This is a genomic window from Paenibacillus sp. FSL E2-0151, from assembly GCF_037993015.1.
Classification (GTDB): domain Bacteria; phylum Bacillota; class Bacilli; order Paenibacillales; family Paenibacillaceae; genus Paenibacillus; species Paenibacillus amylolyticus.
On sequence record NZ_CP150308.1, the window covers coordinates 461,374 to 519,044 of the forward strand.

The window sequence follows — 57,671 nt, forward strand, 5'->3', positions numbered from 1 at the left end:
TGGGAGGCTGAATGAGTATTGCATATAGATAAAATAGTTAAGAAATGACACAACGATGAAGAAGGCAACAAGTGGATTTTTCAGCAGTAGTCTGAATAACGGCGAAGGTGATTGGCTCGATCGTTGTTGTTCTTGTTGTCCAGCATGTTCGCTGCTTGTTGATGCCAATTCCTTGCGTGTGCCGATCTTAACTTGGTTGATGATGATAAAGGTAGATATCAGAAACACGGTACCGATACTTATAAAGACAATGTTGACATGATCCTTGATGAAAAAACCAGCGATCAGTGGTCCGATGGCTATACCCAGATTGGCCCCCAGATACATGAGGGAAAAGGCGGACTTTCGCTCTTTCTCCTCCGTGCACAGTTGAATAATCAGTGCATTATAAGCAGGCCGGGTAATACTGATGAAAAACATGACTGCAATCAGAAGATAACCAACGGTAAGGGTGCCTGACCAAAAAGAGCAGCTTATAATCATGATGGCAGACAACAGTTGGCCGATGACAATAATTGTTTTTTTGCCCATAACATCGCTTAAATAGCCGCCGAGAAGTACCCCGGGTCCGCTAATCAGGGCTGCCATGGACACAAAGATCCCTGCACTGACCACATTCATGCCCATCTGTAACGTAAGCACCAAGGTAATCAGGGAGAATACAAAATCTCCCGTGCTGTTAATCGTTCTGGCTAAACAGAGATAATAGATATCGCGGCTCAGACCCGCGTAGGTTTTGAATAACGACAATAATTCCAGCCCTCCCCAAGATAACAGTCACTCCAGACCAAAAACGGTGAGGATCATCCGTACATCTTATACAGTTTCAGTTTCAGCAACCGTCACTTCAATCTTGAAACGATCGTACATATCCAGCAGGGTTTGACGCAATTCCTCGAACGAATCACCCTCCACGATAGCATAGCCTGAGCGGGTCATGGTATCGTTGACGTCCCCGGCCCGCTGCCCCACTTGATAGGATACATTGAACTCAATGATGCCAGGGATATCGGCATAATCCTCTATTCCGGATATGTGTTGAATTACCCCTGCACGTGAAGGGAAGCAGATCATGCCTGTGAATTTATGGCGCGTCTCCTGTTGCTTAAATTCATATATTCCAACTTCCAGATCAGTGACGGCTTCGAAGAAATCAACGCCATGGGTGTTCTTGATACAAGGAGGCATAACATGTGATCCCCCGATTCTTGCACCAATTTCTCCAAACACCACTTCTCCTTCCGGAGTCAGAAAAAGTTCGGCATGTGTTACGGATTGATTGATACCCAAGGCAGCAATGACCTGTTCATTGAGTTCTTTGATGTGATGGATAAAATCAGCTTCCGTGCCTTCAGGGAACGTAATACTGGCTGGAGGTTTCTGCTTCGTCGCAATATCCAGGCAGTTATACAGGTATTGGGAAACAGATGCAAATACAACCTTGCCCTTGGACACAATGGAATCACAATGAAACTCCGTACCGTGGATGAATTCCTCCAGCAAATCCTTTTGCTGTGCTTGTCTTGTATGGTGTAGATAATGTACCAGTTCATCCATGCTGGACAATTTGAACGTATTGATACTTCCATATCCGCTGAGTGGTTTCACAATAATCGGGAAGCCGTGTACAGCAGTGAAACGAATATAGTCCTGTTCATGTAGAGCAATTGCAATTTCGGATGTCCGAATTCCGCGTTGATGCAGCATTTGTTTCATGATCCATTTATTGCGAACAGCCTCAGCCTGATTGCGCTGCATACCGGGGATCCCGAACTCGGAACGGAGCTGACCACCGATCTCAATCGCATTCTCACCCGGCGTTAACAGAGCAGAGATGGAATGGGATTCTCGGATCTGCATCATATGCTCCCGGATGGCATCTACGGACTCCAGATGATCGACATATCTAATTTCATCAAAGAAGTCCCTGAGGACCTCATCATGATGCAAATTATGCCGTTCAATAATCAGAATTTTCTTGTGATCAGCCAATTTCTGCAAAGGTTTAACGAAGTTTAATCCAGTTGGAAGCCTGAAATCAGATATGTATACAATGGTTTTCATACGTTCTCGTAAATCCCCTTTCAACAAAATACTAAAAATAGTAAAAATTCATTTCATAACATTATAGCTCAATATTTTCCATTTTGAATACACCTTTTAGTTAAAAATATGAACCAAAATACATATTTATGTTGCGTTAAAGTGTTAATTGACAATAGGAAATTTTTGGTATACGATCTTTAGCGGATTAGAAATAAAAAGGAGGAAATAGAAATAAATGGAGATCGTTAAAGAGAAATATGCCATACTGGGAACACTGGGAGACGATGAAGGATTCCTGACTTGCAGCATGCATATCGCGAAGAAGCTAGGCAACTCGGAACGTATCAAGCCATACCCTGAATTTGAAGCGGCTGCGGAAGACTTGAGATCAGGGATCATATCCTGCTTACTGGTCCCCGGGGCGTATCCCAAGCTCAACAGCTTTATCATGGATTCTGAACTAGCGGTGTCTGAGAGCTTTGTGGAGAAAATTCCTGCGCTGGTTCTATCCGGCTTCCATGCGGTATGTCCCGATCAGATCGATATTATCTATCATCATCCAGCAACCACATACTTGTTATCTGAACTTGATACAACCTATAGAGAGAACAGCACCGTATCGTCCAACCCTGAAGCTTGCAGGAAGGTCATGCACAACATGGAGAAGTCCATTGCGCTCACGAATCAGCTATGCGCTGATCATTACGGGCTTGTGACCTATAAAGTATTGCGTGAGGGAATCAATATGCCATGGGTATGTTTTACACAAAATACACAGAGGGTGAATACATTCATATGAAAAGAATTGCTATTATACTGGATAAAAATTTGGAACCTGGCGCCGCCGCCAATGTGGCTGCCCTGTTAATGGGACAAGCAGCCCTGAATGAGCCGGGGTTATATTCTGATCAACCTGTGCTGGATCATAGCGGCGTTCAGCATGCGGGCATCCGATATAGCACTGTCATTCTGAAGGCCGGGGAGAATCAACTGATCAATCTGGCCAAACTCTGCTCAGACGACAGTGGAGGATTGAGCCATGTTGTTTTTTCACAGACAGGTCAATCGCTCAACAATGCCTTTGAACAATATGCAGTTGAGATTGCTTCGATGGAATTGGAAGCTACCAAAGTGGTAGGTGTCATTGTATGGGGCGAGGATGATCAAGTTAGGGCAGCGACCAAAAAATTCAGTGTCATGAAATAAGGGAAAAGGGCAGAAGCGGATCTTAGAGATCACTCTGCCCTTCTTTATATATGAAAGAATTGTTATAGAGGTTGTTCTCGGTACTGAAAACCGACCTTTTTGAACACGCACTTATAGATGTTTGCTGACAACGGCAGCTTTCTTTTCCGTAAAGTAATACACCAAAGCGAGCAGCGGCATAATCAGGCCAATCAGCGTTGTGAGACTCCAGCCTCCGTTAGCATAAGACCAGCTTCCAAGGGATGAACCTATCGCACCGCCGACAAAAAAGATCGACATGAATATGCCATTCACACGTCCTCTTGCTTCACTTCCTAACGAATAGATGATGCGTTGACCCAGCACCAGATTTCCAGAGACAGCCATATCCAGTGTGATCGCCACGATCACAAGCAGGATCAATGCAAATGTGGAGTGGCTCTGGAACACATAAGCAAGACCGAACGAAGCAACAGCGATCACCATGGCAGCACCCGTCAGAATACGTGTTAGTCCGCGATCAGCAAGTCTCCCGGCAATAGGAGCGGCAATAGCACCTCCGACACCAGCCAGTGCGAACCAGGCAATGCCTTGCTGTGACATGTCAAAATCGTTAGCGAGCCTGAGCGGAACGGTAGTCCAGAACAAGCTGAAAGCACCAAACAGGCTGGCCTGATAGAACGCTCGGCGGCGCAGCAGCGGCATCGTTCTGAACAGTGTGCCCAAGGACACGATTAATTGCCCGTATTTCAAGGTGGGTTCAGGCTGGCGAGCAGGAAGAGCGCGTGATAGGAGCAACATGAGAAGTGTTATGACAATGGCGGAGAATACAAAGACCGTCTGCCATCCGAAGAGGCTGGTGATAAAGCTTGCGACAGGACGAGCCAGCATGATGCCCAGCAACAGACCACTCATTACATTGCCAACAACCCGTCCGCGTTGTTCCTCGGAAGTAAGATATGTCGCATAGGGCACCAGAATTTGAGCGACCACAGAACCTATACCAATGAACAGAGAGGCAGTCAGAAATACAACGGCAGTGGGCGAGAAAGCCGCAGCAATCAGGGCAACAACCAGTACGATGAGGAAAAGAACGACCAAGCGTCGATTCTCGGTAATGTCACTGAGCGGCACGATAAACAGCAAACCAATGACATAACCAATCTGAGTCAACGTTACGATCAATCCGGCAGCGGCAGAAGACAGACCCGTTGTCATGCTGATCGGACCGATAACGGTCTGAGCATAATACAAATTTGCCACGATCAATCCACAAGCTGATGCCAGCAAAAAAATAATCCAGGTGGGTACAGGTGCCTTCTTCACTTGTTGTCTCATATCCATCATAATCATCCTCCACAGTTCTAAATTGGTATTCCCAATAAACAGGTGATATTTAAAAACGTTAATTACTAAACGATGTGTTCACTAATTATAAATATATAATAAACTAAACGTATAGTATTGTAAATAGGCTCTACATATTTTAATGAGAAAGTTAATGAGGATGAAAAGGTGAGCGTAGGATGGAATTGTGTGTACTCATGGCAGTTTAGTATAATGAACGTATCGTTTTTATGAAAAATACTGATGATTAAATATATTTTGTACATCCAGGAGGGTTCAAGATGACTGCCAAAAGAGGACGTCCGCGTAACATGGAAACCCAGAATGCCATTCTTACAGCATCGTATGCGTTGTTGTTGGAGCACGGATTCGGGGCGGTTACAATCGAGAAGATTGCTGAACGTGCACAGGTGAGCAAAGCCACTATCTACAAATGGTGGCCGAATAAAGGCGCTGTCATCATGGACGGATATATGTCTGCTGCAACGGCAAGATTGCCAGTGCCGGATACAGGGTCGGTATTGGAGGATATACGCATACATGCGAGTAATCTGGTTCGTTTTTTGACCAGTCGGGAAGGAAAAGTGATTACACAGATTATTGGAGAAGGGCAGTCGGATGAAGGGCTTGCCGAAGAATACCGTACAAGATACATCCAACCACGTCGACGTGAAGCTCGGGGAATTCTGGAGAAGGGTGTGGAGCGCGGCGAATTGAAGGCAGGGACGGACATTGGATTATACATTGATCTGATCTATGGGCCGGTGTTCTATCGCATGTTAGTGACGGGGGAAGCGATGGATGATGCGTTTGTAGATCTGATGCTCCGTTCATTGTTGGAAGGCATTCAGTCCAAGTAGATATAGGGATAGCCGCGATACAAGTGGGAGGAAGAGGGAAGAGGGCGATTCGTAGGAATCACCCTGGAAGGAGCACATGTATATTATCCGAGGTAGATTGTTAGACCTGGAATATAGGTGAGATGGCTGTGGGCCATGAATCTGTAACATTAGAGGAAAGGAAGGATGAGTGCTGGGTTAACACCGGGGGTTCATTCCATACCGAACTGGGCAGTTCGCGGCGTAATACAGGGGCAACTTCCTTGGCAAAACGCTCCACTTGCTCCAACTGCTCGCTATGCGTCAGTCCATCTACGCTGATACTCAGCACCTGATGTCCGTAAGCGGCATGGTAGTCCAGAATTTTCTCAATGACCTGCTCCGGACTGCCGATTAACACAGGGCCTCGTGCAATGTTATCCTCCAGATCGGTGAAGGGCGACTGGTTATGCTGTGCGGCGGCGGTGGCATGGAACGCTTCATAATATGGCTTATAACGACGAATGGCTTCTTCGCCCGTATCCGCAAGATAGAGACTGCCGGCACCAGAGCCAATCACTGCTTGCTGCGGATCATGACCATAATAATCGAGGCGTTCCCGATAATGATCAATTAACGCTTTGTATTTGGCTTGCGGGTGAAAAGAATTCGACGTAAAGAGCGGCTCGCCATATTTGGCAGCGAGTTCGGTCGAGACTGTGCTCGACGCGCTACCATGCCAGATTGGGATGGATTGCTGAAGCGGCCTGGGCCACGTGGTCACTCCCTCAAGCGGAGGGCGATACGTTCCCTGCCAGGTTACATTCTCTTCAGACCACAGCCGTCTTAGCAGATGGTAGCGTTCATCGAGTGAGTCCCATTGTTCCTCTTCGCGTATGCCAAACAGCGGATAGTGCCGAGGGTCATTGCCTTTCCCGATGATCATCTCCAGCCGTCCGCCCGATAATTGATCCAACGTGGCATAATCCTCGGCAACCCGGACTGGATCAAGTATACTAAGAACAGTGACGGTGGTTAGTAACCGAATGCGTGTGGTTGCTGCGGCTATTGCGGTTAATACGACAGGTGGCGAGGAAGATAGAAAAGGCGCACCGTGTCGTTCACCGATCCCATAGGCATCGAATCCCAGTCGTTCAGCCAGCTTCGCTTGCTCTAATATATTGTGGAATTTCTGCTGAGTTGTCAGAGCTTCCCCGGTTACGGCATTAGGCAGATTCATCATGAGACTAAACAAGGCAAATTTCATCTGACCTTCTCCTCGAACTGAATTGATAGTATCTGCGTCGTATAATCCTATTGAAATAGTAGGATATCTAAGTTGAATTAAATGTATCACGTTCTCACGGATTCTTCTAATGGATTTTTTCTATAAGCAGGAACAGCGAGGCCTCCTTGCATAAATGTGAAGGGAATTGCCACGATTTTTATTGACCGCTGTAAAATTTAGGATTAAAATTGTGCTTATCATATAAATTCAAAATTATGGATTTTCATTGTGGAGGTGGGATACATGGAACCTACAACTACGATACGCTCATATATTGAGGACTACATCAGGAAACAGGGGTACACCCTGCAGTATTTTGCCGATATATCGGGAGTTAACGCTGGAACGCTTAGCGCAATTATTAAGGGGACTCGGCCCATCGCTATGGCGCAACTGGATCTGATTACCCAAGGCATGAAGCTGGAAGAGGGGTATTTCTACGAGATTTATGGGGCTGAATGTTTCGTGGAATCGGCACCTCATTGGAGGAGACTGGAACCATTCCTGCAACGCTGTGCTGAATTGGACAAGCTGGAATGTATTCATAAGGTTATCCAGGAAGTGACGGATGATCGCTCGTATATCTCGGAGTTGTTTGAGATGGCGGAAGGCATGCTTGAACGTGGACAGACGAAGGCTGCACGGATGTTGTACGAATGTGTGGCAGAGTGTGAGAAATATCAACACTCGGAACGTCTGGCTCTGTGCCAGTATCGCATCTTCACGTTATCTCTCGGTCAGGACCAGCATGAGAATCTTCGTGCAGCCGTACATTTTGAACCATATATTAATCGGCTGGATGAGGAGAGGCAGCTGGATGCGATTAGGGAGCTGGCTAATACATATAGTGGGTTGTGTTATTGGGATAAGGTATTTCAATTAGCCGGTGAACTGGAACAACGAGTAGAATTTTTAGAACAATACAAAAAAAAGAAAAGGGGTTTGGATCAACAGAGGACTTCCAAACATCCTTTATTCACCTATAAATCTTATGCTTATTTATTGATGTCTAATGTGTGGGGTGAGCGTAGGGATTACCAAAAGGCCTTGGATCAGACCGCTCAATATACGAATTTTGAAATTGAAAAACCTACTTCAGAGGATCTTATATTTATTAAGCGGTTTCAAGGTTGGGCTGAAGTTAATACCTATCTCTATAAATTGATGCTGGGTGATTACGACGCACTAAATACTTATTTAGATTTTATTGAAGATAACGATAATGAAACCTTACTTGGGTTAGTTAAGATTATGGAAGCTGCCAATTTATACAATCTGAATGTAGACCACGCTCTTAGAAGATTCAATCTATATATTAATATGTTATTTGAGGATCATTATGACGAAAGTAGCTATATTACTCAAATTAAGGATGATAGGTACACTAAATTTTGGGCGGAATTAGCTTTTTATCAGTTGTCTAAGGAACGATATGAAGAAGGATTTAGAAGTCTATTAACTTGTTTAACATCTGCTCATAAAATCAAAGATGATTCTACAATAATATATTGTGTGGGTTTATTTGAAGAGTACAGAGCGCAAGCGACCGAATCAGTAATGTTAAAGTACAAAAGTATTATCAAGGAGGTCTATGGTCGATATGCTAAAAAAAGCAATGTTAGTAGTAATGCTTTGTAGTTCATGTCTGTTGTTCTCTGGGATTAATAGCGGTGTGGAATCTATATTAAATTCTTTTTTTAGTCACGGTACGGGTGGATATTAAAAAGATTTTATATGAATAAACGAACTTCGACATATATTGTTATTATCCAATGTTCTATTTCCTTATCTGGAAATAGAACATTTTTTTGTATTTAATGTTTGACGATTGTTAAATAGAGGATTAAAATTACATTTATTGAATTATGAAGATACATATATACAAATATGGGGGTAAAAGAAGTGATCCTTACACCTACGATAAGCTCACATATAGAAGATTACATAGAACAACAGGGTTATAAGCTTCAGCAGTTCGCTAATGTTTGCAGTGTTAATGTTGGCACGATAAGTGCCATTATTAATGGAACCAGACCTATTGCAATGAATCAATTGGATCAGATTACTGCTGGTATGGGGCTCGAAAAGGGATATTTTTATGAAATGTATGCTGTAGAGTTTCTAGTGAAAACAGCACCAGATTGGAGACGTTTGGAACCCTTCCTTTATCGTTGTGCGGAACTAAATAAACTTGATTGTATAAAGAAAGTAGTTATAGAAGTGACTGAAGATCGTACATATACTTCTAAATTGTTTAAAGTAGCTGAAAATATGTATAACAAAGACATGAAGTCAGCGGCTTTCGTTTTATACGGATATGTTGCAGATGGTGAGAAATATCAGCACTCTGAACGCTTGGCTTTATGTCAGTATCGTATGTTTTTGCTCAGCTGCTGCAGTGATCAGAAAGCCTCTGAGCGTGCTGCTGCTCGATTTGAACCCTTTGTTGATCGATTGGAGGAAGAGTATAAGCTTGATGCACTCAAAGATTTAGGGGAGTTATATTCGGCTTTGCATGATTTTGATAGGTTGTACCCGTTAACTCTGAAATTGGAAAAATTATCTAAAGTAATGAAAAGCTATAAAAATCAAGGTGAAATTGATGGTAAAAGAATTTGCAAATATCCTATATATGTATATATAGGATATTCATTGCTTATGAGAGCTTCATGTTATTCTAGAATTGGAAAATATAAAGAAGCTTTGCAGTGTACACGTAATTATTATCAATTGGCGGTGCCTTATCCAACAGAGGAAGATATCTTATTTATAGATAAATTCAAAAAATGGAGTGAATTAAATACGTATTTACTCAAGTTAAAGATGGGGCAAAACAAAGGTCTGCAGAATTACATAGAGTATGTTGAAGGTGATGAGGAAGAACTTGTAATTGCCTTATTTAATATATTTCAGGCTGCAAACCGATTCAAATTTGATATTAATTTTGTGCTTAGGAAATATAAGGATCGATTCGAATCTCTTAATATAGATTCGAATCGTAATTATTCTAAACTAAGTTGGGGTACTATTCTGGTTGGTTTTTTCTATGAACTGGCCGTATATCATTTAAGTAGGAGCAATTATAATTCGGGTATGATTTCATTAATAAGAAGTATAGAAATCTCGAAATTTATCAATAATGACTCGGTTTTAATTAAATGTGTGAGTTTGTTTGGTGAGTACAGAACGTTTGCTTCTGCAGAAATAAGAAAAAAATACAAACACATATTACAATAAAATCCTTATGTGTATTTTTGGGTAACAACAACAAATTGTGTTTTGCTTGCTATATAGAGAATCAATTCAAAAACTTAAATTAGTTTTCCGAAAAATTGATTTTTCGAAATTGCGCAAAAAGGAGTATATTTCTATAAAAGGTTATTATTTAAGTTATTAAATAAAATATGTATTTTCTGTTTTATCAACCATTATTATCGAAAAAACAAATGTCTAGGGTTGGGAATAGATCATTGTTTTGGTATTTCCTGAGAAACAGTAGGAGGATAAATTTAATGAAAAAAATTATTTTGCTAATAGCAATTGTTCTTATAACAACATCTTGTAGCAACAAGGAAAGAACAGAAAATAAAACGATTAAAATTATGTATAGTTCTTATGTTGATTTTAAACGAGACTATGGGAGTGTAATTGATGAGCAATTTAGCAATACCAACATCGAAGTAATAGAATACAAGAGTACCATGGGAGAAGGAATTTGGGATGCTATGAAATATGTTCCCGCTGGAGACCGTGATTGGGATATCAAAAAATACATAGACATTATTAAAACGGAGAATCCAGATATTTTGTTTTTTCCGTCCGAGGCTTTTCCAGAGTTACAAAATGAGAATTTGTTGAAGGAACTCAACGTCTTTCTTACAGAGGAAGAATTCACTGCAGGAATAGATGACAATTTACTCGCACTACTTAACGAAATCGGAGGCGGGAAAATATATGCTTTTCCTCAATCCATGACGGCACAGGCTTTATTTTATAACAAGGATTTATTTGAAAAAAATGGGATAGCTGAACCGTCAGACAGAATGACCTGGCGTGAGTTGTTGTTATTGGCCCAGCGTTTCTCTGGTAACTCTGACCTCAAAGGTCTTTATACTCCCTATTATGATTATGCTGATCTTTTAATCGAAATGGGCAAGGCAGATAAACGTAGGTGGTATGATGCTTCACGGCAAGAAGTCCATTTTGGAACGGATTCTTGGAAAGGCTTGATTGCTGATGTAGTCGCTGCATATTCAAGCGGGGGAATGGATGACAACGGAGGTATCCCAATTGACTTATTCAGTCAAGGAAAAGTCGCGATGATTTTAGAAACGCCTTATTTTATGAAGCAAATCCAGAGTATGAATCCGGAGTTGAATTGGGGTGTTGTAACCGAACCCGTGGGTACGGAGAATTCAGATGTCAGTACCACCATAACATATCCAATCATGAGCGGAATAAGCACCAACTCTCAAGACTATGCTACATCTTCTGAAGTTTGGAAGCAACTGAACAATAAAAGAACTGCAGAAATGCGCTTTAATTCAAACATTGATAAATTCACCACTCCTATAAGAAAACTGAAGCCAGAAACAGATCAAGATGTCTTTTATGTGTTGAATCCAGCAGTCAATATACTTATGGAAAGAGTATCTTTAAATAGGGAATTAAAGCAAAAGACAGATCAGGTTATGAACGATGGCATACAAAGGGCAATTGTAAACCCAGATTCTCTGAATTCGATTATTGATAAAATGCAGGAGGAATTAAGACATGTACTATATACAACAGAACAAAAGTAATATATTTGCTGTGTTATGGATGGGACTAATGCTCAGCATACTGACGGGTTGTGATTTACTTGGTGAGTCTGTCGATAAAAAAAGTGAACCCGTAATGAATAAGGAACTCACTGTCCTTACTCCTCAGAGCGAGGAGACATTTTATCAATACTACGGAAATCATATCATGAGTAAGTTTCCGGGTTTAACCTTTAACGTTGTTTCATCTAACAATGATAACTTATATGAAGACGAAAGCTTTTTTGAAAATAGTCATCCCGACCTTATTATTTCTTATCTGCCAACGTTCCGAGATTTACGTGATTCGGATCGTATAGAGAGCATGAGTCCTTATGTGCAAGATTCCAAAAATATAAAAATTGATGATTATTACGATCAAATGAAGGAGGTATTCTCTAACGAATCAGGAGATCTTATGGGTCTTTCTCCTCAAGTTGTCGTTTCAGGTATTTTTTACAACAAGGATTTATTTGATTCTGTACAAATAGACTATCCAACAGACCAAATGAGTTGGGAAGAGCTTTTGTCCCTTTCCAACCGATTTGCAGATGATGACAGATTCGGATTTGAAGGCGGAGAGGCCGCTCCTCAACATATAATTATGACAATTATTGGAACAAATAAAATTCGGTTACTGGACGATCAAAAAAAAGAACTTATCTTTACTAAGAAAGATTGGCTACCGATGATTGAGCTAGTGATTAATTTGATGAAGCAAGGGAGTTTAATTGAGAGTACTGGAGAAGAATTTTTAGAAGGTGAATCAGCTATGTTATCTTCCAATATCAGTACTATTTCAAAAATACAACAAAAAGGTGATTTTTCATGGGGGCTTATAAGTTATCCGAGTGATCCGCTGAATGCTGATATGAGCTCAGGTTTGCAATTTAATCAGGTGCTTTCCATAAACAAAGAATCAGCAAACAAAGAAGATGTATGGAAGATTATCAGTTACTTAATGAGTGAGGATTCTGTGGAGCATCTTCAATCGCAAGATTTCATAGGGAACACATCAACCCTCAAATCTAGGATAGGAAGTTATGGCGGGATTGATATCAGCAATTTAATCAATAAAAGAGTTGATACAAGAAGAGGCTATTACGATGACCTCTCCCAGGAATTCCAAGGGAAATTTAGCGAAATGCTGAAATCAGTTTTAGAATCCGGTGTGGCTGATGCAAAAAGTGCAGATCAGGTTTATGAAGAAATCGTTACTCAGGGGAGTAATATTTATCGTGAGGAGAGGTTAAAGAATGAGTGATCACAGAAGGTTCCTGAAAAGTTCAACTACCTCTTATGAAGTTGGAGATTACGTCCCTAAGCAAATTCAGCTTTTTCAGAATGAAGTTCCAGTGGACTTGTCTTGGATTTATAAATCCCGTCAGGGTAGTGCTCTCTTTTTTTTAAGTGGTGGTTGCGAAGCTTGTGATATTAACCCTATAAAAAAAACGATAGAGAATTATCCTGATTTTGACTATGCAATTTTTTATGAGGGTCCAACACGGGCAGACGAAGAATATTTTAATGAAAAAAAGGTTCGATATTACTACTGTGATTTAGCCAAAATAGAAAAAGAACTCTTTGTGAAAGTTGCTCCCTTTCAACTCGTAGTAAACAAGATTGGACAGGTTGTCACTGCCGGTGTCTGCAATCACGAAGAGCATATTGGAAATCTCTTGTCACCGCTCTTGCGGGTATCAACCAACAATAAATTATGAAATCATTTTGGGAAATTACAATTGTAACACTTAAGGCCTTCATGAAGCTGATTCGTTTTGATCCCGTTTCCTCCATAATAATTATAGCCATTATTTTATATGGAGCTTTCGAATCATATTTAAGCATATTGATTTCAAAACAAGTAGTGGATCAAATATTTGAAAAAAATAACTCTTATTTCGTTGTTAACATTCTCATTCTGTTGGGGATACAGTTATTAAATCTATATTTACAAGCAATATCCTCTTCTAGAAATAGTAAGCTACAGATAGAATACAGTAATCATACTGATGAGACGTTAATTCATAAAATATCTAAGATGGACTTAACCAGCAAGGAAAACCCAGCATTTAATGCAAATTTTTCTTTTCTAAGATTTGCATCAGGCAGAACATATGAAATGTTCCTTCTTTGCAACCAACTCTTGCTAAGAATTATTACCTTAGTGCTAGGCTTGCACTTTCTTGGATCTACGTTAACTATATTTGCTCTAATTGCGGTAAGTGTTGGTGTAATTAAAGGGTTGCTTTACTACAAAAGTGTGAATAAAAGAACTACATTAAACGAAAAAATAGAGTCTGGTTCAGTAAAGTATCAATATTATTTTAATTTGATTACGGGTGCAGAAGCCCAGAAAGAAATCTCTGCATATAATAGTTACTCCTTTTTGAAAACGAAGTGGAAAGAAGAAAAGGAGTATATAGATAAACAAAAGGTATCGCTAGAAAAGTTAAATGTTACTACAAATCTACGCAGCGAGATGGTTACTGTGGTTAGCACAGCATTGATTATGTTTATGGTCGCCTCACAAATTAGAAACAGTACAATGACTATTGGTGACTACGTAGCCGTAACGATGGCAGTGTCTGTTACGATCATGAATATCTCCCTGTTAATGCAAGATGCTTCTCGTTTGATAGAGAATTATCGTTATATGAATCGTGCAGAAGAGGTGGGTAAGGAACAAGCCAAAGCAGAACTAATTTCTGATGAGAATAATGAAGGTAAGCCCTTTGTTTTTCAGGACAGCATATCTGTAAGGAATATCTCATTTTGTTATCCAAATAGCACCATAAATGCAGTAGATAATCTTAGTATTGAGATAAAAAGAGGAGAAACAATAGCCATTCTTGGAGAGAACGGTTCTGGTAAGTCAACATTTATTAAACTGCTGTTGGGATTATATGAAGCTAATCGGCAACAAGTTTTCTACGATGGTATTCCAATTAGTGAATTGGATATGGATGATTACAGGCAACGCACGGTTGTTGTATTTCAGGATTTTATGAAGTATCACATGACATTAAGAGAAAACGCTGGAATGGGTGATATTCAAAATATGAATAATAACGACCAAAAGATGATAGCAATTTTTAAGAGATTAGGTATTTACGACAAATTCACAAACGGGCTGGATACTAAACTAGGTTACATGGATTCAGATGCAATTAATCTATCAGGTGGTCAGTGGCAACGAGTAGCCCTATCTAGGTTTTATGCAAAAGAAAATGCCGATCTCATTATTTTTGATGAACCAACAGCATCATTGGACCCAATGACAGAATATTTAATATTCAAAGATATTCTAGAACTTTGTAAATCAACTACCTCCATTATTATATCTCACAGAGTGGGGATAGCCAAACACGCCGACAAAATTGTGCTTATGGAGAAGGGAAAAGTCACGGAGTTCGGAACTCATGAGGAGTTAATGCTGCTGAAGAAATCATATTACATGATGTGGAAAACACAAAAAGAATGGTATGAAGATGAGGTGAAACCAAATTATGCGGTCTGATACTCATAAAAAACTTAGGGATCATTTGCAGGATGAATTTTTTTTTAATTGGGATGGATCAGAGTTTAAAATTGCTCCACAAAAGTTAACTGCATATTTTTTTATAACCCTTCATTGTGTTTACTGTATAGATCTGATTCCTTGCCTCAACGAAATTAAAGAAAAATATCCTGCTATCGATATCGTTTTAATCTCTTCGGGTTCACAAGAAGATCACAAGGAAATGGTTGATTATTTTCAGTGGACCTTCCCAGTAGTAGAGATGGAGAAGTTGGAAATGCATAAACACTTTGATGTTACAATGCAGCCTTACATGATGATCGCCGATGCTAACAGAACGATTCACTCTTCTACTGTAGTCTACAACACTGAAGATGTTCTTCGGATTTATAGATCCATAACCTAGAAGTAATATATGTGTCTCATGAAAGGAGGTGAAAAACAATGGCATGTGGATGTTCTAGCGGAACGGCTGCGGGTCTGGTTGATCTGCAAACCTATTGTACTACAGGAAGTTGTCAATCTGGTTCTACCATTTATACCAAAACATTGTATGCAGACAAGAAACAATTCTGCAAACAAAGCAATGGTACAACTACAGAATCAATTTGCACTATTAAAGCGGGCTGCTGCAATTAATCTGAGATTTTTAAAAGAGGGGGATATACATTCACCCTCTTTTTTGCTAGGAGGAATTAATTTGTGGGTTAATATGCTTATTTGTGACAAGATACATATAAATAATAATAAATTTGTTCTGGGGGGGATTATAAACAGGATTGAGGTTCCTACTTATCCATTTATCATCAAATTCTCATGCCTCATAAAGATCGCAGGTCTCCCTGAGTTTAATACTGTGCAGACCGAGCTAAGAATTATCAATTCCGCTCACGAGATTTTAGGAACCACTATGCATATACACAGGAATTATAGGGAACGAAACATGGTTCCAGGTGTAGACCAATATTTTGATTTTAAAATTTTAATGGAGAAAGATGATAATATTTTTATTGAATGTATTGTGGATGGTGAACTGAAATCAAGTTACCCCATTAATATCGATCTCGTTGATATTTCTTGTTAAGAAGGGGGAATCTTACAATGTTTAGATTTATCCTAGATGTCATACTTTCTTTTATTTTCTTTTCCTCTTTTGTAGCCAAGGTCATATCTTTCGGAAATTTTAAATATGAAGTACGCGGATACAAGATAATGAAATTAAGCAATTTTCGACTATTACCCATTCTGATTTTGAGTGCGGAGTTCGCACTCTCTATTCTCTTTTTATTACCAATTAAAATAGAAGTTTTTAAAGAGTGCCTTGGGATTTCTTTTTTAATTGTTCTTACCATATTGACTATCAGAAAAGATGGCTTTTCAAAGGAATGTTCCTGTTATGGAAAGAATCATCTACTCAGTAGTTTTCCAATACAGAGGAATATAATTTTTATCTTGATTGTTACTTTAAGTTCTTTTATTCACAAAGTTTATGTGGTTGATTGGTTCCGTTCTTTTCTAGTTTTTTCCATCGTTCTGTTGGTAACATTAGTGTTAGAAAACATACGTCAATTTCAAGAAGTTAGAAAGGAGGGGTAGTACAGTGTTGATTTTTCTTATAGTGATTTTATTGTGCGCGATCAATTATTATATGATTTTGATCAGTAGACACAAAAAGTATTCTTTTTTTAAAAAGAGTTTTGAGCAAGTAGAGAACAGCGTGTTTGATCAAAAATTAAATGGTTTACTATTCCTAAATACAGCGGACCTTATTAAGATTGAAGACCACATTGCTTCGTTGCCTTTGGACTGGGTGATTATATTTAATGGCCCAGAATGGTTGTATAAGGTTAAGTTTAAGAAATGGAGTGTAAGAGTTTTGCATGCTCCAGTAATCGATATTCCGTCCTTAAGACTCATGAAGGATTCTTTTATTTTGATTCGCGAACCTTCAATGAAGAAAGACAGATATACAATCATATACGAGTTGAGAGAATATATTGATTTTCAATTATTAGGTGAACAGTCAAGTATAATTTCTGTTGCACGATAATGATTATTTCTACAGAAAATATGTAATAAACTGATCGTTAAGCAACTGATCCCCCATAAACTCGATATGTAGGCGAATGAAGAAGTACATATCTACATATTGTAGTTATAGCGATTTTTAAAGGGTTAATGTAACAAGCTTGTTTTATGAAAACCACCTTTGCAAACAATCAATTAGTTCTGCAAAGGAATAAAATATGAATTTTTTGGCAATGTATCCTAAAATGTTATACAAAGAGGGGGGTGCATGCTATGAGTGAACCGAAGCAGATCAAAGATAAAATCGAACGAAATAGGCATGAGTTAAGTCGTTTGGCGGAGAATCATGGCATGCAGGACAACAAAGTCCTCCGACAGTCCATGGTACTGGACGAGCTTATTAATGAATATAATCGATTCAAATATAAAAGCCATCTCAGGAACAGACAACCGATTGCATAATGCAGTCGGTTTTTTTGTCTAATTAGTGTTCTATAGAAATAGCGTAGTCGACTGTAGCGATACAGTCGGCTTTTTGGCGTTCACCCTGAAACCTATGCGGATAACTTGAAATTCCGTACCAATTCCAGGATTGGCAGGATAGCGGATGATCATTAAAACTGGATATGATGACCCCAGTTATATCCAGATTGATCTGTGAAGGGGGCTCATACAATGATCGGGAGAGGGAGGGATGAACGGAAATGATGGACAAGGTACGCATTTTTTTCGGAAAAAACGTAAACCTGCGCACCAAGTTGCTCCTGTTGTTCCTGGCGCTGACGTTGCTGCCGCTAAGTTTGCAGGGATTGATGAACTACAAGCATTTCTCGCAGACGATGGATCGCAAGACCGAACAGTTCACCATTGATATGGTTCGCCAGATTAACGCCAATCTGAATCGATTGCTGAAGGACTTTGAGCGGTTGTCGCTCTTGCCGCTTTACGATCAGATGGTGCTTGGCATTCTGGGCAAATACAATGCTTCAATGGGTTCGGGTACATGGGCGAGGTCTGAGGATTATCTGAAAATGAAGCTTTACACATCGGGTCAAGCTTATGACCGGCCCGAGATTCGGGGAATTCATCTGATTAGCAACAGCGGCATTTTGTTCTCCAATCTCGATTCGCTGGCGGTCAAGCCGGTATGGGACAGCAGGCAGGATGACTGGTTTGCAGAACTTGAAGACTCGGAAGGGACATGGCGCCTGCTTCCTCCGCATGACCCCGGCTATTACACGGGTGGTCAGCAAGAATCGTATATATCGGTGGGCAGAGTGCTTCGAGATCCGGGTACGCTCCAGCGATTGGGGTACATTCTGATTGACATCCGTCTGGAGGCCTTTGGTCAACTGTTATCCAATCTGAATTATGAGCAAGATGCAAGCCTGATGATTGTAGACAGCAAACAGCGTCTTCTGTTCGAACGGACCTCGACCGGAGGAATGTCTGCGTACGACCAGTTGCTAATGCAGGGACAGCTTCAAAGCTATGCAGGAAACCAAAAAGTTGTTCTGGATGGGCAGCCCTATCTCTATGTACAACATCATTCCAGCTATTCCGGGCTTTCGGTGATCAGTCTTACACCTATTGCTGTGATTCAAAAGGAGTCAGGTGAGATGCTCACCTTTACAATATGGTTCGCAGTGTTATGTATGGCGGGTATAGCGATTCTGGCGGTTCTGTTATCCTATCGTATCACCCGGCCGCTGATTCGACTGAAGCACCACATGATTCGGGTGGAGCAGGGAGATTTTAGCCAGCGGGTAGCACACTTCAGCAGTGATGAATTCGGACAGATTAGCCGGGGCTTTAACCGAATGATGGAAGAGATTCATCGACTGTTCAATGAGGTGTTTCTGCTGGGCATTCAAGAGCGGGAGGCAGAGTTGTCAGCGTTGCAAAGCCAGATGAATCCCCATTTTATATACAACACGCTGGAGTCCATTAACATGATGGCCATTCGCCAGAAGCATGCGGAGGTGTCGGACATGGTGACGGCACTTGGCAAGCTGCTGCGTTATACGATTGATAAGGTGGACCGGATGGTTCCACTTGGAGAAGAACTGGCTTTTGTACAATCCTATGTACGCATTCAGCAGGTACGTTACGACGGCAAGTTAGAGATTATCTATGACATCGAAGAAGCAATAACGGAGTATTTGATTCCTAAGCTGGTTCTGCAACCGCTGGTGGAAAATGCAGTCTACCATGGCATTGAAGGGCAGGAAAATGGAGGAGTAATCTGGGTATCTGCCTTGAAATTCGACCATGAGCTACTGATTAGTGTACGAGACAACGGTAAGGGCATGGCTCAGGCAAAGATTGACGAGTTAAATGAATCCATATCAAAACAGCCTTCCAATGAGGCATTACGTTGCCATGCCGGGGACAGTCTGGGGCTTAACAATATCGCTCAGAGGCTTCGCCTCATGTATGGAGAAGGCGGCAGCCTAAGCATTGATGGGAGTCCCGGGCAGGGCCTGGTGGTCACGATATCCATTCAACTTCTACCGAAAGGGGATTGAAGCGCATGTATAAAGTATTGCTTGTAGAGGATGAGACGGTCATCCGTCAGGGACTGAGGGAACTGATCGTACAAGTGTCTTCTCAGTTTCAGGTAACGGGCGAAGCATCGAGCGGTACCGAGGCGCTGGATTTTCTGAGATGTGAGGTGCCGGATGTGTTAATCACGGATATCCGCATGCGTGAAATGGACGGACTAACTTTGGTAAGCAAAGCCAGAGACATGTACCCTGAATTGCTAATGCTCATCATTAGCGGCTACGGTGAGTTTGAATATGCACGCAAAGCGATGGAGTTCGGGGTGTTGAACTACCTGTTGAAACCAATCGATCGTTATGAACTGGCATTATGCATACAAAAGATTCAATTGCTGCTGGATCGCAGATACGGTATTACAACTCTTTCTATCCCTGAGCCATCTGGCAAAACAGAACACGCTGGTGGAGATACACGGAAGATTATCCGAGATGTGAAGGAGCACATCAAGCAACATCCCGATGGAGATCTGCGACTTCAGACGATAGCCGATCTTGTTAACTTGAACCCTACTTATTTAAGCCAATTGTTCAAGAACGAAATAGGCATCAATTATTCCGAATACATCACGGAGGCACGTATGGAGCGGGCCAAGTGGTTGCTGATCAATACGGGTCTCAAAATCTATGATGTGGCACGGTTATCCGGGCATCAGAGCCCCAAACACTTCATGCTGGTGTTCAAGCAGCAGGTGGGATGGACCGCAGGAGAATATCGAGACCGATTCAGTATCTCTTGAAAAACCATACCATTTCTGTAGTTGACGTGATTTAAGGGGGAACGATGCTTTCGTTATACTTTGGTTGCACATGTATACCACGACGTCCATAAGGGGGATTTCCATGAAAAAAGCAGGACTGATACTGGTGTTTATATTCATGATGATGGCTTCAATCGCGTGCACAAGCTCCAATTCCGGCAGTGAATCTGGGAGTGCAAGCGGAGAGAATGGAGAGGTCGAGCTGAAGTTCATGATGTGGGGCAATCAGGCACATATGGATGTGTACAACAAGTTGATTGATGACTTTACAAAGGAAAATCCAGGCATCAAAGTAACGATGGAATCCGTACCTTTCGCAGAATACCAGCAAAAAATCTCGGTGCTTGCTGCCGGAGGCTCTCTTCCCGATCTCGCCTGGGTATCGGAGCGAATGATACCACAATTCAAGTCCAACCACATTCTGGCCGATGTATCTGAGTTTAAAGATGATGCACAGTTTAAGCTGGATGATTATATTCCAAGTACATTGGATTTGTTCCGTGATGGCGATCAACTGCTAGGGCTACCTTTCTCTACACCTCCGGTGGTCATGTTTTACAATAAAACGCTGTTTGACCAAGCCGGTCTGACTGATCCAAACATACTTGCCACCCAAGGAAAATGGACATGGGAACAGTTCGAAGAGTCCGCCAAAGCCATTACCAGTAAGGATGCGACCAACCGAGTCTATGGTGCCAACTTTTTTCGCGACTGGAAGACCTGGGCGGTGCTTTCCTCCTACTCCTGGTCCAATGGAAGCGGTCCATTCGACGAAGGCATGACAACGTTCACCTGGAACGATGCCTATGGCGTACAGACCTTTGAATTGCTGGAACGCATGATGTTCACCGATGAATCACACCCGAAGGCAGGCGAACAGGTCAGCTTTGAAACGGGCAATGTGGGCATGTTCTTTGATAATTACAGCTATGTTTCCAAAGCAAGAGAAATTACGGATTTTGAATGGAGCATCGCTCCTATGCCTTCCGGTTCTCAAGGCAGTGTGCCGATGCTGGGGCAGGCCGGATATGCCATGTTCAACGACAGTAAACATCCAGAGGAAACGAAGAAACTGTTGAAGTATTTTGCCAGTGAGCAGGGGATTCAGGCGACAGCCACCTACTTTGTTCCTCCGCGTACCTCTGTTCTGAACTCAGATGCATTCATTCTTCAGCTAAATAATCCGAGCAAAGAGCATATCGTGCAGGCGGTCATTGATGAAATGCCAAAAGCGCGCTTAATTCCCGGTCATATCCGTTGGCAGGATATCGACAATGCGGTATTGCAGGGATTTGACCGACTGTTTGCAAAGACAGCGACAGCTGAGGATAACCTGAAACAAATGCAGGAAGAGATCCAAAGCGTGTTGCAACCCTAAATAATTTGATTGAAACCGGAGGTGAGAACGATGAGCAAATTCAAAGAATTACTTGAACGGAAACCGCTGTCGCTGGTGGTCAGCCTGCCTGAGAATGATATTGCTTTGGCTCGGGCAGCTATGGAAGAGGGCGCTGATGCACTGAAGGTGCATTATAATGTCGGTCATCGCGCCAGCGGGAATCATTTTGGTCCATTGGACATGTACGCCGAGGTGTTTCGGGCGATCCGCAGTGAGTTTGGTGGTCCACTTGGAATCGTACCTTCTGGCAGTATTGATGGAGCAAGGCGAGAGGATGTGGAGAGGCTTTCCGGGCTGGGTTTTGACTTCTATTCCATCTATGCACATCACTTGCCATCTTTCATGCTGAGTGACTTGGGGCTTGACCCAACGTTTGCGATCAATGAAGAATATGATGCTTCCCTCGTAACACCGGCAGCGCACTTCGGCTTCACCGCTCTGGAGGCATCCATTGTGCCTGGAAAAGAATATGGTGCACCGCTAAACTTCGCGGATGTACTTAAGTATCGCCGTCTGGTCTTGCAAGCCCAGATACCGGTATTGGTTCCTTCCCAGCGAAAGCTGGTGCCGGAGGATGTTCGGGTGCTGCGCGATACCGGGGTAAAAGCGATCATGCTTGGGGCGGTCGTGACAGGCAACACGGAGGAACAGCTGCGAAGGGCTGTGAACGGGTTCCGCAATGCGGTGGACAGTCTGAACCGTTCGGACTATATAAGTTGAACTAAAGAATATTTACACTTGCCACTCCGATGCCAGAACAACCTTCCGATCGCTGTTATCCCCAGATTTTTTTTGAATCCCATATATAAAGGGGAAATCCGGGGATAAAGGCGACCACTTCGCTTCTTCAGGTTTTTTCTGTCCTCTACGTTCTTGTGTAAATGTATAGTTCACCTTATATAGAATCGTCGCAGAGTTCAGCTTCGGAGGAAATTGGATTAAAAGGGGGAGGCCTGATTGACCCATTCACGCAAGCGCAAAAGAGGGGGGCCGCTCGCCAGAGAGGCCCAGATCGCAGGTTGGCTGTTTGTATCGCCGATGGTGCTTGGGTTTACCCTGCTGCTGTTATTTCCCATGGGTCTCGCGTTATACATGAGCCTGACCGATTGGCCACTGCTGGGGGATCATCATTTTATTGGATTGGATAATTACCGGAATATTATGACAGACGCCATGTTCTGGAAAGTGCTCGCCAATACGGTTTATTTCACAGCGGGGCTGGTGCCGCTTAATATTGTGCTCGCCCTGCTGCTCGCGTTGTTGCTGTCCAGAAATCTGCGGGGCATCGGAATTTTCCGAACAGCGATCTTTGTTCCGGTTATGACCTCGTTGATCGTATGGGCCATCGTGTGGAAGCTGATGTATGCGACAGAGTCTGGATTGATTAATCAGCTTCTGTTGATGCTGGGCATCAAAGGTCCGGCCTGGCTTTACAATCAGGATCTGGCAATGCCAGCGGTTATCGTGACAAGTGTGCTGAAAAATGTCGGTCTGAATATGGTGCTGTTCATTGCAGCGATTCAGCAGGTACCGCGTTCACTGCACGAAGCAGCAACATTAGACGGGGCGGGCAAAAGGGGAACCTTCTTTCACGTCACGCTGCCCATGATCACGCCAACCGTGTTTTTGACCGTAGTCATGACCGTGATTGGTTCACTCAAAGTATTCGGGCAGATCTATGTGATGACACAGGGCGGGCCGAGTAACAGCACCAAGGTATTGGTTTATTATATCTGGGAAAAAGCATTCAAATTATTTCAGTTTGGCTATGCTTCTGCTCTCGCATATGTACTGTTCTTTATCGTGCTAATTCTGACGCTGCTGCAATGGCAGCTCCGAAAGAGGTGGGTATTCAATGAAGGCGATGCCTAGTCCTTCGGGGCGGAAGATAGGAAGTACTCTGGGGACGTATTTGTTGCTGACCCTGATTTCCCTCATTATGATTGTGCCATTTATCTGGATGATATCGACATCATTCAAGGAACCCCAGAGCATATTCACCTATCCACCACAGTGGATACCGGAACCATTCCGATTTCAGAACTACATCGATGTCTTTCGATTGATTCCGTTTCACCGTTTTTATTGGAACAGTATCTACATTTCTGCGTTGGTTGTGCTAGGAACAGTATTTTTTGCTTCCCTCGCCGGTTACGCATTCGCCAAAATTCCGTTTAAAGGACGTAATGTGGTATTTCTCATCCTGCTGAGTGCGATGATGATTCCCCATGAGGTGACGGCGATTCCGATGTTTCTGTTCATGCGGCAGCTGGGGTGGATTGATACCCACCTTCCGCTGATATTATTGCCGATCTTTGGCGCGGGTGGTGTGTTTGGCATCTTTGTGATGCGGCAGTTCTTCATTACGGTGCCAACGGAGCTGGAGGAAGCGGCGATGATGGACGGCTGCAACCGATTCCGGATATATGCGCGAATTATGCTGCCCATTGCCAAGCCGGGTATGGCTACGCTGACGATCTTCACGTTTGTGACGATCTGGAATGAGTTTTTTGATCCGTTGATCTTCATTAACTCGCGTGATCTAATGACGCTTCCGCTTGGATTATCCCTGTTTACAGATGAAGTGGGTACAGCCTGGCAATATCTGATGAGCGCCACCGTCATGGCAACCTTGCCACTGTTAATTGTTTTTTTCCTGGCACAACGGCGCTTCATTGAGGGGGTTGCCATGACGGGACTGAAAGAGTAAACCGTGTAATACGTGCAATAGAACGAAGGAGGGACAACATTTGCGTGAACGGATGAGCATGAAAAAGGAAGAAGCAGATGTCGTTATTGTGGGAGGGGGCCCTGCGGGTATAGCGGCAGCCATTGCGGCTGGACGGCAGGGGATACGAACAGTGCTGGTGGAGCGATATGGATTCGTGGGCGGGATGTCAACCGCCGCTATGGTTTATCCTTGGATGACTTTCCATACGGAGCGCGGTGAGCAGGTCATTAAAGGTATTGCGCAGGAGATTGTAGATCGTTTGCAGGTACGTGGCGGCTCCCCGGGGCATCTGCGCGATACGGTTGGATTTGTGCATACCGTCACGCCGTACCGTCCAGCCATCTTTCAGGTGGTTGCGGCAGAGATGTTGCAGGAGGCTGGTGTCCGGCTGTTATTGCACAGCTTTGTGGACGAGGTGGTCGTTGTAGAGGATCGGGTGGAAGCGGTGCGAGTGACCAACAAATCTGGAAGAAAGGAGTTCCAGGCGAATGTATTTGTGGATGCAAGCGGTGATGCGGATCTGGCTTATCTTGCGGGTGCTTCTGTGGCAAAAGGACGAGACGGCGACCATCAGTCACAGCCAATGACCATGAAATTCCGCATGCGTGGTGTCGATCTTGGACGAGTGAAACAATACATGCTGGAGCACCCGGAGGACTTCTATGTGAAAACTCCTTTTGCTGAACTGGACAGCATTCCGTTAACCGGGGTGAGTGGTTTCTACTCCCAGTGGAAAAAAGCAGGTGTGCCGATTAATCGCGACCAGGTATTGTTTTTTACCGGACCGGCAGAAGATGAAGTGCTGATTAATTGTACCCGAGTGCAGGGGCTCGATGCGACGGATGCCGAGGATCTGACCTCTGCGGAACAGGAAGGCCGGAAGCAGGTGCTGATGATCGCTGAGTTTTTGCAGCGTGATGTGCCTGGATTTGAACGGGCTTCGATCTCGGCAGTAGCGCCGCAGATTGGTATCCGTGAATCCAGACGAATCATTGGGCATTATGCCTTAACTCAGGCGGACGTGGTTGCAGGACGGAAATTTGACGATGTGATTGCCAGAAGTGGTTATCCGATTGATATCCATGACCCTTCGGGTCAAGGTGTTGTGGCTGCCTTTATAGAGGGGGATGGGGCGTATGATATTCCGTATCGCTGTCTGATCTCTAGCAATATCCGCAATCTGCTGGCGGCAGGACGCTGCATCTCTACCACACATGAGGCGCATGCAACGACAAGGCTGACTCCAAGCTGCATGGCTACCGGGGAGGCCGCGGGGACAGCGGCTGCACTAACAGTGAAGATGAAGCTGGACCCGGTGAAACTGCCGATCGAGCTGTTACAGGCGAAATTACGTCACAACGGAGCGGCGATCTAGCGGATGAGCTGAGTCTGGGCTAAAATGGGCGAATCGGGCGAATCATTATAGTGGGAGTGGGTGTTTATTTAATTCGCGGTGGCTTAAGTTTTAACGAACCTGAGACGACTAATGTGGGGCTATAAGCTGAAATGAAAAATGTAACGAATCTCAGTGAAGTTATTTTACTCAAAACTCTGAAATAGGGGGTAAAAGTGGGGGGAATCGGAAGAATAGAGCGTCTACGATTCGTTAGATTAGAAACTATCCCAAAAATAGCTAAATAAGCTTCCTTCAGTTCGTTAGAGATTGATGGGGAGCTTGTACATTGATGAGCATAACTGTAGCCCCAAAGACTCCAATTCCACTGCATGGGTGGATTTAGAGTCTTTGGGGCGCTTTCATTTTTTTCATCCATTTGGTTCTTTCCTTCATGCCTAATCATATCTAATCAATCACGGGGTCTCGGTTCCTTCATGTTCCATCATGTGTCGTATTCTTTCATGCCTTATTCTCTCCGATTATCAATTCATCCGTGCCTCAAGTCGTCTTGCGACAATGGATAGCGCGTAGTTGATGGCAAAATACAATACGGCTGCGAGCAGCAGGGCCGGGATAATGTAATCAAAACTTTGACCGCCAAGGATCTGCACGTTGTGCATCAGTTCCGGCAGAGAGATGATGATCGCCAGTGAAGTATCCTTCAGTAGTGAGATGAATTGGCTGACCATCGGCGGGGACATGCGGCGTAGCGCCTGTGGCATGATGATTCCACCGAGGGTCTGCATGTAGCTCAGGCCCGAGGAGCGGGCAGCTTCCACCTGACCGCGCTCAACGGATTTCAGACCGCTACGGACGATCTCGGCGATCATCGCGCCTTCGAACAGACTCAGTCCAACAACTGTGGACCAGAAGACGGACATCTTAATCCCGAGCTGCGGAAGCACCATGTGGATGAAGAAAATGATGAGCAACAGCGGCAGATTCCGGATCGTATCCACGATCACCGCCACGATCTGTGACAGAACAGGGATACGGGTAAACCGGATCGTACCCAGCACAGTGCCAAGCACAAAGCTGAATATAATGGATAGCCCTGCTACCTGCAGGGTAATCAGGAATCCATGAAGCAGGAAACGAAGGTTGGGCCACGCATAGGCCCCGCTAAAGTCCATATTTTATTAGCCTCCTTCTGTATGCAGGAATGGAATATTGAAGATCAATAGATGGAGCATGGACTGTGTATAAAGCAACTCAAGCACCGTAGCAGTGAATTACAATATGCACTGTGACATGATCACCAATGCAAGCAAAACACAGACGATCCAGTACTCATTTAAACCACATGGACAAGCCAATATATCTCCCTAAAAATCTACGCCAGGTACAAGTCGATCTGTTACATGGTAACCTGACCTGCCGGTTTGTTCTTTTTCGGTTTGCCTTTGGTGCTGCGCGCCTCTGCATCGCTCTGTCCAAACCTGCGCTCCATATAATGCACCAGGAAGCTAAGTGGTAGTGTCAGCACCAGATAGAACAGCGCAACAATGGTGTACACACTTAGCGGCTGGAACGTATCCGAGTTAACCAAGTCGGCAAAATACATAAGATCCATACCGGCGACAACGGCAAGAATGGATGAGTTTTTGACCAGATTGATGAACTGGTTGCCGATGGACGGCAATACAATCTTGATGGCCTGGGGCAGAATGATCAGGTTCATGGCCTGTACATAGGACAAGCCGGAAGACCGTGCTGCTTCCAGTTGTCCACGCGGCACCGTCTGAATGCCCGCTCGGATCGCTTCGGCAATGAAAGCGGCGGTGTAGATGGTCAGACCCAGAGTACCGGAGACAAACCCATCCAGCGAAATGCCAAGTGCAGGCAGTCCAAGATAGAAGAAAAACACAACCAACAGCAATGGAATGTTTCGGATAAATTCCACAAAAGCCGTGCCGATCCAATTCAGAGGTTTCACAGGGGATATCCGAAAGATAGCCAGGATCGCGCCAAGGATAAAGCTGCCAATGAGAGCCATGATGCTCACTTGAATCGTATTCAGGAACCCTTCCAGAAAACGATCCGAGTGTCGCATCAGTACGCTGAAATCCAATGTGCCCATATAGGCGAAGCCTCCGTTCTCCAGATGTAGAAACGGCGATTACGTCTGCTCATGCTTTGCATCCAGCAGACGAATTCGCCGCTTACCTATCTTAATTCGGGTTACTCGGGCTTGGAGCCGAGCCATTTCTCATGTAATGTGTCATATTCCCCGCTGTCTTTCATGCTTTTGAGCAGCGTGTTGACTTCCTCCACGAAGGCAGTGTCGCCTTTGCGAATGGCCATACCATAAGGTTCGCTTGTGAAATTGCCACCAACCAATTGGAAGCTGTTATCCGTCTGTTGCATACCGATGAGGATGATGTTATCTGTGGTCAGCGCTTCGCCTTTACCTGCTTTGAGAGCAGTGAATGCATCCTGATAGTTATCGAATTCAAGCACCTCAGCATCCGGGGCTTTCTCGCGAATATTTTGAGCGGATGTGGAGCCTTTCACCGCGAGCACTTTCACCCCGCTGAGGCTTTCCAGGCCGGTAATCGTACTGTCATTTTTCACCAGCAGGGATTGGCCTGCCTCGAAATAAACATCACTGAAATCTACCTGTTCCTTACGCTCATCCGTGATTGTCATCGTGGCGATGATGATGTCGATGTCTCCATTTTGCAACATGGGAATACGTGTCTTGGAAGTGACCTCTTTCAGTTCAACCTTAGTCTCATCTCCAAGGATCTGTTTGGCGAGTGCCTTGGCGATATCAATATCGAACCCTTCAACGTTGCCACTTGCAGGATCTTTCAAGCCAAACAGCTTCGTATCGTATTTCACACCGGCAATGAGCTTGCCACGTTCCTTAATCCGCTCAATCGTGCCTTTCGCCTCGGCGTCACCACCACCGCTCGCTGAAGGTGTATCTGTACCTGTACTACAACCGGACAATACAAGGGAGAGAATGAGGACAAGCATAAATGATGGCCATTTCAATAATTTCTTCATGAATAAAAGACCCCTTTCAAAATGGAATAGTGGATTATTCTCAATGATGAATCAGACGGCTCAGGAATTGCTGTGCTCGTTCTTCTCTGGGGTTGTCAAAAAATTCAGCAGCTTGGGCCTCTTCTACAATTCGGCCTTCGTCCATGAAGATGACCCGGTCCGCAACTTCACGGGCGAATCCCATCTCATGGGTAACAACGACCATGGTCATGCCATTATGGGCAAGGGAACGCATGACATCGAGGACTTCCCCGATCATCTCGGGATCGAGAGCAGAGGTTGGTTCGTCAAAAAGCATGATTTTGGGCTCCATGGCGAGTCCTCTGGCGATGGCTACCCGTTGTTGCTGTCCACCGGACAACTGGGAGGGGTAACTGTCTGCTTTGTCGGCAATGCCCACTCGGGTCAGATACTTCATAGCTGTTGCGGCTGCCTGTTCTTTGGGTTGTTTACGCACCTTCATGGGTGCAAGGGTAATGTTATCGATGACTTTTTTGTGAGGATAAAGATTGAAGTGTTGAAATACCATGCCGATGTCACGGCGGAAGAGGTTAATGTCCACCTTTTTCTGATGTAGAGGAATCCCACTGACGACAAGTTCACCTTCGGTAATGGTCTCCAAGCGGTTAATACAGCGGAGTAACGTGCTTTTGCCGGAGCCGGAAGGTCCGATAATGACGACGACTTCTCCTTCTTCAATGTGAAGATGGATATCCTTGAGGACATGAAAATGACCGAAATGTTTCTGGACACCCCTAAATTCAATCAAGAGTACACCCCATCCTTTCTGCAACGTCTGTGTGTAAAAGGAATAATAAGGAATAAATTGAAACTAGTTATTTAATCATACATAGTCATCCTGCTTATGGCAATTGGTTTGTGATAAAACATGACATAAGTAATGGGTTCCCTAGGGCTATAGCCAGAAAATATGTTATATATCTGTCATGTTATTAAATGCCTTGTGACGAATCCTGACAGAAAAATGAATCTATTCTCCTAGTTGATTTCCAACCTTTGGAATAGTTGTATAGAGTATACTGGGAGTGATGTTTGATTTATGACTCTGATTAACAAAACAAATAGCATCAAGTTCCACGTGTACATGGCAAGAAAGCTCAACCCTACACGTCATGCCATTGATATGATGGAGCGAGAGAGCGTCCGTATGAACGTTAAGTAAGGAGAGTAAAAGCGATGTATTGATCCCATAACAATTCCATTACATGTAGAGAGGATGATTCTGCACGATGAATACATATCACTCCCCAATGTCGACAGGAGCAAGTGCCCAGTCCGATGTTCGAGCTTATGAAGCCAATTTGCCTGTCATTCCTGTACAGGATTTTCAGCTTAAAGACTATGGAGCTGTTGGAGACGGCGTAACAGATAATACGGAGATGTTCCGACTTGCCATCGCTTCATGTGCTGAAGCAGGAGGTGGGAGAATCGTAATTCCTGCCGGGGTATGGCTCACAGGCCCGATTGTAATGCGCAGCCGGATCGAACTACATGTGGAAGCAGGGGCACTGGTTACGTTTAGCCGAGATTTTGATCAATACCCATTAATTGCATCAAGCTTCGAAGGATGGCAGGTGGTCCGTTGCCAATCCCCGATCGATGGTGATCAACTGGAGGATATTGCGATTACTGGTGAGGGGATATGGGATGGGGGCGGGGAGGCATGGCGTCCGGTGAAACGCTCCAAAATGACCACTTCACAATGGAACCAATTGGTCGCTTCCGGTGGTGTTGTAGAGCAATCCGGCGGAGATGAAGAAATCTGGTGGCCTACCACAGCTGCACTTGAGGGTGGCACCATCGCGAATCGATTGCATCAGGAGCAGGTGCGTGATGTCGCTGCCTATGAAGAAGTCAGAGACTTTTTACGTCCCAACATGGTCAGTTTACGGAGATGCAAACGGGTACTGCTGGACGGTCCAACGTTTCAGAACTCGCCTGCATGGAATCTGCACCCCTGGGCATCTGAGCATGTCACCATTCGTAACGTGAGTGTGCGGAATCCGTGGTTTTCTCAGAATGGAGATGGGCTGGACGTTGAATCCTGCCGTCATGTGGTGGTGGAGAATAGTGTATTCGATGTCGGTGATGATGCGATCTGTCTGAAATCAGGCAAGGATGCCGAAGGCCGTGAACTGGGTCTTCCATCGGAGTACATCACCATTCGGGATTGCACGGTGTATCACGGTCATGGCGGGTTTGTAATTGGCAGTGAAATGTCCGGTGGAGTGCGGCATGTGCGTGTGTCGGATTGTACGTTTATCGGAACGGACATTGGACTTCGCTTCAAAAGCGCACGTGGGCGCGGCGGAGTGGTTGAGGACATTCAGATTGAGCGCATATATATGAAAGATATCATTATGGAAGCGATCTCGTTTTCCTTTTTCTATGCAAATCAGGAAGGGTCTGCCCGGGGCAGTGATCTATCTCAGGAGATTAGCGAAGAGACGCCAGTGTTCCGAGATATTCGAATATCGGATGTGATCTGTGCGGGTGCCGACACTGCGTTGCTTGTGAGTGGATTGCCGGAACAGCCTTTGGATGGGGTGATCATCCAGCGTTACAACGTGCAAGCTCGCAGTGGTATCCAATGTGCTCATGCAAAACATCTGCATATCGCTGAATTGCAGGCGCAGATCACTGAAGGTCCGCTGGTTCATTTGCACCAGTGCAAAGGGGCAGAATTAGAGAGCATTCAGGGCAAAGGTGCAGATGGCCGACTTCTGATGGTGACCGGACACGAGTCCGCAGGCATTGTATGTCGTGAAGGCGATGCTGACACAGACGGTCGCCAGATCTCTGTGGGTCCCGAGGTACGAAGTGGTGTGATCATTCGCAGGTAAAAGCTATGTAATAAGGTTTATACAAGTTGGTCAAACTCAGCCGCAGTGGCGTAGCCATAGATCCAGTAATCGTGGTGCTTCACGATATAAGGGATGCGTAATCTCTGGAGCAAGGCTACCCACTCGGCTTTTATATGAAGTTATCTGAAGATCTACCGGTGTTCCTTGCGATAGCGTAGCGGTGTTGTACCGGTAACCTGTTTGAATGTTTTGTTAAAATGAGCCGTATGTTCAAATCCTACCTTCTCAGCGATCATCTGGACACGCTCTTGTGTGGACAGTAATCTTCGTTGTGCTTCCCGGACACGAACAACCCGCAAATATTCGCTAAATCGAAACCCGGTAAACCGGCTGAACATTCGGCTCAGATAGGATGGACTGATATAAAAACGATTGGCTGCACCCTCCAATGTAAGTGGTTCGGTATAGTTTTTATTCACATAAGTGACAATTTCACTGATTTTGTCCTGCATCGGATGCAAGGGACCGGGGCATGACTGCCGGATGTCCTCCTCTACCCGATGGATACGGATCAAAAGTTGGGCAAGCAGACTTCTTACGGCGATCTCATAGTGAGGGCGTCGCTCTTTGCATTCTTGCAGCATCTGCCACAATATACGCTCCATCTCGGGCTGTTCCGCTTCAGGCAGGCGAAGGAGTCTTGAACAATTAAAAGGCAGCAGACCACATATGCCAAGTTCCATCCCCGTTGCAAAAGCAGGAGAAAAACCGATTAATATCCGTTCGAAGCCGGGAATACTTCCTTTGGAGGTGGTATGTACATCGTGTGGATTAATCAGAATAAAATCACCCTTGCGGGCGGACAGAATCTGACCATTCATGGAATACACTCGTTCACCTTCAAGTAAGTAATACAGTTCGTAGAATGGATGAGCGTGAGGTTGTGGCATACCATTCCCATCATGTCTGCGCATATGTTCAATGGTAAATGAATGTTCACCGATTCGGTATTTGGGTCCAATCCGGTCCTCTATGAGACTCATGGTACAGCTCCCCTCTGCTTCACGGATTAACAACGATATCCATATCATAACGGAACATCCATCTTTTTGTAAACGCTATCATTGGAAATGAAATATTTCTTTAATCCTATCGTTAAATACCGAGAGAATGAATTTGGCATGGTACTTATGTGCTGTCAAGGTGACAAAACTTGAATGATGTTTTAGAGTAGGGGGAGAGAGGCGAAACTCTGGTTAAGGAGTGCCTTCAATATGATTTGGAAGGAAGGAAACAGGTTATGACGACACATGAATTATCGCCATTGGTTGCTGCGCTCAATATGCAACCTCACGTTGAAGGCGGTTGGTATAAGGAAGAATGGAAGGCGTCTTATCAGATTCCACAGTCCGTTCTGCCGGATACATACTCCGGTCCACGATTCTCGGCAAGTTCCACGTATTTCCTGCTACACGCACATGAAATCTCCGAGTGGCATACGGTTCTGTCCGATGAACTTTGGCTGTGGCACAGCGGCAGTCCAGTTGAACTGAAGCTGGGTGGCAATGGGGAGAACCCGGAGAACGAGGAAGTTCTTGTTCTGGGGATGGATATTGCTGCGGGGCAATCACCACAGGTGCTCGTTCCTGCCGGCGTATGGCAGACAGCGCGTCCGCTGGGCGATGAGCCTGTACTGGTAACTTGCGTAGTAGCGCCAGGTTTCCACTTTGATGATTTCAAGCTGGTATCCAAAAGCGAATAGGTTTTAATATGTGAAAATCCCGATCCGAGATGCTCAGTGCATCCGAATCGGGATTTTTTTGGATCGAGCGTATAAAGTATGCTGAGGTCTATGCCTAGTTCAGGGATAGATCATTCCCTTTTGAATAAGCATCACTTTTGGCAATGACTAATCACTTCGGATTCTCGTTACTCATCCAGCTGTCCACATAAAACTCCTCATGATAATCCGGTTGCTGAGCGAGTTCTTTGAGCTTCTGTTCAGCTTCTTCAGCGGTAAGATATTCTCCAATAACTGCTGTAAACTCACCAGTGGACGTTTTGAGGAAAGAGATGTCCTCATCCGGATAGGATTCTTTAATTATACCCATCGATTCTCCAAAAGGCATTGATTCTGTGCGGAGAGAGTATACCTTCCGAGGTGTGACCGGTTTGCCGTCGGAAGTCAGTTTCACTTCCAGGTATCCAGGGTTCTTGAATTCCGTTACGGCATACTGTACCCCTTCTTTTAAAACAACTACGAATCCGACGGAAGAGTCGTCTAAAATCATGGAACCATAAACATCTTTCACTAAAGGCTGGGTCATGAAGTCGGCTTTGACTTTCTCTATATCCATGTAACGTGCACCGCTAAAAGTGAAGAGGATGCGATTCGGTGCTTCTTTGTGTACCACATTATAATGGGGTGCATCATTAGTCTGATCTTGCTCGTCGGTACTAAAATTGATTTTAAGCGTATTTTCGGTTGCTTCCGATCCCACAGTTACACCATCTGTAACTTTGCCTCCATCGCCAAATTGCAACACCTGAACAATAGATCCAACCACAGGTATTTTGACCATGGCGTTTGCGACAGTAGGAATGTTGACTATGAACAGAAAAGCGGCACATGCTGCCAGAATGGAAGCGTAGCGAATGATACGGGAGGAGCTTTTGCGAGCGGCAGCCTTTTGCTGGGCTTGACGAATAACGTCAGTAAGTTGAGCAGGGATTTCAATATTTTCGTAACGATCTTTTCCTGTCATACGTTCTCAACCTCTCCTTCAATCAAATAAAATTTTAATTTTTTGATAATACGATAGAATTTGGACTTAACTGTATTTTCCGGTATGGAGAGCACTTCAGCCATCTCTCGAAAAGGCAGATTCACAAAGAATTTTAATATAATATAGGCTCTTTCCTCGGGGATAAGCCGGTCCAGTGCGTCATATAGATCCATTTTTTCTTCTAGCGACGCCCCTCGCTCTGGAGCTACAAACTCCTGCACATGATCCTCCATATAGGTCACTCGCTGGTTGCGTCGAATATGGTCTATCGCTGTGTTAATCACAATTCGTGACATCCAGGAATCAAAATAAGTCATGGACTCCATCTTTCCATAAGCGATGAACCCTTTATAGACCGCTTCGGATACGATATCCAGCGCTTCTTGTTCATTTTTAACATAGCAGTATGCCAGTCGATATAATTTATTTTGAATCTCTGTTATTTTTTCGCTGAACTGTTCTTCTTTTGTCTTTCTATGGTTCAGTCTAATCACTCCTGATCCCCCCTGATCAACCTAAATATTCAAGTCACCGCTCGTTCCAGGCCTGGATTCTATAGAAGTGCTTGAGTTCGCTTGACACTCGTTAGACTGGTGAGGAGAAGAAATAGTTCTAAACGGTCAAAAAAACTTTTTTTCTTTTGGCCCTGAATAGGATAACGAGCCTCGCCTCCATTCTTAACATAGAATAGTTTGCCTATAACATCACATACCAAAACACCCGCTCTTCTAAGATCGAAGGCGGGTGTAATCGAATTAATTTGCTTATATTAGAAGTTAAAGTTGTCTGGATCAGAACCAAATCGTTTATTCTCGTTCAGACTGTTAATCTGCTCTATTTCTTCCGAAGTTAACTCAAAATCGTAGAGATCGGCATTCGCGTGAATACGCTCAGGCGTAACGGATTTTGGTATCGTCACGATGCCGTTCTGCAGATCCCAGCGCAGAATTACTTGTGCGGGGGACTTGCTGTATTTGGCGGCGATATCCTTCAGCAACGGATGATCCATCAGATGACCTTGTCCGAGCGGAGACCAGGCTTCGATCTGAATCTGATGTTTGTTGCAGTACTCACGAAGCTCTGACTGAATCAATAGTGGGTGAAGCTCCACCTGATTAACTGCTGGTTTGATCGTGGCATCGATCATCAAGTCTTCCAGATGGTGAATCTGGAAGTTGCTCACACCGATCGCGCGGATGCGTCCTTCTTTATGGAGTTTCTCCAGCGCTCGCCATGTGTCTTTGTACTTGCCCTTAACCGGCCAGTGGATAAGATAGAGATCCAGGTACTCCAGTTCGAGTCGTTCCATGCTTGCTTCGAAGGCAGCCAGCGTGGATTCATATCCCTGATCACTATTCCATACTTTAGTGGTAATGAACAGATCCTCACGAGCTACTCCAGATTCACGAATACCCTGAGCGACACCTGTTTCGTTGTTATACGCTTTGGCAGTGTCGATGCTGCGATAACCAGCTTGAATGGCTGTTTTGACAGCATGAACGACTTCGTCTCCGTCTTTAACTTTGAATACCCCAAAGCCCAGCCATGGCATTTTGACTCCGTTATAGAGCGTGGTTGTGTCCTGCACGTGTTTCATGGTCCGAAATTCCTCCTCTTATTGATTCATTGTTCCAATATGTAATTACCCTGCTGTTCAGCAGCCAATCGATATCGAAGGGCCGTCTTGAATGATTATACTAAAATCTGCCTGGTCTTGGTAAAGGGAGTGATCCATTTTACGAAGTAAACACCGCTATTATCCTTTTCTTCAACCAGAGGTTTGGTTTTGACGCTTGTGGGTGATAAGATGAAGTATACGAAATATGGAAGTCAAGACTTTGTAATTGGAGAGTTTACATAAGCATTTTGCATAAATCCCATGAGCGTCTTCCAATCAGCAAGATATAGATCGAAATGATCCTGTTCGTCTATATCTTGTACCCGTGAGCGTTTAGAATCGAATTATGCAAGATGCCGACATAAGAACAGACGAAGTGCGGAATCGGGTACAGGCCGGGCCGTACGATTAACGATAAAGGAGCAAGAATACAATGGCTAAACCTAAACAAACCAAAAAAGCAGCTGCCTGGTCTCTCGTAGTAATGGGAGCGGGATTTGCTGCATCCTTGCCGTTCCAGGGCGTTCCTGTGGGCAAGTTGCTGGTAGGATCATTTGAAGCTGGACTCGTGGGTGGACTTGCGGACTGGTTCGCAGTTACCGCATTATTCCGTCACCCGCTCGGCATTCCAATTCCGCACACAGCATTGCTGCCGAAGAATCGCGATAAAATGACGGAAGGTCTGGTCTCCGCGGTAGAAAATAACTTGCTCAACAAAGACAGCATTACCGAGAAAATTGCAGATTTCAAAGCAGCAGAGACGGTGCTAGATACGTTGACACGTGAGCTTCACAGTGACGGGATCAAGACGATGATTGATACACTCTGCAAACGAATTCTGGCTGGTCTGCCGTTAGAGCAGATTGCTCCGCTCGTGGCACGTGAGATCAAGTCACAAGCGGGAGCCTTTGATCTGGGTCCGATTCTGGAACGGGCTGCCCACCAGATGACAGAGCGGGGTTACGACGCCAAAGCGCTGGACTACGGACTGAAGCAAGCCGAGGAGTGGCTGGTTAAACCCGAGACGATCATGTTTTTGGGTGAAAGCGGCATGAAAGCCATTAGTGGCATTCAGATGAACGGATTGATGCAGTTTGCGATGAATGCGTTCCTGGGTTATATGAACGAGGAGCGTCTGGGTGGCATTTTGCAAGGATATCTCTTCGATCGGGTAGAGGATATGAAACGTGAAGGCAGTGCTCTAAGATACAAGGTGCTTGATATGGTACGTACCCAGACGGTGCGTTTGGCAATGAGTGAGGCTATGCAAGATGGAATCAACAGTTGGAAGAACAATATGCTGGAGGGCTGGAACGCAGAGGAAACGGTGCTGAACAAACTCACCGAACTGAGAGACAAGGCGCTCGCCGCGATGGAAGATGGACAGTATGTAGATACGTATGCACTGCCTGCCATTGAGCGGGTATTGGTTGATCTGCGGGCAGATGACGCGTTGATGACAGGCATGAATGCCAAGATCGTAAATGGCGTCACAACACTGCTGGAGAAAAATCATTCCAAAATCGGTAAACTGGTACGCGAAAATGTGGACAAAATGGACAATGCCACTTTGGTTTCGATGATTGAGGATAAGGTTGGACAGGATCTGCAATGGATTCGGATCAACGGAGCCGTTACCGGATTTGTTATCGGGATTGCGCTGACTGCGCTACAGATGGCATTAGCATAACCTAAAAGAGCCACCCTTGAAGTAATAGGGCAAGGCTCTTTTTGTTATGCAAATATCAATGGAGATATAGATACGCATCTTTTTCTATTTAGAGGTTAACTGCTTGGCTTGCCCTGGCAGATCGTCCGCTGTGACCTCTTCCCAGTGTGTAACACCACGCAGCGTGGATACATATAGTTTCAGATAGGCCCCATTTTTGAGTAGCTTACTGGTGGAGAAGCTAAGTGTTTTGGATTTTCCTTCGTCTGTATAGCCGATCAGTTCATAAGCATATCTGCCATTGTCATCCTTGTTGACTGTAGTCTGATTCACAGTGGTATAGTAGGTTGTTTTGCCGGCAGGGTTATCGGGAGTCAATTTAGCAGGGTCCATGAAGAAGAGCCACAGGCAAGTCAGAATAACGAGTACCAATGCGAGAATAGTGAATGCTTTTTTCATGTTCTTGTCCTCCTTTAATCTCGGTAAATTTAGGACGATGCGATGTCTTTATATTTCAGGCGGCGGATCGACCAGGTAGCAAACAGAAGGATAAAGAGACTGTTCATGAAAAGAAAAACGATATTCTCCGAGGATGTCAGTCCCTTTTGACTCAGAACGCCCATGCCTATAGTTAACAAGGAGTAGGGGAATAACATGCCGATTTTCAGCACATACATGCCTAGTCCCAGAAAGACTGCACAAAGGCTGATGCCAATTGGCGTCGCAAAGCTTCTTATCCGGATCGACAACCCTAGTTGCAGTGCAGCAATAGAGATAGCGGCAAACCATCCTCGCAGGCTCCATACGACGGTCTCCATCGGGAACGGACCCGGAATGACGAACAGTTTGCCTGCTGCCCAGTACATGAGCATGAAGAAGGCTTGAGCCGAGAAGATCAATATGCCAACAATGACCAACTTGGCAACAAATAGGCTGGTGACTGACACTGGAGAAGCCAGAATCATATTCCAGTTGCGATTGCTGTGTTCCAGGCGGCATACAAAGGCACAACAGATAGCGATCAGGATGGGCAGGAAGAATTCTCCGTAAAACAAACTGACCTGTGTCCACAGGCTGTACCACCCGTTTTGTAAAGCCGCTTGATTAAAATAAAAGTTAAAGCATCCGATAAGCAGACTGATAATAGGCAGAATGGCCAGTACCAGGCTGATCCGGGAATGCCGAAGTTTAAGCCATTCTGCGGAAATGCTCCTCAGCATGTGTTCCCCTCCTCAAATCTCTTGTCTTGAAGCATGAATATTCCCTGCAAAATAGAAGATGGCAGCCATCAACAAGGCGGCTAAGAAAAGACCGACAGGCAGCATACCCGATACATAGGTACCCGAAGATGCGCTGTAAATATAAGTGACTGGATTCAGATCCATGTAGTAAGACCAGATGAAAAGGTGACGTACACCTGCTGGAAACAACCCCGATGTTGTTCCGATGAATCCGCCTAGCATACCCAGACATAACGCAAAAGCCTGATTGCGTACTGTAAGAGACAACCATTGCTGAAGAGCGGTGATGGCGAGTGTAGTTAGCATTGTGCCTATAGCGAACTGCACAAGCAGGGAAAGTGGCAGCGGACCGGAAATATTTTTGGATAAACCGAAACCGACAATGAACACAGCTTGCGCAAGGATACCATAAAGGATCAGGCTGTTCGCACATATGTATTTGGCTGTGTAGACATGATTACGTCCGGTGTTGGTCGTCATTAGCATCTTCCAGGTGTTCCCCTTATGCTCCATATCACAGATGCGGGATACAACGATAGCCGATATAATGGGCAGAAACAGACCGTTCATGGAAGCGATGCTGAAGATCAAGGCTTCCCAGCTCGCATTGGTTGCACTTCGGGAGATGGAGATACTCATGGACATGGAGGCCCAGATCATCTCAGCGGCTAGAAAAAGAGATAGCATGACCCAGATCTTTTTGCGGCGGATTTTAAAATACTCTAGGGATAGAGCTTTCATTACAGGCTCCGCTCCTTTCCGGTCAGATCCAGGAATATACCTTCCAGACTTTTCTTGTATTCCTCGATACGAATCACAGGAATATCGTGTTGTACCAGCACTTTATTCATCTGCGAGACTTCTTCGTCACGAAGGTAGTCGAACACCAGTTGTTTGCCCTGGACTGTAGGCATGTAGCCTTGAGTCAAAAGGATTTTTTCCGCCCTTGCCGTATCCGTCGTCTGAAAACGTATGGTAGCCTTGTTATTGGCCTGAAGACTCTGCATGCTTCCCTGAAACAGAAGTTTGCCATCACTGATAATGCCGACTGAGGTAGCAATCTGTTCGATCTCTGATAACAGGTGGCTGGATAGCAGGACTGTTATGCCGTATTGACCAGGAAGGGACTTGATCAATTCCCTGATCTCACCGATCCCGGACGGATCAAGTCCGTTCGTAGGTTCATCCAGAATAAGCAGGCTTGGGAAGGCAAGCAGGGCCATGGCAATACCGAGTCTTTGCTTCATCCCCAGCGAATACTGATCGGCCTGTTTATGTTTTTGATTTTCAAGTCGAACAATTTTGAGAGCTTCATCAATATTTTTGTTCGGTACGTTCCGTAGTCGCTGCATGACTTTCATATTCTCAAGTCCAGTCAAGTGGCCGTAATAAGATGGAGATTCGATCAGTGAACCTGTCTGATTCAGAATGGAAGGGCGATGTTTATTCAGATCTTTGCCAAACACCTTTACAGTGCCTTCGGTAGGTTTGATCAAACCCAACAGCATTTTTAATGTGGTTGTTTTGCCTGCTCCGTTCGGACCCAGGAAGCCAAAAATCTGTCCCGTCTCAACTGCCAGATTGACCTGATGTACGCGGTTAGTACCGCCATAAGATTTGGACAGGTTATGCGTTTCCACGATGGGGGAACTGTTTATCATTGATCTCAACTCCATTTCACTAATGTCTCTGTTGCTCTAAATATAGATCAGGCTTCTTGCTCGTAGCTGAAGATAACCTTACAATTACCTTAAATGGAAATGGAAAATATCGGATGAATGCCTTTATGATGTATAATAAAAAGGGTGATATCAATGGAATTATTGAAGAATAAGAAAATATTGATCGTAGATGATGAGCCCGAAATACGGGAAATGATTGAACGTTTTTTACGGAAAGAAGGTTTTTTTCGGGTCTATACGGCCGATAACTTCGTGAATGCCTTGGCAGTATGCAGGCTTGAAAAACCGGATGCAGCAATCCTGGACGTGATGCTTCCAGATGGGGATGGGTTCTCTCTGCTCTCTTCGATCCGGTCATTCTCGGACATGCCTGTTCTGTTCCTGTCGGCACGTGGTGAAGATGAGGATCGATTGCTCGGTCTGGGGCTGGGAGCGGATGATTATATGGTCAAGCCCTTTCTGCCAAGAGAGTTGATTCTCAGGCTGATGGCTATTCTGAAGCGGGTATATGCCTCCAATACGGTGGAGAGATTGCCTGTATTCCGTTTAGGTGAACAAACCATTGATCTGGAGAGTGCTGTTGTACAGGGGACAGACAGGGAGCTTCCATTGACAGCTAAGGAGCATTCCATACTGATCAAGTTGTATGAGAATCAAGGCCGGATTGTAACCAGTGATGCCCTGTGTCAAGCCGTATGGGGAGACGAGAGTTATGGTTATGAAAATACACTGATGGTGCATGTTCGGCGAATCCGGGAGAAGATTGAGGAAGACCCATCCAAACCGATATTTTTGCTAACCGTTCGGGGACTTGGTTACAAACTGATGGCTCAGGAGCCTAGGTGATGGATGGCGTTGTTCGAATTCTAAGAAAGTTTGTAGGATCTACCATTCTGGTATCTGTGGTGCTGTTATTGTTCAATCTAATTCTGCTAGGTTCGCTGATCTTCAAGGAAATTCATGAGGGTCCTTCCCCCGGTGCGGTTGTGAAACAGATGGCCAGTGGCCTGAGTAAGGGCGAGCAGGGGGACTATGCGCTAAACAGCGATGGAATGCAACTGCTGGATACATATCAGGCTTGGGCAATGCTGCTCGATCCCCAGGGCAAGGTACAGTGGAGCGAACGGCTTCCGGCTGAAATCCCGCGCTCTTATAATGTGACGGATGTTGCGAAGTTCGCGCGATACTATCTTAAGGAATACCCGGTGTACGTATGGGAACGTGAAGATGGATTATTGGTCGTAGGCTACCCTAAGAATACGTACGGAAAATACCAGTTCGACTTTCTGGCAGAGTGGCTCAAGTCATTGCCTATTCGGATCATACTATTGTTGGTGTGTAATGTGGCTCTTGCTCTACTAGTATCCATACTCATTGGAACGCGGGTGATCCGTAGTATTCGACCGTTAATCCATGGCATTCATGCATTGGCAAAGGAAGAGCCTGTTCACGTCGAAACCAAAGGTATATTTAATGATCTGTCTCAAAGCATCAATTCAACATCCCGTATGCTTCAGGACAAGGATGATGCTCTAAAAGCGAGAGATGAAGCGCGATCCAACTGGATCGCAGGCATTTCTCATGATATACGGACACCCTTGTCCATGATTCTGGGTTACGCGAGTGAGTTGGAGGAGCAATCGGATTTGTCAGCCGAGCACAAACAGCAGGCCTCCATTATTCGTCGCCAGGGTGAACGCCTGCGGTCACTGGTCAGTGATCTAAACCTGGTATCCATGCTGGAGTATGAGATGCAGCCTCTACAGTTGAAGTCGATTCGACTCTCGGTACTAGCAAGGCAGGCTGTGTCGGATTTTTTGAATAATGGACTGGATGAGCGTTATCCAATCTCGCTTCATGTTCAGGACGAGAGTCTTCATGTTATGGGGGATGAACGATTATTGTATCGTGCAGTAACGAATTTGGTACAAAACAGTATCAGGCATAACCCGGATGGATGTGCAATTGTGCTGGAAACGAGCCGTTCAGCGGAGGATTTATGTTGTGAGTTTGTGGTATCTGATGATGGGATAGGAATTCCAAAAGAGTATCTGGACGATGTGGTGGTACTCCCTTATGCCGCAGGACGTGTACGGCCCTCCCGCCAGGGACATGGCTTGGGGCTTCCAATGGTATCAAGGATTGCAAAGGCTCATCGGGGAAGGCTTATTCTCACGAGTGACAGTGGGGAAGGGTTTAGAGCTGTATTGCAGTTGCCTGCTACTTAGAAAAACACCTGCCTTGGACAGGTGTTTAAAACTTTATACATGTAACAACGAACTATCGCAATTTTGTCATCGTCATAGTAAAAGTAATGTTTCTTGTCAAAATGACGCGAAAATCCAAAGAATGGATTTACAAAAAATAGCAAATTGTGCTAGGATGAATATAGGAAATAATTACATAAATTTAATATTTTGGGATTGTAAAGACTTGAATTCAACCTTGGTGTTTAGCTTTTTTTAAGCTATACATATAAAAAAAATTGAATGGAGGTTTTTTCAATGAAAGAATTCAATCTCGAAGCATTGGGAGCAATTGAGGACATCAGTGATGATGAGCTGATGGTCATTACAGGTGCGGTATCTGTAATTGATGTTGAAGCAAGCGGCGGTGTATTCTGTACGGTAAGTCATGAATGTCATTATAATTCGGTTTCACCTTCTTCTTGGCTGACTTGTTGTTAATTTTTACTCTTATCTTCGGGCACATAGCTGATTTCAGTTATGTGCTTGATTTTGTTATATGAGGTTTTGGGCACGAACCATCCAATAGAAGGGGAGATAAAACGATGAACATACAGGAGCGGTTACATGACTCCCGGTGGAGTGATGCACTCTACTTAACGGAGAAATACAAGCAGTTTGTGCAGCGATATGCTGCCCAAGTTCCCAATGATCTCTTATTTAGCGAGGAAATTGCTGTTGATATAAATGAAAAAAATATAACTGCTGACGTTCAGCATGGGGACATGCCTGTGGAGTACACTTCCGAGTCGGAAAGGATGCAGAAATGGCTTGAAAAGTTTTTTCAAGACCAGGAGCTATTGTCCAATCGCTTCCGGGCTGAATCCATGAATATGGAGACGGTGCAGGCTATGTTTAACGATACAGGCTTCATGTACGACTTTGTGCAGATGCCTTGGCATCAGGAACTCTGCAGCACATTTCTGGAGAATGAGCATTTGGAGATCGAATATTTTATTGAGGGGAATACGGAAGAAATCCCGTTCTTTGAGTTTTCTAGACCCTTCCTGCAACGATCCATTCAGATCATGACGGACGGCTTGAATGATGGATATGAATGGCTGGACAAACGACGTGTTACTGGGCTTGTTCTGAAGACCGTCTCGGATAAAGTGTTCCACATGTCTGCCAAGACACTAATCTATGAATTAAATAAAGCGAGATTGCAAGATGAATTGAGAGGTGACGATTCCCGGCAGCGGTATCTGCACTTTGTGAACCAGAACATGCAGTCCAGAGATCAGATTCTCTCCTTACTACTGGAATATCCTGTTCTTGCACGAGGACTTGTCGAGCACACTCTTCGGATCAGTCTGAATATGATGCGTGTTCTGGAGCGGCTGACAAGAGATCGTCGTGAACTGGAATCTTTTTTTGATTTCAAGCTGGATAAGCTGGAGGATATCGTATTTCTCGGGGATTCCCATAACGGTGGAGCTAGTGTATTGCGGTTGGCATTTGCCGAAGGGGTCAATGTCATGTACAAACCTAGGAACATGGCCATCGACACCGCTTTTGCCAGTCTGTTGCAATGGTTTAACGATCAGCGAATAGGATTACCCTTCCGTATTGCCAAATCGCTGGATCGCGCCGAATATGGCTGGCAGCAATTCATTCCCTATGAGGAAGTCACCAGTCTGGAGGGAGCGGAACGCTTTTTTGAACGGCAGGGGCAGTATCTCGCTATTTTGTATGCCGTTAATGCAACAGACATGCATATGGAGAACATTGTTGCTCAGGGCGAGCATCCCTTCTTCGTTGATCTGGAATCACTGTTGCATAATCAACCTTTCAAATATGAGGAGGAGAAGGCACACTATACAGCGCTGGAGAAGACCCTTTCGATATTGAATGATTCCGTGTTAAAAACGAGCATGTTACCAACGTTGGATTCCAACGCTTTGTATCACAGTGATCTGAGCGGACTTGCAGGGGATGTTAATCAGGTACTCAATACGTATGAGATTCATGATAAAAACACCGATACCATGAGAATCCAACGAAGCAAGGTGAGTGTGAGTCGATTTAGTCATTTGCCTTCATATGAACATACACCCATTAAACCTGAGCGATATATCCAAAGTTTGAAGGAGGGTTTCTATCGCATATACAGTGCTATTATGAAGCAAAAGGAGTCATTTATCTCAACAGTCCGCAATGACTTCCATGGTTGTGCTGTACGTACCATTGTTCGTCCGACCGTTACGTATTTTACGCTGATTGAAGCCAGTTCCCATCCGAAATATCTCAGAGACGGGTTGGATAAGAATCTGTTGTTCGACATGATGTGGATGATTGTACGGCAGGATCGTGATCGTGAAAAACTGGTGAGATATGAGTGCCATGATCTATTGCACGGCGATGTACCCATGTTCCAGACGTTTATCGGTGAGCAAATGTTGTTCCACCACTACGACAACCAAGCGATTGACGGCGTGTTTTCCTCTGATATTTTAACGCAGACCGCGGATAAAGTGCGGGCGATGAATCCCAAAGACATGGATATGCAATGGGAGTTTACCGAGCGTACAATTCAGACTAAATATGTCCTGGAACGCTCATTCGCCATGGAGAAAAGCACGGAAAGCGTCCGACCGGAAATATTGAATGAACATCAAATACACATGACCAAAGAAGAATATTTGCAAGAAGCCGTGAGGATTGGGGAGTACATAAAAGATATTGCTATTATGGGAGATGAAGGTCTTTCGGTGTCATGGATCAGTATGGGTATGGATGCAGACGAGAAGCTGATCTACAAATCTTCCGAGTTGGGGTTATATAACGGGGTAACCGGTATTGCCTATTTCTATCTGTATCTGAGTCAGGAGACAGGTGACCACAAATATATGCAGATGGTTAATCTGTGCATTCAGACTGCCTGGGAAATGATTCGCAAAAACATCGACAAAAACATCTCATTGTTCACTGGCTACGGGTCGCTTCTCTATCTGCTGGTGCATAAAGCTAACGTATGTTCCGAGCCGGGGATCAACCCGGATACACTGGAATTACTCGATATCTTGGACGATATGATTGATAGTGATCAGCAATTGGATGTGATCTCAGGTTGTGCGGGCACATTGATGGCATGTGTGGACATGTATACGAGCTTCAAATCGCAAAAAGCGCTGGATGTGGCTGTGCGATGCGCAGACCGATTGCTGGATCTTGCCCAGCCGATGGATCAAGGTATGGCTTGGGTGACGTCAGCGATCAATAAAACGCCACTTAGCGGTATTGCACATGGCAACGCAGGTATCTGTCTGAGTCTGGCTCGTCTATACAGTGCTACAGGCAACAAAGCCTATCTTGAAACTTGTATGGAAGGACTGAAGTATGAGGAAGCCCTCTACAGCCCTGAAGTAAACAATTGGAAAGATCTGCGGTTCACCGATGGCAACATGCCGGAAGAACACTATGTTATGTACTGGTGTAATGGCGCACCCGGTCTAGGGATCGCCCGCGTAGGGATAGCGCAGCAATTGAGGTCATTGGGAGCTATGGATACGATAGAAACAGATATCCGCAGGGCGTTAGCCAAGACGATGGAAGAAGGGTTTACAGAAGTTAGCTATTCGCTCTGCCATGGGGATATGGGCAATCTGGAGCTGTTCCTTCTCGCAGCCGATTACTTGCAGGATGAAGAGTTGAAGGAGTTCTCGGTTCAGATGGCAAATTACATTGTGACACAGGTGAGACGTGATAACCATCATTGGAGATGCGGCATTCCGGGTCGTCAGCAAATCCCAGGACTGATGCTAGGGCTTGCCGGAATTGGATATCAATTGCTCCGACTGTACAATCGTGACCTGCCTTCAGTACTGATGATGGAAGGACCAAAGGGCAAGGGGATAAGGGATATGGCTCAGACATACGCTATGGAAACGGCGTCCGCTCAGCAGCAGATGACTACTATGGAGCAGTCATCCCATATGGGGCAGCATCATGCCTGAACGGCCTGTATTCCGTCTGCGCCGGAAGAGACAACGCAAAATCCCTGTCAAACTGCAAATGAATCAATATGATTGTGGTCCCAGTTGCTTGCACATGTTACTTGCATATCATGGCTATGAAGCTGATTTCACCGATCTGAGGGAACGTTTTGCAATGCTGGGAAACGGCAGGGATGGTAGCTCCATGCTCAAAATGAAAGAGGTTGCTCAGACCTATCACTTGAAAGGGATAGCCAAAAAAGCGCCTGTTGAATCACTTAACAATGATTTTCTGCCAGTCATTTGTTTCTGGGAGGACAATCATTTTGTCGTGCTTGAGCGGATCAAGACGAGTGGGCACTTCATTATTGTTGATCCGGCTTTGGGAAGGCTGGTTATCAGTACGCAGGAGTTTGCGGAGAAATATTCAGGTATTTTTTTGCTCGTATATCCGGATGAGGGCTTTGTACCCTTGTCCGAGAAAAAGATTAGTAAAGTGGCGTACTTCAAGGATTTGATTCGCAGTAACAAAAAATATTTTGGTTGGACCGTTCTACTTGCTCTGGGGCTGCAATTGGTTTCGGTGGCCTTTCCGTTCTTGATGCAGGTTTCGATTGATGCGGCCACTAACGGTGAGGGCTACTCGTTATTTCCTGTCCTGATCACCAGCATTGTGCTGTTAACCCTATTTCAGATCGGTTTCAGTTATATGAAGGATATGTGCATCGTACGGCTTCAGGAATTGTTGGATTCCCAACTGACGACAAACTTTGTCTCTCATATGCTCAAACTGCCTTATCAATATTTTGAAATTCGTTCGCGTGGGGATTTGATGCTGCGGATTAATAGCAATACGACCATTCGAGAGATATTATCCCAGAAGATGATCTCTACGCTGATCAATCTATTTTTAATTGTTGTGACCTTCACGTATATTGTAATCCAGTCCCGTTTGATCGCTTTTACACTGCTTGGTGTTGGACTGGTTCAAATTCTTGTTTTTGTATACACACGTAGCAGATTTAAGAAACTGACACAGACCCAAATTGTTGCCCAAAGTTTGGCTGGATCATTCATGACGGAAGTGTTGGAAGGCATCTCGACCATCAAATCACTTGGGATTGAAGAGCGTACCGGGGAAAAATGGAGAGCACTATTCATGCGTCAGCTCGCAACGGTCAAGGAAAAAGCTATTTTTCAGACAAGAGTAAATACCGTGACGAATACGCTGAGTTTTATGACTCCGATGCTCATTCTGCTGGTGGGACTATATCAGATTATGCAGGGGAATATGACACTTGGTATGCTCGTTTCATTCCAGTCCCTGGCCGCGCTGTTTCTGGGGCCGCTGAACTCGCTTGCTTTGATGCTGAACGAGTTCGTGATGGCGGATGCGCTACTGGATCGAATCTATGATGTCATTCAAGCCGAGGAAAGTAATAAATTCAAGAAGAAAACACCGACCCTCCGAGATGTAAAGCTGAATGGGGATATTACAATTGATCAGGTCAGTTTCAGGTATACCGACTACGGGGAAGATGTGCTGAAAAATATTAATATTACGATTAAAGCAGGGCAAAGGGTCGCTCTGGTTGGCAAATCAGGCTCAGGAAAGAGTACCTTGGCGAAATTGCTGGTAGGGCTGTATACGCCCACACAGGGTAATATCTATTTTGACGGCGTGGTTGTAGAAGAACTGGAGCAGCAGGATATTCGCAGCCAGATCAGTATCGTGCTTCAGGATAACTTTGTGTTTAACAACACCGTGTATGACAACATCAGGCTACATGCAGAGGGTTCAACGCTGGAGGATGTAATGTTCGCAGCGAAGCTGGCGGATATTCATGACGATATTGAGAAGATGCCAATGAAGTATAACACACTGATCTCTGAAGCGGGTTCGAATCTGTCTGGAGGGCAGAAGCAACGTGTCGCTCTCGCGCGAGCATTGGTAAGCAGACCCAAAGTTCTTCTGTTGGATGAGGCAACTAGTGCTTTGGATACTGTTACAGAAGCGACGATTGCCCATAATCTGAATATGTTGAAATGCACCCAGATTATCATTGCTCACAGACTCAGTACCATTCGAAGCGCGGACACCATATATGTACTGGATCAGGGTGTACTCGTGGATGCTGGAACACATGATGAATTGATTGGACGATGTAAATCCTACAATGATCTCGTGTGTGAACAACTGGACGAAACCGGGGCCAGACAGTATGGATGAGGCTAGTGAGGATGATGTTGACGGAAGACAAAAGGCTTTCTTTTCTACACAATATGTGTTGAAGAGAATGCTTTTTTGTTATATATGGAAAATCCGAGAAGCTAAACTGATGCAAAATTCAGGAAATCGGGTAATATACACGCGAACACGCGTATGAATCATATTAGGAAGAAAGATACATAAAAACGATGCTCTCAGCCGATGTGGTCATGTTGATTTTGTACTATGATTCAGTTAACAGAAGCAGAAGGCATGGGTGAATGATCCTGATTCATTGGGTGCACATATACATTGAAATCATAAGAAGAAGGTGATTGGTATGAGGCCAATACAAAAAAAGGTATGTGTATTCTTACTAATTGTGCTATCTATCTTTATTTTGGGAGGCTGTCAGAACATGAAAGAAAGTGAGAAACAGGCACTTTTTCAAGAAGCAGAAGCAAAAGCGGTCAAATATTTCAAAGACAAGTATGAGATGAACGTTGTCATTACAAGCAAGGAGTTGCTACCCGAAATGGCACTGGACTCGATTGCAATGGAAGGGCATGTAGTAGAGCAGGAGGATCAGGAGTTCACTATTTCCTATGACTATAATGATAAAAAAATCAAAAATTTTGGAATGAGCCCTGCCATCAAGGCAGCCATCATTGAGAAAGGCTACGATCCTTTTGCCAAGTAGATTGTATTGAATTTTGGGAGGTGAACATAACATGGGGGATACACCAAGAATTGATGATGAAACATACCGTCTGATGTCGGAACTGGCTTATGAAAATGCCAAAGCAGGTACTGAATATGCGAATCTACCAGGCTGGCAAGTGCTTGAGGATACGCATGGCAACGGTTATTCCGGGTTTGACGCAGTGACTTTTTACAATCCGGAAACGGGGCAGGCGGTCATTTCTTACCGAGGAACAGAAGGAAGTGCCGGATGGGATCGTAAAGGGCCTGATTTTCTGGCGGATGGTCAGATTGCGATCCCCGAACTGGGCAGAAAAATTGAACAATCTACCGATTTCACACCCGATTGGTTATCAGGTGGAATTCAAAAGGTAAAAGACGTCACCGGGCTGACTCATTTGGATAATGCGGTGGGTGAGCTGGATAGACAGATTGATAAAAAGCTGAATCCTTTTCCAAATCAAATGTACGAAGCAGAAGACTACGCGAAGGATATGCAGAACAAATACAAGAATTTGGACTTCTCTCTGACAGGGCATTCATTAGGCGGCGGAAATGCTCAGTATGCAGCAGCGCATACGGGAATGACGGCAGTAACCTTTAGTGCGCCATCTGTAATATCCAGCTTGACTCCATCACTGAAACGCAAGGCAGAAGAGGGTGGATTCGATAATCAGATCGTAAACTTTGGTCACCCGGGTGACTTTGTTGCCAGTGGATTCTTTGGTGGCTATGATCGTCATGTTGGTTCCATGTATTACATCAACTCTAATTACAAGGACATGAATGACAACATGAGCATGGGAGATAAGATGGGTAACACCTTTGGTGGGAAGGAATACCACGACCTGAAGCAGTATCAGTTCGAGAATGGTTATATTTCCAATGATCTATACGACCCTACCACTGGTGAGAAAATCAATAAAACTCCCCGTGAACCTTCCAATATCATGACGGAGCTTGCGGATGTTATGCGTAGCTTTGGTGTGCAGACTAGCAAGATGGTTGCAGGTGTTGGCTCAGTGGGGGGAGCTTCCGGACTAATTCAGGTAACGCCGGAAGAACTGAAAAGTGTCGCTTCACGGTGGAAGCAAAATGCACAACAATGCAATGCGGAGCTGAATCAGGTGCGAACCCGCATGGCCCAATATCTGCATACGAGTCGCAGTCGCAGACTGGAGCCAATTGTCACCCAATTGGACGCATCCATTCATGAACTTGGCACATGGCATATGAAACACACCAGCCAGTTCCTGAACTTTATTGATGAGAAGGCGGATGCTTTCCGGCAGGCTGACGAGAGTCCGGTTCATTTTTAATTAGGATTTCTGGGTGGCTAGCGTTGATATCACGTACATAGGGGAGGGGAACACGAGTGGGTGGACAATTGCTGGTGGAATTGAATGATCTTCGGATTGCGGAAAAAGAACTGACACAGCTGCTTGCCCGTCTGCAAGCCGATGAACAGGAAGCGCGGGCGCTATATAGTCGCTTGAACGATTGGAAAGGCCAGTCCGCAGATCATACAAGACAGCAGATTGAAGAGTTTTTTGCGGGCCTGTCCAGACGTATTCAATCCATTGAACAGCAGAAGAAAAGCTTGCTGCAATACATTGAGATCATGATCCAGACGGATCAGGAACGCTAAAGGGTGGTAAGGCTGATGCCAAATTGCGGATGGTAATCAGCGTGGATAAGAGTGTGACCGTGGAGCGGCATGATTAGTGCCTTAACCACGGATTGTAAAGAACATGGGTAGCCAATCAAAATGATGATAGCTAAAAAGCCTACGGCATATCGGGTTTGAACCCGTATGCCATAGGCTTTTTGTTATCTGAATTTTTCTCAGGTTTTCGTAAAACTGTAAGTTAGTTCTTAACGTTTTTTGCGACGTGTAGCCAACGCAATCCCCAAGAAGGACAAGATCAGGGCCAGAATGGATACGATCAATGTTGCTTGTTGAAGCTTCAGCGTACCCGGGTCTGTATCCGTGTTGTTTGGTTCACCTGTAACGGTGTCATTGAGTGCATCGCCCAGCGTGGTGTCATCGTTTGCTTTGCTATCGTCGGTAGCTGCATTATCTCCAGTGGCGCCTTCTGTACCTGCACTATCATGTCCATCGTTGGCATGACCTCCACCTGCCGCAGCATTACCAGCAACAGCCGGATCTTCGCTAATCGTTGTGATACTGTGCGGGTTGGCATCACTTGGTTGCCCTGTCCATTCTACGATGCTGCCATCGCTGTAGTATTGGAATGCATCCCAAGCTACTTCAGCTTCCGCCTTAGGGTTCTGTGCAACGAAGTTGAACTGCTGGAATTGTCCTGCCAGAATGCCTTCGTTATCGCCGTCAATCTCCCACGTAATTGATGTTACTTCATTGGAATCGTTCTTCTCTGTGGTGATTTTCCAGCCTGCCAGTGGTTGATATTGCTTGAATGCAACACCTTCCGGAACTTTCATGGTGATTTTGGTTGTAGGCAGTTCTTTCTCGGATGGAATCTTAATGGTGTACGTCTGCCATGCACTTGTCTGTGCAACGGATGGGCTAACGGTAACATGAGCGCTAGCGAATCCGGCGAATAACATGAATGCTGCGGTACCTGTTGCGATAGTGGATGTTAGTTTGGAAATCCATGATGTTTTCTTCAAAATAAATAACCCCTCTCAGTTCTTATCATATATGATTCGGCCCATTTTCTTAAATGAGTGTCTACGTTCTGCAAAGGCCGTTTCGGTTACGAATTGTTCTTTCGAGTGATTAAAAGCAGATTACACTTGCTACTTCGATGACAGAATAACCTTCCGATCGCTGTTATCCCCAGATTTTTTGATTCCCTTTTCTTAAAGGGTAAAATCCGGGGATAGCATTTGCTTCCGAAGCAGCTTTCTTTCAGAAAGCTTTTAGGCGAACGCCTCGCTTCTTCACGCTATTTCTGTCCTCTCCGTTCTCGTGTAGATCAGAAAGCTTTTAGCTTCGCTTCTCCAGAATCAATTTCGTTCCCTTCATTACATTTGCAGTTTGTAGAAACACTAATTTTAGATTGGGTCACTTTTCAATATAAACGTTGTGTAACTATGGCTTGGCGGTGTCGATCTCAAATTCGGCATCCAGTGCATCCAACGTTTTGGTCAGGAGATGAACCCTGATATTCCAACGTCCAGGCATGGAGATGTAATCTTCAGCCTTGTACACACCGGTATCATTTTTCGGAATGGTAATCTCATAGATCCCCATATCCATGTCCAGATGTGTGAGTGACAGTGTGATCTGTTCCAGATCGTTAACGATACTTCCATCTGCCCGTTTCACATCAACTTCGAATTGGTTCTCTCCCGTTATATTGGGACTCACCTGAAGTGTGATCGCCGAGCCGTCTTCTGTAGTTTTTGTCTCCTGATACGGTCCGACCGCAGCGGGTTGTCCTGGAGACAGGTGTGTCAGTACGGCAGCCAGAGCGAGAATCACAGCACCGGTGGCAAGCTCGGCTTTCAGGCTGCCGGATAATCTGCTACCCGTTGCTGCTCTTGCCAATCTAGCATGACGCCAGGCGAAGACAAGCATTAAAATAAGCAGGACGATCTTGCCGATCAGGACAAGGCCATAAGCTGTAGTGAACAAGGAAGTCAGCACAGGTGCTGGTAGAATAATCAGACTGCTGTATATCCCTGTAGCAACCAGAGCGGCTACGGCGCCAATTCCCCAGGCGGTAAACCTGCGAATAGCAACCCAGTAGACCTCTCCTCGCACCTTCGATGGCAGCTTATCCGCCAGTGGAGGCAAACATATCGCCATGGCAGTTAGTGCGCCAATCCAGAAAGCGGCACCGATCAGATGCACGAAGTCCATGGCAATCGCGAGAGCACGTTGATCCGCCGCAGCCGGATGTCCCGTCATGGCATGCGTGAACAGCCATCCAAGCACGAGCACAAGTGAGCCATAGGAAGACCAGATGCGAGCACGGATGGATCGATCGCGATCATATCCGGAGAGAATCGTGACGGCCAGCAACATTACAATGAGTATTTGTAACATCCAGATCTGACCAAAGGATGTCAGCTTGAGCGCACTTCCGATCAGTGCCCAGCTTAGTTCGTTCAGAGCCACACCAGATTCATATAACGTATTCAGTGGCAGGCTGACCAGAGCGGCAAAGGAAGCAGCAGCATAACTGATCCATAACAATCTGTAGCTGCCTGGAACGTCCATAGGTTCTCTTGTCATGGATGCTGGTGCGATTCGCAGCAGTAAGAATGCAAGTGTCCCCAGAATGACAGACAATCCGAGATACTGAATCCAGTCTGTCAGGGATACAATCCATTTCAGCGGCCCACCTGTTGAACCAGAACCGGATGTAAGATCACTCAGTCCGGCAGGAGAACCGGATGGTTCACCGATATGGAAAACATACGCCCCTTGAATTGGGTGTCCATCGGCAGATACAGCTTTCCAGTTAACGGCATAAGTCCCGTTCCCGAGTCCAGCCTGCAGGCCAGTCTCCAGAATATGAGGGCGATCCACATCGATCTTTACATTTCCATCGTCTGCCTGATTGCCGTCAGGTCCGGTAATTTTGATATCATAAAAGGCCGTCTGCAAGGATTCGTTGAACTCCAGCGTCAGCCGCTCGGGAGCAGCTACGAGGATCTCATTTTCTCCTGGCGAAGCCTTAACAATATAAGCATGGGCAGATGCCCACTGTGGCATAACAAGGCAACATACGAGCAACAGACAGGTGACCAATGCCCAGTGCCGTTTGCTCCATTTCAGGGTAAAGCGTGTAAAAATCAAAAAATCATCACCCTCAGGTTATAGATTTGTAGTCATTCATGGTCCTTAAACACAATCTAACCCATTATAACTTTGTCCAAAATGACTGCGTATGACTACATTGGGCTATAAAAAAACGATTTGGTCTACATAATTGTGACAAAAGCATGAATGCTATGTCATTTCTCACCTATGTCGGAAGCATCATTGACTCCGAATTAACAATGTTTATTTGCGAAGTTTACGTCCTGCAAGCCCGCTCTCTAGTGCGTAGCGGGTGAGTTGTACCCGGTTTTCAAGCTGGAGCTTCTGCAAAATGTTTTTGAGATGATTCTTCACCGTCTGGTCTGAAATACCGAGTTGATCGGCAATCTCCCGATTGGTATATCCCGCGGATACCCATTGCAGAATCTCAAGTTCCCGCGCCGTTAGCGGGTTATCTTGCACATCTTCACTGCGTGGTGCGGGGAACTCCTGCAAAATCCGGTAGGCCAGTTCCTTACTGAGCGGTGCGTCGTCACTGACGATGGCGCGCAGGTATTCAAGCCAGGTGGAAGGCGTTAGATTTTTGAGCAAATAGCCTTGAGCGCCTTGTTTCAGTGCTTCGAACAGAAACGTCACATCATCCGATACCGTGACCATAACAACAATAACATAAGGGAATCGCAGCTTGATCTGACGGGTGGCTTCCAGCCCATCCATGCCCGGCATCTGCACGTCCATCAGGATCAGGTCGGGCATCCATTGTCCGGTGAGCTCCAGCGCTTCCTGGCCATTCGAAGCTGTACCAATCACTTCAAACAGGCTGTCCTCGGATAAAATGCTACAGATCGCTTCACGCGCATGCGCATGATCATCAACAACCAATACACGTACATGTTCCATATTAAGCATGCTCCTTTCCTATCGTCATTCGTGTATGACCCGGTCTTGAATCGAGGGTGAAAGACCAACCCATCTCGGCAGCACGCTCCTTCGTAATTCGCAGTCCGTACCGATCCTTCAGATGAAGAGGATCTCCACTTAGTCCATTTCCATTATCCTGAATATAAATGAACCAGGCAATTGGGTTACCTTCCGCGTGAACCTGAACGCGGGTAGCTTGCGCATGTTTGCGTACATTCAGTAGTCCCTCCCGGATACAAGCGAGCAGTTCCACTTGTTCCTTGGCAGAGAACGTTACACCCTTGAGGTCCCAATGAATCTGTGCACCAGGTACCGTTTCCTTGACGAGCACTTCGACCTGCGCATGCAGTGAAATAATTTCTGATGTTACCGTAGAGGAAGGAACAAAACGCAACTGGGCAATGGCTTGCCTTACATATGTATTGACTTCATGCACGGTTTTTTGAATCTCCTGGATCTCATGCTCATGTCCGCTGCCTGCCAGACTACGGCCTGCTTTATTGGTCTTCACTGAGAGCAGGAAAAGAGACTGAGATATGCCGTCGTGAAGTTCTCTTGCCAATTGGTCACGAGCTTCCAGCGCTGCTTTTGCTGCACGTTCCTGCTCCAGAGCAGCCCTGGCACCTTCGAGCATGTGGAACAATCGGCTGAGCAGTGTCACGCTGACGAGATAAACGATGACGGGTGTTAACCAGTTTCCAGCATCCATCGAAAGGTACGGCATCAGAAACTGATGGCGAATGTATTCCCAGATGCCAACCGTGAATGTGGGGATCAGCAGAATCATCCATTTAATTTGTTTATAGGACATGAATGCAGAACTCCTTTGATCTAGGATTAGCTTAATTAGGTACTTTATTTATACAGGGATGGGATCATTATAACCCAAGCTTGTCCAAGACCCTAGTCTGTGTCTTTGGAGAAAGCTGGGGAGGATCAGAGAGTATTTAGAAGGATATCTAAGAATGACAAGGGGTGAAATGTTGTCACGCTAGGTGAGGGTTGGTGTGTCCAGCTGAGGAAGGCTGAGTCCGTTTTCCCTATCGGAGAAGGTCCTCTATACTTAATATAGAACGTGAATTCATTACAAAACATGTTAAGGAGTGACGCAACAACATGAGTCAAGAAGTATTGGAACGTCGCAGTGAATTGCTCAAAAAGAACATTCATCAGATGCTTGTTCAAGACAATCAGCACGGTATCAGTCGCCAAGACAACATGTTTTTGCAGCAGATGATTAAAGAGCTGCATCAGACCTCACATGAGCTGAATACCAAATCTTAATGTAGAATCTGCACGAGAATGAAGTTGTCTGGTGTACGATTCATTCCATGAAAATGAAAATGGCGCTATCTCCGATCAGACCGGGGATAGCGCTTTTACTTTTTCTGGGCTTATAGAAGAAGTTCTGTTTATTTTACTGCAACTGTTGCTGAGCGGTTCTTTTCTCAATATATTGAATGAACAACTCGGCAAGCTCCGGATCGAACTGTGAACCCGAACATGAGCGCAGCTCCCGAATGGCTTCTTCCATGTTCTTGGTTTCCTGATACGGCCGCTCTGTCGTCATGGCATCAAAGGAGTCAATCACGGTCAGCATCCGGCAGAGCCGGGGAATCTCGTTACCCTTCAGGCCGTAAGGATAGCCTTTGCCATCATAGCGCTCGTGGTGAAGTTCAATATACGGAATCAGATCGGCGAAGCGATCGTTCGTGATCACCATTTTTTTGCCCCAGGTGACATGTCCTTTGATCGTTTCCCATTCTTCTGCGGTGAGCTTGTCCTTTTTGTTCAGAATGGACCAAGGAATCTCCAGTTTTCCGATGTCATGAATCAGTGCTCCCAGCACGAAGCGACGTTTTTCCGCATTGTCCAGTGCGAGCAATTCACTGATATCCAGTGCATATTTGTAGACCCGTTTGGAATGTTTAAACGTATCCATATCTTTGTATCTGAACAGATTGAGCTGCTGTTCGATGTCACGAACGTCCTGTACCAGATCAATCTCGTGTTCCATGCCATCATTGCTGCCGTGGCGGTGCACGTTGTTCTTGCCCTGTTTCTTCGCATAATATAGTGCTTTATCCGCCTGATCCACAAGCTGGGATTTGTTATACATATCCACCTGATAGGGCGCGACGCCAGCAGAGAAGGAGAGACAACCGTGTGGAAACACTTCAACGCCTTCAA

The 57,671-nt window shown here is 44.9% G+C and carries 53 protein-coding genes (2 of these 53 only partly in view); 32 read left to right on the top strand and 21 right to left on the bottom strand.

Translation table 11 applies throughout. The features are described from left to right. Both MHI55_RS02295 and MHI55_RS02300 read right to left on the bottom strand, forming a co-directional pair. A protein-coding gene (locus MHI55_RS02295; protein ID WP_340388592.1) for an MFS transporter crosses the window boundary here: on the bottom strand, nt 1–750 show its 5' portion. Its footprint begins 534 nt before the window's first position; 750 of the gene's 1,284 nt are visible here — the first part of the coding sequence; the start codon lies at nt 748–750; its stop codon lies off the left edge, out of view. 66 nt (nt 751–816) lie between these two features. Continuing rightward, a complete protein-coding gene (locus MHI55_RS02300) occupies nt 817–2,064 on the bottom strand; it encodes an ATP-grasp domain-containing protein (RefSeq protein WP_340388594.1) in 1,248 nt (415 codons plus the stop codon). A gap of 217 nt (nt 2,065–2,281) precedes the next feature. Between MHI55_RS02300 and MHI55_RS02305 the strand changes: the two genes are divergently transcribed. Together MHI55_RS02305 and MHI55_RS02310 are read left to right on the top strand one after the other, a co-directional pair. After that, the gene (locus MHI55_RS02305) at nt 2,282–2,845 is read left to right on the top strand and encodes a hypothetical protein (RefSeq protein WP_340388596.1); all 564 of its coding nucleotides are present in this window, start codon (nt 2,282–2,284) and stop codon (nt 2,843–2,845) included. Next, nucleotides 2,842–3,252, top strand: a complete 411-nt coding sequence (locus MHI55_RS02310; protein WP_047840412.1) for a DUF2000 family protein — start codon at nt 2,842–2,844, stop codon at nt 3,250–3,252. Before MHI55_RS02305 ends, MHI55_RS02310 begins: the two co-directional genes overlap by 4 nt. A gap of 111 nt (nt 3,253–3,363) precedes the next feature. Here MHI55_RS02310 and MHI55_RS02315 read toward each other — a convergent pair whose 3' ends face one another. Next, nucleotides 3,364–4,578, bottom strand: coding sequence for an MFS transporter (locus tag MHI55_RS02315; RefSeq protein WP_340388598.1), 1,215 nt, complete (start codon nt 4,576–4,578; stop codon nt 3,364–3,366). A 281-nt stretch (nt 4,579–4,859) separates the two neighbouring features. On the opposite strand from MHI55_RS02315, the gene MHI55_RS02320 reads away from it, so the two are divergent. Then, the gene (locus MHI55_RS02320) at nt 4,860–5,438 is read left to right on the top strand and encodes a TetR/AcrR family transcriptional regulator (RefSeq protein ID WP_340388600.1); all 579 of its coding nucleotides are present in this window, start codon (nt 4,860–4,862) and stop codon (nt 5,436–5,438) included. A 100-nt stretch (nt 5,439–5,538) separates the two neighbouring features. Here the strand turns inward: MHI55_RS02320 and MHI55_RS02325 are convergent, their stop codons facing one another. Then, nucleotides 5,539–6,663: an LLM class flavin-dependent oxidoreductase gene (locus MHI55_RS02325; RefSeq protein ID WP_340388603.1), complete on the bottom strand. Its 1,125-nt coding sequence runs from the start codon at nt 6,661–6,663 to the stop codon at nt 5,539–5,541. A 264-nt stretch (nt 6,664–6,927) separates the two neighbouring features. On the opposite strand from MHI55_RS02325, the gene MHI55_RS02330 reads away from it, so the two are divergent. From MHI55_RS02330 to MHI55_RS02410, 17 genes are all read left to right on the top strand, one after another. After that, on the top strand, nt 6,928–8,322 hold the full coding sequence (locus tag MHI55_RS02330) for a transcriptional regulator (protein ID WP_340388605.1): 1,395 nt from the start codon (nt 6,928–6,930) through the stop codon (nt 8,320–8,322). Between the two features lie 249 nt (nt 8,323–8,571). Then, on the top strand, nt 8,572–9,921 hold the full coding sequence (locus MHI55_RS02335; RefSeq protein WP_340388607.1) for a transcriptional regulator: 1,350 nt from the start codon (nt 8,572–8,574) through the stop codon (nt 9,919–9,921). Between the two features lie 275 nt (nt 9,922–10,196). Next, on the top strand, nt 10,197–11,486 hold the full coding sequence (locus tag MHI55_RS02340; protein WP_340388609.1) for an extracellular solute-binding protein: 1,290 nt from the start codon (nt 10,197–10,199) through the stop codon (nt 11,484–11,486). Continuing rightward, nucleotides 11,458–12,747 carry an extracellular solute-binding protein gene (locus MHI55_RS02345; protein WP_340388611.1) on the top strand — a complete coding sequence of 430 codons (1,290 nt, stop codon included), beginning with the start codon at nt 11,458–11,460 and terminating at the stop codon, nt 12,745–12,747. Before MHI55_RS02340 ends, MHI55_RS02345 begins: the two co-directional genes overlap by 29 nt. Next, nucleotides 12,740–13,204 carry a hypothetical protein gene (locus tag MHI55_RS02350; RefSeq protein WP_340388613.1) on the top strand — a complete coding sequence of 155 codons (465 nt, stop codon included), beginning with the start codon at nt 12,740–12,742 and terminating at the stop codon, nt 13,202–13,204. The genes MHI55_RS02345 and MHI55_RS02350 overlap by 8 nt, the downstream gene beginning before the upstream one ends. Continuing rightward, complete coding sequence (locus MHI55_RS02355) at nt 13,201–15,003, top strand: ABC transporter ATP-binding protein (RefSeq protein ID WP_340388615.1); 1,803 nt, start codon at nt 13,201–13,203, stop codon at nt 15,001–15,003. The genes MHI55_RS02350 and MHI55_RS02355 overlap by 4 nt, the downstream gene beginning before the upstream one ends. Next, complete coding sequence (locus tag MHI55_RS02360) at nt 14,993–15,409, top strand: thioredoxin-like domain-containing protein (RefSeq protein ID WP_340388618.1); 417 nt, start codon at nt 14,993–14,995, stop codon at nt 15,407–15,409. The genes MHI55_RS02355 and MHI55_RS02360 overlap by 11 nt, the downstream gene beginning before the upstream one ends. An 18-nt stretch (nt 15,410–15,427) precedes the next feature. Next, entirely contained in the window at nt 15,428–16,087 is a 660-nt protein-coding gene (locus tag MHI55_RS02365; RefSeq protein WP_143781312.1) for a hypothetical protein, read from the top strand. Between the two features lie 564 nt (nt 16,088–16,651). After that, the gene (locus MHI55_RS02370) at nt 16,652–17,053 is read left to right on the top strand and encodes a hypothetical protein (RefSeq protein ID WP_340388619.1); all 402 of its coding nucleotides are present in this window, start codon (nt 16,652–16,654) and stop codon (nt 17,051–17,053) included. 251 nt (nt 17,054–17,304) lie between these two features. Next, a complete protein-coding gene (locus MHI55_RS02375) occupies nt 17,305–17,493 on the top strand; it encodes an aspartyl-phosphate phosphatase Spo0E family protein (protein ID WP_282319606.1) in 189 nt (62 codons plus the stop codon). Nucleotides 17,494–17,735: 242 nt separating this feature from the next. Beyond that, nucleotides 17,736–19,559, top strand: a complete 1,824-nt coding sequence (locus MHI55_RS02380; protein ID WP_340388621.1) for a sensor histidine kinase — start codon at nt 17,736–17,738, stop codon at nt 19,557–19,559. A gap of 5 nt (nt 19,560–19,564) precedes the next feature. Further along, complete coding sequence (locus tag MHI55_RS02385; RefSeq protein ID WP_340388623.1) at nt 19,565–20,332, top strand: response regulator; 768 nt, start codon at nt 19,565–19,567, stop codon at nt 20,330–20,332. 103 nt (nt 20,333–20,435) lie between these two features. Continuing rightward, nucleotides 20,436–21,731: a sugar ABC transporter substrate-binding protein gene (locus tag MHI55_RS02390; RefSeq protein ID WP_340388625.1), complete on the top strand. Its 1,296-nt coding sequence runs from the start codon at nt 20,436–20,438 to the stop codon at nt 21,729–21,731. A gap of 30 nt (nt 21,732–21,761) precedes the next feature. Then, nucleotides 21,762–22,472, top strand: a complete 711-nt coding sequence (locus tag MHI55_RS02395; RefSeq protein ID WP_340388627.1) for a hypothetical protein — start codon at nt 21,762–21,764, stop codon at nt 22,470–22,472. A 237-nt stretch (nt 22,473–22,709) separates the two neighbouring features. Then, entirely contained in the window at nt 22,710–23,624 is a 915-nt protein-coding gene (locus MHI55_RS02400) for a sugar ABC transporter permease (RefSeq protein ID WP_340388629.1), read from the top strand. Further along, complete coding sequence (locus MHI55_RS02405) at nt 23,608–24,462, top strand: carbohydrate ABC transporter permease (RefSeq protein ID WP_127548007.1); 855 nt, start codon at nt 23,608–23,610, stop codon at nt 24,460–24,462. Before MHI55_RS02400 ends, MHI55_RS02405 begins: the two co-directional genes overlap by 17 nt. A gap of 58 nt (nt 24,463–24,520) precedes the next feature. Then, nucleotides 24,521–25,858: an FAD-dependent oxidoreductase gene (locus MHI55_RS02410; RefSeq protein WP_340390561.1), complete on the top strand. Its 1,338-nt coding sequence runs from the start codon at nt 24,521–24,523 to the stop codon at nt 25,856–25,858. Between the two features lie 503 nt (nt 25,859–26,361). Here the strand turns inward: MHI55_RS02410 and MHI55_RS02415 are convergent. From MHI55_RS02415 to MHI55_RS02430, 4 genes are all read right to left on the bottom strand, one after another. After that, a complete protein-coding gene (locus MHI55_RS02415) occupies nt 26,362–27,012 on the bottom strand; it encodes an amino acid ABC transporter permease (RefSeq protein WP_076253898.1) in 651 nt (216 codons plus the stop codon). Nucleotides 27,013–27,236: 224 nt separating this feature from the next. After that, the gene (locus MHI55_RS02420) at nt 27,237–27,959 is read right to left on the bottom strand and encodes an amino acid ABC transporter permease (RefSeq protein WP_036616642.1); all 723 of its coding nucleotides are present in this window, start codon (nt 27,957–27,959) and stop codon (nt 27,237–27,239) included. Nucleotides 27,960–28,060: 101 nt separating this feature from the next. After that, nucleotides 28,061–28,891 carry a transporter substrate-binding domain-containing protein gene (locus MHI55_RS02425; RefSeq protein ID WP_340388631.1) on the bottom strand — a complete coding sequence of 277 codons (831 nt, stop codon included), beginning with the start codon at nt 28,889–28,891 and terminating at the stop codon, nt 28,061–28,063. A 40-nt stretch (nt 28,892–28,931) separates the two neighbouring features. Next, on the bottom strand, nt 28,932–29,660 hold the full coding sequence (locus MHI55_RS02430) for an amino acid ABC transporter ATP-binding protein (RefSeq protein WP_051447440.1): 729 nt from the start codon (nt 29,658–29,660) through the stop codon (nt 28,932–28,934). Nucleotides 29,661–30,141: 481 nt separating this feature from the next. Here MHI55_RS02430 and MHI55_RS02435 point away from each other — a divergent pair, with 481 nt between their 5' ends. Then, nucleotides 30,142–31,755 (top strand): glycoside hydrolase family 28 protein, encoded by a 1,614-nt coding sequence (locus MHI55_RS02435; protein ID WP_036616650.1) that lies wholly within the window; start codon nt 30,142–30,144, stop codon nt 31,753–31,755. Between the two features lie 152 nt (nt 31,756–31,907). On the opposite strand, the gene MHI55_RS02440 is transcribed toward MHI55_RS02435, so the two are convergent. Further along, a complete protein-coding gene (locus MHI55_RS02440) occupies nt 31,908–32,759 on the bottom strand; it encodes an AraC family transcriptional regulator (protein WP_036616653.1) in 852 nt (283 codons plus the stop codon). A gap of 257 nt (nt 32,760–33,016) precedes the next feature. Here MHI55_RS02440 and MHI55_RS02445 point away from each other — a divergent pair, with 257 nt between their 5' ends. Continuing rightward, on the top strand, nt 33,017–33,478 hold the full coding sequence (locus MHI55_RS02445) for a cupin domain-containing protein (protein ID WP_017691032.1): 462 nt from the start codon (nt 33,017–33,019) through the stop codon (nt 33,476–33,478). 151 nt (nt 33,479–33,629) lie between these two features. Here the strand turns inward: MHI55_RS02445 and MHI55_RS02450 are convergent, their stop codons facing one another. The 3 genes from MHI55_RS02450 to MHI55_RS02460 all read right to left on the bottom strand — a co-directional run bounded on the left by MHI55_RS02450 (nt 33,630) and on the right by MHI55_RS02460 (nt 36,099). Beyond that, nucleotides 33,630–34,481 (bottom strand): DUF4179 domain-containing protein, encoded by an 852-nt coding sequence (locus tag MHI55_RS02450; protein WP_036616655.1) that lies wholly within the window; start codon nt 34,479–34,481, stop codon nt 33,630–33,632. Next, nucleotides 34,478–34,996: a sigma-70 family RNA polymerase sigma factor gene (locus MHI55_RS02455; protein ID WP_036616657.1), complete on the bottom strand. Its 519-nt coding sequence runs from the start codon at nt 34,994–34,996 to the stop codon at nt 34,478–34,480. Before MHI55_RS02455 ends, MHI55_RS02450 begins: the two co-directional genes overlap by 4 nt. A 275-nt stretch (nt 34,997–35,271) precedes the next feature. Beyond that, nucleotides 35,272–36,099 carry an aldo/keto reductase gene (locus MHI55_RS02460; protein ID WP_036616658.1) on the bottom strand — a complete coding sequence of 276 codons (828 nt, stop codon included), beginning with the start codon at nt 36,097–36,099 and terminating at the stop codon, nt 35,272–35,274. A 454-nt stretch (nt 36,100–36,553) separates the two neighbouring features. Here MHI55_RS02460 and MHI55_RS02465 point away from each other — a divergent pair, with 454 nt between their 5' ends. After that, entirely contained in the window at nt 36,554–37,810 is a 1,257-nt protein-coding gene (locus MHI55_RS02465; RefSeq protein WP_340388633.1) for a DUF445 domain-containing protein, read from the top strand. Between the two features lie 84 nt (nt 37,811–37,894). On the opposite strand, the gene MHI55_RS02470 is transcribed toward MHI55_RS02465, so the two are convergent. Genes MHI55_RS02470 through MHI55_RS02485 form a run of 4 tightly spaced genes read right to left on the bottom strand, consistent with a single transcriptional unit; the run spans nt 37,895 to nt 40,688 of the window. Continuing rightward, the gene (locus tag MHI55_RS02470) at nt 37,895–38,248 is read right to left on the bottom strand and encodes a YxeA family protein (protein ID WP_036616662.1); all 354 of its coding nucleotides are present in this window, start codon (nt 38,246–38,248) and stop codon (nt 37,895–37,897) included. 29 nt (nt 38,249–38,277) lie between these two features. Continuing rightward, nucleotides 38,278–39,009, bottom strand: coding sequence for an ABC transporter permease (locus MHI55_RS02475; protein WP_036616664.1), 732 nt, complete (start codon nt 39,007–39,009; stop codon nt 38,278–38,280). Between the two features lie 12 nt (nt 39,010–39,021). Beyond that, nucleotides 39,022–39,771, bottom strand: coding sequence for an ABC transporter permease (locus tag MHI55_RS02480; RefSeq protein ID WP_036673138.1), 750 nt, complete (start codon nt 39,769–39,771; stop codon nt 39,022–39,024). Then, nucleotides 39,771–40,688, bottom strand: coding sequence for an ABC transporter ATP-binding protein (locus MHI55_RS02485; RefSeq protein ID WP_036616824.1), 918 nt, complete (start codon nt 40,686–40,688; stop codon nt 39,771–39,773). The genes MHI55_RS02480 and MHI55_RS02485 overlap by 1 nt, the downstream gene beginning before the upstream one ends. A 156-nt stretch (nt 40,689–40,844) precedes the next feature. Between MHI55_RS02485 and MHI55_RS02490 the strand changes: the two genes are divergently transcribed. From MHI55_RS02490 to MHI55_RS02525, 8 genes are all read left to right on the top strand, one after another. Then, nucleotides 40,845–41,558 (top strand): response regulator transcription factor, encoded by a 714-nt coding sequence (locus tag MHI55_RS02490; protein WP_339190160.1) that lies wholly within the window; start codon nt 40,845–40,847, stop codon nt 41,556–41,558. Next, the gene (locus tag MHI55_RS02495; protein WP_340388635.1) at nt 41,558–42,940 is read left to right on the top strand and encodes a HAMP domain-containing sensor histidine kinase; all 1,383 of its coding nucleotides are present in this window, start codon (nt 41,558–41,560) and stop codon (nt 42,938–42,940) included. The genes MHI55_RS02490 and MHI55_RS02495 overlap by 1 nt, the downstream gene beginning before the upstream one ends. Before the next feature lie 276 nt (nt 42,941–43,216). After that, entirely contained in the window at nt 43,217–43,399 is a 183-nt protein-coding gene (locus MHI55_RS02500; RefSeq protein ID WP_339190157.1) for a type A2 lanthipeptide, read from the top strand. Between the two features lie 104 nt (nt 43,400–43,503). Then, nucleotides 43,504–46,914, top strand: a complete 3,411-nt coding sequence (locus MHI55_RS02505) for a type 2 lanthipeptide synthetase LanM family protein (RefSeq protein ID WP_339190155.1) — start codon at nt 43,504–43,506, stop codon at nt 46,912–46,914. Further along, nucleotides 46,907–49,123, top strand: a complete 2,217-nt coding sequence (locus MHI55_RS02510) for a peptidase domain-containing ABC transporter (protein ID WP_339190153.1) — start codon at nt 46,907–46,909, stop codon at nt 49,121–49,123. Before MHI55_RS02505 ends, MHI55_RS02510 begins: the two co-directional genes overlap by 8 nt. Before the next feature lie 397 nt (nt 49,124–49,520). Further along, nucleotides 49,521–49,802, top strand: a complete 282-nt coding sequence (locus MHI55_RS02515) for a hypothetical protein (protein WP_017691026.1) — start codon at nt 49,521–49,523, stop codon at nt 49,800–49,802. A gap of 31 nt (nt 49,803–49,833) precedes the next feature. After that, complete coding sequence (locus MHI55_RS02520) at nt 49,834–51,123, top strand: hypothetical protein (RefSeq protein WP_340388637.1); 1,290 nt, start codon at nt 49,834–49,836, stop codon at nt 51,121–51,123. Between the two features lie 56 nt (nt 51,124–51,179). Then, a complete protein-coding gene (locus MHI55_RS02525; RefSeq protein WP_017691024.1) occupies nt 51,180–51,452 on the top strand; it encodes a hypothetical protein in 273 nt (90 codons plus the stop codon). 227 nt (nt 51,453–51,679) lie between these two features. On the opposite strand, the gene MHI55_RS02530 is transcribed toward MHI55_RS02525, so the two are convergent. The 4 genes from MHI55_RS02530 to MHI55_RS02545 all read right to left on the bottom strand — a co-directional run bounded on the left by MHI55_RS02530 (nt 51,680) and on the right by MHI55_RS02545 (nt 56,292). Continuing rightward, nucleotides 51,680–52,456, bottom strand: coding sequence for a YcnI family protein (locus MHI55_RS02530; protein ID WP_340388639.1), 777 nt, complete (start codon nt 52,454–52,456; stop codon nt 51,680–51,682). 424 nt (nt 52,457–52,880) lie between these two features. Next, on the bottom strand, nt 52,881–54,596 hold the full coding sequence (locus MHI55_RS02535; RefSeq protein ID WP_340388641.1) for a copper resistance protein CopC: 1,716 nt from the start codon (nt 54,594–54,596) through the stop codon (nt 52,881–52,883). Between the two features lie 207 nt (nt 54,597–54,803). Further along, a complete protein-coding gene (locus MHI55_RS02540) occupies nt 54,804–55,460 on the bottom strand; it encodes a response regulator transcription factor (RefSeq protein WP_036616682.1) in 657 nt (218 codons plus the stop codon). Between the two features lies 1 nt (nt 55,461). Continuing rightward, nucleotides 55,462–56,292 (bottom strand): histidine kinase, encoded by an 831-nt coding sequence (locus MHI55_RS02545; protein ID WP_340388643.1) that lies wholly within the window; start codon nt 56,290–56,292, stop codon nt 55,462–55,464. 305 nt (nt 56,293–56,597) lie between these two features. On the opposite strand from MHI55_RS02545, the gene MHI55_RS02550 reads away from it, so the two are divergent. Beyond that, nucleotides 56,598–56,765, top strand: coding sequence for a hypothetical protein (locus tag MHI55_RS02550; RefSeq protein ID WP_017691019.1), 168 nt, complete (start codon nt 56,598–56,600; stop codon nt 56,763–56,765). Nucleotides 56,766–56,898: 133 nt separating this feature from the next. Here the strand turns inward: MHI55_RS02550 and MHI55_RS02555 are convergent, their stop codons facing one another. Then, a protein-coding gene (locus MHI55_RS02555; protein WP_047840385.1) for a diguanylate cyclase crosses the window boundary here: on the bottom strand, nt 56,899–57,671 show its 3' portion. Its footprint extends 1,060 nt past the window's final position; only the last 773 of its 1,833 coding nucleotides appear in the window; its start codon lies beyond the right edge, outside the window — the gene reads right to left on this strand; its stop codon occupies nt 56,899–56,901.

Bases quoted from the DNA above. Each gene is read 5' to 3' on its own strand.
- MHI55_RS02300 (WP_340388594.1), bottom strand. From the start codon at position 2,064: ATGAAAACCATTGTATACATATCTGATTTCAGGCTTCCAACTGGATTA.
- MHI55_RS02305 (WP_340388596.1), top strand. From the start codon at position 2,282: ATGGAGATCGTTAAAGAGAAATATGCCATACTGGGAACACTGGGAGAC.
- MHI55_RS02310 (WP_047840412.1), top strand. From the start codon at position 2,842: ATGAAAAGAATTGCTATTATACTGGATAAAAATTTGGAACCTGGCGCC.
- MHI55_RS02315 (WP_340388598.1), bottom strand. From the start codon at position 4,578: ATGATGGATATGAGACAACAAGTGAAGAAGGCACCTGTACCCACCTGG.
- MHI55_RS02320 (WP_340388600.1), top strand. From the start codon at position 4,860: ATGACTGCCAAAAGAGGACGTCCGCGTAACATGGAAACCCAGAATGCC.
- MHI55_RS02325 (WP_340388603.1), bottom strand. From the start codon at position 6,663: ATGAAATTTGCCTTGTTTAGTCTCATGATGAATCTGCCTAATGCCGTA.
- MHI55_RS02330 (WP_340388605.1), top strand. From the start codon at position 6,928: ATGGAACCTACAACTACGATACGCTCATATATTGAGGACTACATCAGG.
- MHI55_RS02335 (WP_340388607.1), top strand. From the start codon at position 8,572: ATGGGGGTAAAAGAAGTGATCCTTACACCTACGATAAGCTCACATATA.
- MHI55_RS02340 (WP_340388609.1), top strand. From the start codon at position 10,197: ATGAAAAAAATTATTTTGCTAATAGCAATTGTTCTTATAACAACATCT.
- MHI55_RS02345 (WP_340388611.1), top strand. From the start codon at position 11,458: ATGTACTATATACAACAGAACAAAAGTAATATATTTGCTGTGTTATGG.
- MHI55_RS02350 (WP_340388613.1), top strand. From the start codon at position 12,740: ATGAGTGATCACAGAAGGTTCCTGAAAAGTTCAACTACCTCTTATGAA.
- MHI55_RS02355 (WP_340388615.1), top strand. From the start codon at position 13,201: ATGAAATCATTTTGGGAAATTACAATTGTAACACTTAAGGCCTTCATG.
- MHI55_RS02360 (WP_340388618.1), top strand. From the start codon at position 14,993: ATGCGGTCTGATACTCATAAAAAACTTAGGGATCATTTGCAGGATGAA.
- MHI55_RS02365 (WP_143781312.1), top strand. From the start codon at position 15,428: ATGAAAGGAGGTGAAAAACAATGGCATGTGGATGTTCTAGCGGAACGG.
- MHI55_RS02370 (WP_340388619.1), top strand. From the start codon at position 16,652: ATGATTTTGATCAGTAGACACAAAAAGTATTCTTTTTTTAAAAAGAGT.
- MHI55_RS02375 (WP_282319606.1), top strand. From the start codon at position 17,305: ATGAGTGAACCGAAGCAGATCAAAGATAAAATCGAACGAAATAGGCAT.
- MHI55_RS02380 (WP_340388621.1), top strand. From the start codon at position 17,736: ATGATGGACAAGGTACGCATTTTTTTCGGAAAAAACGTAAACCTGCGC.
- MHI55_RS02385 (WP_340388623.1), top strand. From the start codon at position 19,565: ATGTATAAAGTATTGCTTGTAGAGGATGAGACGGTCATCCGTCAGGGA.
- MHI55_RS02390 (WP_340388625.1), top strand. From the start codon at position 20,436: ATGAAAAAAGCAGGACTGATACTGGTGTTTATATTCATGATGATGGCT.
- MHI55_RS02395 (WP_340388627.1), top strand. From the start codon at position 21,762: ATGAGCAAATTCAAAGAATTACTTGAACGGAAACCGCTGTCGCTGGTG.
- MHI55_RS02405 (WP_127548007.1), top strand. From the start codon at position 23,608: ATGAAGGCGATGCCTAGTCCTTCGGGGCGGAAGATAGGAAGTACTCTG.
- MHI55_RS02410 (WP_340390561.1), top strand. From the start codon at position 24,521: ATGAAAAAGGAAGAAGCAGATGTCGTTATTGTGGGAGGGGGCCCTGCG.
- MHI55_RS02415 (WP_076253898.1), bottom strand. From the start codon at position 27,012: ATGGACTTTAGCGGGGCCTATGCGTGGCCCAACCTTCGTTTCCTGCTT.
- MHI55_RS02420 (WP_036616642.1), bottom strand. From the start codon at position 27,959: ATGGGCACATTGGATTTCAGCGTACTGATGCGACACTCGGATCGTTTT.
- MHI55_RS02425 (WP_340388631.1), bottom strand. From the start codon at position 28,891: ATGAAGAAATTATTGAAATGGCCATCATTTATGCTTGTCCTCATTCTC.
- MHI55_RS02435 (WP_036616650.1), top strand. From the start codon at position 30,142: ATGAATACATATCACTCCCCAATGTCGACAGGAGCAAGTGCCCAGTCC.
- MHI55_RS02440 (WP_036616653.1), bottom strand. From the start codon at position 32,759: ATGAGTCTCATAGAGGACCGGATTGGACCCAAATACCGAATCGGTGAA.
- MHI55_RS02445 (WP_017691032.1), top strand. From the start codon at position 33,017: ATGACGACACATGAATTATCGCCATTGGTTGCTGCGCTCAATATGCAA.
- MHI55_RS02450 (WP_036616655.1), bottom strand. From the start codon at position 34,481: ATGACAGGAAAAGATCGTTACGAAAATATTGAAATCCCTGCTCAACTT.
- MHI55_RS02460 (WP_036616658.1), bottom strand. From the start codon at position 36,099: ATGAAACACGTGCAGGACACAACCACGCTCTATAACGGAGTCAAAATG.
- MHI55_RS02465 (WP_340388633.1), top strand. From the start codon at position 36,554: ATGGCTAAACCTAAACAAACCAAAAAAGCAGCTGCCTGGTCTCTCGTA.
- MHI55_RS02470 (WP_036616662.1), bottom strand. From the start codon at position 38,248: ATGAAAAAAGCATTCACTATTCTCGCATTGGTACTCGTTATTCTGACT.
- MHI55_RS02475 (WP_036616664.1), bottom strand. From the start codon at position 39,009: ATGCTGAGGAGCATTTCCGCAGAATGGCTTAAACTTCGGCATTCCCGG.
- MHI55_RS02480 (WP_036673138.1), bottom strand. From the start codon at position 39,771: ATGAAAGCTCTATCCCTAGAGTATTTTAAAATCCGCCGCAAAAAGATC.
- MHI55_RS02490 (WP_339190160.1), top strand. From the start codon at position 40,845: ATGGAATTATTGAAGAATAAGAAAATATTGATCGTAGATGATGAGCCC.
- MHI55_RS02495 (WP_340388635.1), top strand. From the start codon at position 41,558: ATGGATGGCGTTGTTCGAATTCTAAGAAAGTTTGTAGGATCTACCATT.
- MHI55_RS02500 (WP_339190157.1), top strand. From the start codon at position 43,217: ATGAAAGAATTCAATCTCGAAGCATTGGGAGCAATTGAGGACATCAGT.
- MHI55_RS02505 (WP_339190155.1), top strand. From the start codon at position 43,504: ATGAACATACAGGAGCGGTTACATGACTCCCGGTGGAGTGATGCACTC.
- MHI55_RS02510 (WP_339190153.1), top strand. From the start codon at position 46,907: ATGCCTGAACGGCCTGTATTCCGTCTGCGCCGGAAGAGACAACGCAAA.
- MHI55_RS02515 (WP_017691026.1), top strand. From the start codon at position 49,521: ATGAAAGAAAGTGAGAAACAGGCACTTTTTCAAGAAGCAGAAGCAAAA.
- MHI55_RS02520 (WP_340388637.1), top strand. From the start codon at position 49,834: ATGGGGGATACACCAAGAATTGATGATGAAACATACCGTCTGATGTCG.
- MHI55_RS02540 (WP_036616682.1), bottom strand. From the start codon at position 55,460: ATGGAACATGTACGTGTATTGGTTGTTGATGATCATGCGCATGCGCGT.
- MHI55_RS02545 (WP_340388643.1), bottom strand. From the start codon at position 56,292: ATGTCCTATAAACAAATTAAATGGATGATTCTGCTGATCCCCACATTC.
- MHI55_RS02550 (WP_017691019.1), top strand. From the start codon at position 56,598: ATGAGTCAAGAAGTATTGGAACGTCGCAGTGAATTGCTCAAAAAGAAC.